The sequence below is a fragment of the Nocardioides guangzhouensis genome (assembly GCF_004519545.1).
In the GTDB taxonomy this organism is placed as follows: Bacteria; Actinomycetota; Actinomycetes; order Propionibacteriales; family Nocardioidaceae; genus Nocardioides; species Nocardioides guangzhouensis.
This window is the reverse complement of record NZ_SDKM01000027.1, coordinates 1-56,048: the sequence shown is the minus strand read 5'-3', so window position 1 is coordinate 56,048 and position 56,048 is coordinate 1. Positions and strand designations below refer to the sequence as shown.

The window sequence follows — 56,048 nt, the reverse complement described above, 5'->3', positions numbered from 1 at the left end:
AGCCGCGCTCCTCGAGCCGGACGAGGGCCTCGCGGACCGCCGGGCGGCTGGTGGCCAGCGACTCCGCCAGCGCCGGCTCGCTGGGCATGGTGGCGCCCCGACGGGCAGCGTCCGCCCACACCTCGCGCAGCCGCTCGTCGAGCGTGCTCACCGCAGGATCTTCCCGGTGGTCCCGGACTCGGCGACGACCCGGCCGGCCCGGACCACCCAGCGTGGCCGGGCGTGCTCGCGGAGGAGGTCGACGACGCGTTCGCTGTCGTGGATGCAGAGGTGGGCCGGGTTCCCGGTCTCGATCGCGTGGCCGGGGATGCCGAGCACGGCGGCGGCGCGCCGGGTCACCAGGTCGAGCAGCACCCGCTGGTCCTCGGCCGCGAGGAACTGCAGCAGGTGCGCGGCCAGGAACGCGACCTCCAGCATGTTGTGACGACCGAAGGGGTAGTACGCGTCCTCGATGTCGTCCTGACCGAGCGCGACCGGCAGTCCCGCCCCCACGAAGTGCCGCACCGGGAGGTGGAGCGGCCCGGTGTGCGGGTCCGAGACGAAGCCGAGGCCGGCCGTGCGCGCGAGCTCGACCAGGCGGACCACGGACGGCGTCGGATACGTCCCGATGGCCCGGCCGTGGCAGGCGACCCCGCGGCGGTGCAGGCCGTGGGCGACCATCGACTCCGCCAGCATCTGGGTGGTGCGCAGCGACGGGTCTCCGGCGTCGTCGACCAGCATCGCCACGCGCTTGCCGCGCCCCCGGGCCAGGCCGCAGGCCCAGTCGACGTGTGCGCGGGCGTCGGTGTCGGTGGCCTCGATCCACGGGATTCCGCCGACCACGTCGGCGCCGAGCCGGAGCGCCTCCTCGCAGAGCTCGGCCGCGCCGGGGTCGCGCAGCAGGCCGTCCTGCGGGAAGGCGACCACCTGCAGGTCGACCAGGTCGGCGTACTCGTCGCGCACCGCGAGCACCGACTCCATGCCCTCGAGGCCGGCGGCCGTGTCGACGTCCACGAACGCCTGGACGTGGAGCACGCCGTTGAGCACCGCCTGGTCGAGGGCGCGACGGACGTTCGGCATGATCCAGGTGCGGTCGTAGTGCTTCTTCACCGCCGAGGCGCTCTCGACGATCGAGAGCATCGCCTCGCCCATGGACCCCGACGTGTAGGCGTGCAATGCGGCCTCGCCGGCCAGGTCGAGGGTGAACACCTTGTCCAGGTGCATGTGCCCGTTGACGAACGTCTCGGTGACCAGCCGTCCCTCGGCGTCGATGCGGGCGTGGGCGTCGTGGCCGCGGCCGGGGTGCTCCTCGTCGACGAACGCCCAGGTCCCGTCGCGGGCCCCGATCGCGACGGCGCGTCCGTCCACGAGCCGGGCGTTGCTCACGAGGAGGTCGAGCGGGCGGTCGTCGGGTACTGCAGCCATGGGTCCGGGTGCCTTCCGGTCGGAGGGCAGGTACGTCGCGCGCGTCGGGCGGCGCGGCATCGCGGGAGCACCTGTCTGACAGGCAACGTAGCAGATGTCTGACAGGTGAGTCATCGCTCGCGTCGTCGCGACCCAGGGGCCGTTGGTCCCTCGCGCTCGTGGCCTCCGGCCGTGGCCCGCGCGACGGGCGCTCGCGACCGTGGGCCCAGGAGCCCGTCGAGAGGAGCAGCAATGAGCGTCACGTCCGCCCCGCGAGGCACGGTCGGCTTCCTCGAGAGGCACCGGGTGACCGGCGCCGTCCTCGCCGTCCTCCTGCTGGTGCTGCTGGGCGTGACCAGCGGCGCCCTGCTCGCCGAGCTGCTCGTCGAGCTGGTCCACCTCGCCGCAGCGGCGGTGGCCTCCAGCGGCTGACCCATGACTCGTCCTGCGGCTGACCGGGCCGGCGGGGCACGATGGGCGGATGGCGTCCCCGTTGCTGGTCCTCGCCGAGCCCGCCCACCCCGGTGGTCCGGTGCACGACGTCGCCCTGCCCACCGTGCTGCTGCGCCAGCGGCTGCCGGACGGCGACGAGGTGCTGCGGGTGTACTCACCCGACCCGACGGCCGCCTTCACCCGGCGCGACACCCGGAGGCCCGGGTACGACGCGGCGGTCGCGCTGGCCCGGTCGTCCGGCTTCTCCCCGGTGGTCCGTCCGCAGGGCGGCCGGGTCGCGGCGTACCACGGCGGCAGCGTGGTGATCGACCACGTGCTCCGCACCGACCGGCCGCACGACGGGCTGGTCGACCGGTTCCGCCGGTTCGCGGAGCTGCACGCCGAGGTGCTGCGGCGGCTCGGTGTCGACGCCCGGATCGGCGAGCTCCCGGGGGAGTACTGCCCGGGCGAGTTCAGCGTGAACGCCGCCGGCGTGCACAAGCTGGCCGGGTCGGCGCAGCGGGTCACCCGCGACGGCTGGGCGTTCAGCACGGTCGTCCAGGTGCGCGGGACCGACCGCCTCCGGGAGGTGATGGACCGGGTGCACGACGCCCTGGGCTATCCGTACGCCGCGGCGACGGTCGGCTCGGTCGAGGACCACGTCCCGGGGATCGCCGTGGACGACGTGGTCTCGGCGATGCTCGAGGCCTACGGAGGCCCCCACCGGGTGCCGCTCCCGGCCGAAGTGCTGGAGGCGGTGGCCGAAGCCCCCTGAAATCCACGACACCGCCCGGGGACTCTCATCCCGGGCGGTGTACGGGGCGGGTGAGCGCGGGGGAAGCCCATCCGCGGACCGGCTCGTACCCCGCTCCACGACGGTCATGCGTCGCCAACCGCAACGGTCTAGTCCGACCCTCTGGTGGCTAGCCTCGGGAGCATGGCGCAGCACTGGATCGCGACCGCTCCCGGGGGCCCCGAGGTCTTCCGGTTCGAGGAGCACGACGTCCAGCCGCCCGGCCCCGAAGAGGTGACCATCGCCGTCCGCGCCGCCGGCGTGAACCCGGCCGACCACAAGCACGCGGCCCGGGGGACCAGCGCCGACTTCCCGAAGCCGATCGGCTACGAGGTCGCGGGCGTGCTGACCGCGGTCGGGCCGGGCGTCAGGCTCGCCACCGGGGCCGGCGCGGTCGGCGACGAGGTGCTGGCGTTCCGGGTCGCCGGGGGCTGGGCGACCGAGGTGACCGTCCCGGCCGCCGACGTGTTCGCCAAGCCGGCGTCGCTGTCCTTCCCGGAGGCCGCCAACCTCCTCCTCGCCGGGTGCACGGCCGCCGAGATGCTGCACGTCACGCGCGCCGCGGCCGGGGAGACGGTCCTCGTGCACGGGGCGTCCGGCGCGGTCGGGGTCAGCGTGCTGCAGCAGGCGGCGCTCGCCGGCGTGCGGGTGGTCGGCACTGCGAGCGAGCGCAACGCCGACGTGGTCCGCCGCTTCGGCGGCCTCCCCGTCGCGTACGGCGCCGGGCTGGAGCAGCGGGTCCGCACGGCCGCTCCCGACGGGGTCGCCGCGGCGCTCGACTGCGTCGGCACCGACGAGGCGGTGGACGTCTCGCTGGCTCTGGTGGGCGACCGTGACCGCGTCGTCACCATCGCCGCGTCCGGGCGGGCCGAGGCGGAGGGCTTCCGGGCGGTCGCCGGGACGAAGCCGGACAGCAAGGCCTACCGCGACGCCGTACGCGCGGACCTCGTGCGGCTGGCCGCCGAGGGACGGCTGGTGGTGCCGATGGCGCGGACCTTCCCTCTGGCGGACGCGCTGGAGGCCGTCGACCTGCTCCGGACCGGGCACCCCGGCGGCAAGGTCGCGCTGGTGCCCTGAGCCGGCCGCGGACCCCGGTAGCCTGCGAGGTCCAGGGAGGTGGAGATGGCGGAGCCGGTCGACGAGCACCTCGTCGAGCACGTCCGCCGGCTGTCGACGGGCGGTCACCCGGAGGTCGGGACGGTCGAGCCGGACCTCCTGCTCGCCCTCTTCGACGCACAGGTGCAGAGCCGGCACCTCGACCTCGCGGCCCGGACGCTGCAGGCGCAAGGGGAGGGGTTCTACACGATCGGCTCGGCGGGCCACGAGGCCAACGCCGCGGTCGGGCTGCTGACCGAGGTCGGCGACCCCGCGCTGCTGCACTACCGGTCCGGCGGCTTCTACGCCGCCCGCGCCGGACGGCACGCGCGCGAGCACCCCGACGCGGCGACCGACCCCGTGCGGGACGTGCTGCGAGGACTGACCGCTGCGGCCACGGACCCGATCTCCGGCGGCCGGCACAAGGTGTTCGGCCACCCGGCCCTCAACATCGTGCCGCAGACCTCGACGATCGGCTCGCACCTGCCGCGGGCCGTCGGGCTCGCCTTCGCCCTCGGCAACCTGGCCGACCTGGCCCCCAGCCGCCGGTGGCCCGAGGACGCCGTCGCGGTCTGCTCGCTCGGCGACGCCTCGGTCAACCACTCCACGGTGCAGGGCGCGCTGAACGCGGCGGCGTACCTCACCCACCGCGGCCTGCCGGTCCCGCTGCTGCTGGTGTGCGAGGACAACGGGCTCGGCATCAGCACCCGCACCCCGCCGGGCTGGGTGGAGGCTGCGCTCGGCCGGCTGCCGGGCATCGCGTACGTCGCCGCATGCTCGCCGCGCCCCGACCGGCTGCTCGCCGACGTCGGCGCGGCGGTCGCCCGGGCCCGCGAGACGCGTCGGCCGGTGGTGCTCCACCTGAGCGCCGTCCGGTTCCTCGGCCACGCCGGTTCCGACGTCGAGCTCGGCTACCGGTCGCAGGCCGAGATCACCGCCGACCTGGCCCGCGACCCGCTGCTCGCGACCGCCGAGCACCTGGTCGGCCTGGGCGTGCTCACGCCCGCGGAGGTGCTCGACCGCTACGAGGCGACCCGGGCCCGGGTGGCGGAGGCCGCGAAGTCCGTGGTCGGGGAGCCGCGGCTGGCGGACCGGGCCGCAGTGACGGCACCGTTGCTGGCGCCGGCTGCGGCACCGGGGATCCCGCCGTACGACGTCCCGGTGGCGGCGGTGGAGCCCGGCCCGCTCACCCTGGCCCAGGCGCTCAACGGAGTCCTCGCGGAGGTCCTGGAGAGCCGGCCGCACGCGCTCGTCCTCGGGGAGGACGTCGCGGTCAAGGGCGGCGTGTACGGCGTGACACGAGGGCTTCGGAAGCGTTTCGGTGGCCGCCGCGTGGTCGACACCCTGCTGGACGAGCAGACCGTCCTCGGCACCGCGCTCGGCGCCTCGCTGGCCGGCCTGCTCCCGATCCCGGAGATCCAGTACCTCGCCTACCTCCACAACGCCGAGGACCAGCTGCGCGGCGAGGCGGCGTCGCTGGCGTTCTTCTCCGACGGGCAGTACCGCAACCCGATGGTGGTCCGGATCGCCGGGCTGGCCTACCAGAAGGGGTTCGGCGGCCACTTCCACAACGACAACTCGCTGACCGTCCTGCGCGACGTCCCCGGCCTGGTGCTGTGCGTGCCGAGCCACCCGGCCGACGCGCCGGCACTGCTGCGCGCGTGCGTCGACCTCGCCGAGAGGGAGGGCCGGGTGTGCGTGGTCGTCGAGCCGATCGCGCTCTACCACGCCCGCGACCTGCACGAGCCGGGCGACGGGCTCTGGACCGCGCCGTACGCCGCCGACCCGCCGGTTCACGGTCCGCGCATCCACGGTGACGGGACCGACGTGCTGATGGTCACGTTCGGCAACGGCCTCCCGATGTCACTGCGCGCGGCCCGCGCCCTCGAGGCCGACGGGGCTCGCAGCACGGTGCTCGACCTGCGCTGGCTGGCACCGCTTCCGATGGCCGAGGTCGCGGACCTGGCCGGCCGGTTCGACCGGGTGCTGGTCGTGGACGAGACCCGCGCCTCGGGCGGGGTCGGCGAGGGCGTGGTCGCCGGCCTGGTCGAGCACGGCTACGGCGGTGCCCTGGCGCGGGTGGCCAGCGCGGACTCCTACGTCCCGCTCGGCCCCGCAGCTGCCCACGTCCTGCTGCAGGAGGACGAGGTGCTGGCGGCGGCGCGGCGGCTGATGCGGACGGGGACCCGACATGGCGGTTGACCTCCCGGCCACCGCGTCGGTCGTCGTCATCGGCGGGGGTGTGATCGGGCTCAGCGCGGCGTACCACCTCGCCGCCGCCGGCGTCCGGGACGTGCTGCTGCTGGAGCGGGACACGCTCGGCTCCGGCTCGACGTGCAAGGCCGCCGGCGGGGTGCGGGCGCAGTTCTCCGACGCCACCAACATCGAGCTCGGGGCCCGCAGCCTGCACGCCTACGGCCGGTTCGCGGAGACCTTCGGCCAGGAGATCGACCTGCACCGGGTCGGCTACCTGTTCCTGCTCGACCGCCCGGAGGACGTCGAGGCGTTCACCGCGAACGTCGCGCTCCAGAATCAGCTCGGTGTGCCCACCCGGATGATCGAGCCGGCCGAGGCGAAGCGGCTCTCCCCGCTGGTCGACGTCGGCGGTGTCCTCGCGGCCTCGTGGTCGCCCGACGCCGGCCACTGCACCCCGGAGTCCGTGGTCCTCGGGTACGCCGGGGCGGCGCGCCGGGCGGGCGCCCGGGTGCTCACGCACTGCGCGGTCACCGGTATCGAGGTCGAGGACGGCCAGGTCCGGGCGGTGCTCACCGACGCCGGCCGGGTCCGCACCGAGGTGGTCGTGTGCGCGGCCGGCGCGTGGTCCGCGGCGGTGGGGCGGATGGCCGGGGTGGACCTGCCCGTCGAGCCGCTGCGCCGCCAGGTGCTTACCACCGGGCCGGTCCCCGGGGTGGACCGGCACACGCCGTTCACGATCGACTTCTCCACCAGCCTCTACTTCCACAGCGAGGGCCCGGGCGTGCTGCTCGGCATGTCCGACCCGGACGAGCGGCCGGGCTTCGAGCTCGGCCGCTCCGACGCCTGGCTGCCGCGGCTCGGCGCGGCGATCGAGCGCCGGGTGCCCGCGCTCGCGGAGGCCGGCATCGTCTCGGGCTGGGCCGGGCTCTACGAGATGACGCCCGACCACAACGCGCTCGTGGGGGAGCACCCGGGGGTCTCGCGGTTCCTCTACGCCACCGGGTTCTCCGGCCACGGCTTCCTCATGGGCCCGGCAATGGGCGAGGTGGTGCGCGACCTCTACCTCGGCCGGCCGCCGGTCGTGGACGTCCGTGGGCTCGACGCCGCCCGGTTCGCCGGGCGCGGGAGCAGACCGGAGCTCAACATCGTCTAGCCGGTGAGGTAGGAAGAACCCATGACCACCATCCCCACCCAGGACGAGCTCTCCACCCTCGCCCTCGAGACCGCGCGCCGCTGCGGTGTCGACGTCGAGGCACACGCAGGAGGGACGGACTCCCGCTCGCCGGTCAACGGACTCCCGGTCGCCTCGCTGCAGTGGCGGGACGCGGCGTACGTCGACGAGGCGGTGGCCCGCGCCCGCGACGCCTTCCTGCGCTGGCGCAGCGTGCCCGCCCCGGCCCGCGGCGCACTCGTCAAGCGGTTCGGCGAGCTGCTCGCCGAGCACAAGGACGACCTGGCCACGCTGGTGAGCATCGAGGCCGGGAAGATCACCTCCGAGGCCCGCGGCGAAGTCCAGGAGATGGTCGACATCTGCGACTTCGCGGTCGGCCTGTCGCGGCAGCTCTACGGGCGGACGATGCCCTCGGAGCGGCCCGGCCACCGGCTGATGGAGACCTGGCACCCGCTCGGTGTCGTCGGCGTGGTCTCGGCGTTCAACTTCCCGGCCGCGGTCTGGTCGTGGAACACCGCCGTCGCGCTGGTCTGCGGCGACCCGGTCGTGTGGAAGCCCTCCGAGGCGACCCCGCTGACCTCGCTGGCGTGCCACGCCGTGCTGGCGCAGGCGATCGCCGAGACCGACGCCCCGGAGGCGCTCTCGCAGGTGCTGCTCGGCGGGCCCGACGTCGGCCAGGCGCTGGTCGACCACCCGGGCGTCGCCCTGCTCAGCGCCACCGGGTCGACCCGGATGGGACAGGCCGTCGGGCCGCGGGTGGCCGGGCGGTTCGGCCGGTCGCTGCTCGAGCTCGGCGGCAACAACGCCGCCGTGGTCTCCGGGTCCGCCGACCTCGACCTGGCCGTGCGCGGCATCGTCTTCGCGGCGGCCGGCACCGCGGGCCAGCGCTGCACCACGATGCGGCGGGTGATCGCGCACACCAGCGTCGTCGACGAGCTCACCGACCGGCTCGCGTCGGCGTACGACCGGCTCCCGATCGGCAACCCCCTGACCGAGGGCACCCTGGTCGGGCCGCTGGTCAACCGCCGGGCCTACGAGTCGATGGAGGCCGCGATCACCACGGCGACCGGGGACGGCGGCAAGCTCGTCGTCGGTGGCGGCCGGGCCCACGAGGACCTCGCACCCGAGGCCTTCTACGCACGCCCCGCGATCGTCCGGATGGACGAGCAGACCGACGTGGTCGCGCGGGAGACGTTCGCGCCGCTGCTCTACGTGCTGCCGTACGACGACTTCCGCACCGCGATCGACCTCAATAACGCCGTCCCGCAGGGCCTGTCCTCGAGCGTCTTCACCTCCGACGTACGGGAGGCCGAGCTGTTCTGCGGGCCCGAGGGCTCCGACTGCGGCATCGTCAACGTCAACATCGGCACCTCCGGCGCCGAGATCGGCGGTGCCTTCGGCGGCGAGAAGGAGACCGGCGGCGGACGCGAGTCCGGCTCCGACGCCTGGCGGGCCTACATGCGCCGGGCGACGAACACCATCAACTACTCAGGTGAGCTCCCGCTCGCCCAGGGGGTCGACTTCTCGGTCTGACCGGGGCGGGCGGCACGGGCTAGGCACGGAAATCGATGCCCTGGCACGGAAAGCATTCCCCGCCCGGGCAGCGATTCCCCGGGCGCCCGGGGAATCAGTGAGTCCCTGGGCCCCTACCCGCGACCCGACGGGCCGGTCAGGCTGCGGCCGATGCCGTGCGCCGCGACCTGCAGCGCGGCGACCAGCCGGGACCGGTCCCGCTTGAGGCTGGGGACGACGATGCCGAGGGCGGCGACCACCTCGCGGTCGGCCCGGCGGACCGGGACGGCGACCGAGCAGGCGCCGAGCGTCATCTCCTCGACGGTGGTGGCGTAGTCGTCGGCGAGCACGCGCTGCAGCTGCTCGCGGAGTCGCGCCGGCTGGGTGATGGTGTACGGCGTGATCCGGTGCAGCCGGGCCAGCACGTCGGCCTGCACGGTGTCGGGGGCGTGGGCGAGGAGCACCTTCCCGACCCCGGTGGAGTGCAGCGGGAGCCGCGACCCGACGGTGCTGACGACGGGGACGGAGCGCTGGCCCGAGATCCGGTCGAGGTAGAGGACCTGGTCGCCCTCCCGCACGGCGAGGTGCACGGTGGCCAGCGTCGCGGCGTACAGGTCGTTGAGGAACGGCGAGGCGACCTCGCGGACGCCGGTCTGCACGGGTGCCAGCAGCCCGAGCGACCAGATGCGGCGACCCACGACGTACTCGCCGGTGCCCGCCCGGGCGAGGGCGCCGTGCGCGACGAGCTCGCCGACGATCCGGTGGGTGGTGGCCAGGGGCAGGTCGGCGCGCCTGGCCAGCTCGGACAGGCCGAGCCGCCGGTGCCGCTCGTCGAAGGCGCCGAGCACGGCCATGGCTCGCGAGACCACGGTGGCTCCGGGGCTGGAGGTGTTGCCGGCCATCTCAGGATCCTTCCGCTCAGCGGAAAGCCTACGTGGACTTCGGCCCCCTCGGGGGAGTTCACTTCCCTGCATGGACACCCAGGAGTCGGTCAGCAAGGAGATCGCTGACATCCACGCCGGCGCTTCCGGCGAGACCCAGCCGCGTGTGGACTTCCCGCCGTACCGGAGCTCGATCCTGCGCCACCCCACCAAGGACCTGCGCCATGCCGATCCCGAGGGCGCCGAGCTGGTCGCCCCGGTCTTCGGGCACTCCGACGTCGACCCGCTCGAGGCGGACCTGACGATCCAGGCCGGCGGGGAGCCGATCGGCGAGCGCATGCGCCTGCGCGGGAGGCTGCTCGACGGCGACGGACGGCCGGTACGCCGCCAGCTCGTCGAGATCTGGCAGGCCAACGCCGCGGGCCGCTACGTGCACAAGCGCGACCAGCACCCGGCCCCGGTCGACCCCAACTTCACCGGGGTCGGTCGCTGCCTCACCGACGACGACGGCACCTACGAGTTCGTCACGATCAAGCCGGGGCCCTACCCGTGGCGCAACCACCACAACGCCTGGCGGCCAGCGCACATCCACTTCTCGCTGTTCGGCACCGACTTCACCCAGCGGATGATCACCCAGATGTACTTCCCGTCCGACCCGCTGTTCGCGCTGGACCCGATCTACCAGTCGATCACCGACCAGCGGGCCCGCGACCGTCTGGTGGCGACGTACGACCACGACCTGTCGGAGCACGAGTGGCTGATGGGCTACCGCTGGGACATCGTGCTGACCGGCGCCCACGCGACCCAGATGGAAGCCGAGGACGACGATGCCTGAGACCGTCCGCGACCTGACCGCGACGCCCGGCCAGACCATCGGGCCGTTCTTCCACTACGCGCTGCCGTTCGACCTCGACCGCGAGCTGGTCCCGATCGGCAGCCCGGGCTCGGTGCGCCTGCACGGCCGCGTGTACGACGGGGCCGGGCAGCCGGTGCCGGACGCGCTGCTGGAGATCCGCCAGGCCGACGGCTCGGGTGACGTCCCGCGCGTCGAGGGCTCGCTCCGGCGGCCCGGTGGCGACTTCACCGGCTGGGGCCGCAGCAGCACCGACCGCACCGGCCGCTACTGGTTCAGCACCGTGGAACCGGCCCCCACCGGCGAGGGCGCGGCCGCGTTCTTCACGGTGACGGTGTTCGCCCGCGGCCTCCTGAACCGGCTGTTCACCCGCATCTACCTGCCCGGCGACGACGCCGTCCTGGCGGCCGACCGGCTGCTCGCGGGCCTCGACGACGAGCGCCGGCACAGCATGGTCGCGGAGCGCGAGCCCGACGGCAGCCTGCGGTTCGACGTGCACCTGCAGGGGGACCGGGAGACCGTGTTCCTCCGCTACCCCGGGCACGAGGGCTGAGGATGTCGGACCTGCTGCGGCCGGGATCGCACCGCGCGGACGGCGTCGCCGACGACGCCGCGCTGGTGCAGGCAATGCTCCGCGTCGAGGTGGCCTGGCTGCGGGCGCTCGCCGACGGCAAGGCCGCCACCGAGGACCAGGTCGAAGCGGTCTCCCGCGCCGCCGCTGGCTGGACGCCCGCGCTCGACCCGGGCGACGTCGAGGACGCCGGCAACCCGGTGCTCCCGCTCGTGCGCGCGCTGCGCGCGCGGATCGACGAGGCGGACACCGCTGACCTCGTGCACGCCGGGCTGACCAGCCAGGACGTCCTGGACACCGCACTCGTGCTGCTCGCCCGGGACGCCGTGGCACGGGTCGAGGCCGACCTCCGCCGCGCCGCCGACCGGCTGGCGGACCTCGCCGATGAGCACCGGGGCACGGTGATGGCGGGACGCACGCTGACGCAGTACGCCGTCCCGGTCACCTTCGGCCTGAAGACCGCCCAGTGGCTGACCGGGGTCCTCGACGCCGCCGACGCGCTCGCCGTCGTACGCCGGTCGCTGCCGGTGCAGTGCGGGGGAGCGGCCGGCACCCTGGCCCGCGCCGCCGACCTCACCGACCGGCCCACGGACGTGGCCGAGGCCTTGGCCGGGCACCTCGGGCTGGCCTGGCCCGCGCTGCCCTGGCACACCCGCCGTACGCCGATGACGCGGCTGGCCGACGCGCTCGTCGAGACCTGCGACGCGCTCGGCGTCGTCGCGACCACCGTGCTCACGCTCACCCGCCCCGAGATCGGGGAGGTGCGCGAGGGGGCCGTCGCCGGGCGCGGAGCGTCGTCGACGATGCCGCACAAGCAGAACCCGGTGCTGTCGGTGCTGGTGCGCGCAGCCGCCCTGCAGGCTCCCCAGCTGGGAGCCCAGGTCCACGTCGCGGCGGCGACCGCCGTGGACGAGCGACCCGACGGGGCCTGGCACGCCGAGTGGCCGAGCCTGCGCCGCCTGCTCGAGCTCACCGTGGTGACGGCCGCACAGGCAGCCGAGCTGCTCGCCGGTCTCGGGGTCGACACCGTCGCGATGGCCCGCAACGCCGACGCGGCCGCCGACCTGCTGCTGGCGGAGCGCGGCGGCGAGGGCACGCTCGCGGACTACCTCGGCGCCACGGACGCCTTCGTCGACGCGGCGCTCGCCCGGGTGCGAGGAGCCGGCCATGACTCCTGAGCTCGCCTTCACCCGCCTCGCCGGTGACGAGACGGCGAACCGGGTGCTCGTCGTCGGCCCGTCGCTGGGCACCTCGGTCACGGCGCTGTGGTCGGCGTGCGCGCGGCTGCTCGCCCCGGACCTCGACGTCGTCGGCTGGGACCTCCCCGGCCACGGCCACAGCAAGCCCGCCGGCGACGCCTTCTCGGTGGCCGACCTCGCCGATCTCGTCCGCGACCGGGCCGACCTCCTCGCCGCCGGTCGACCCGCCTGGTACGCCGGGGTGTCGTTGGGCGGTGCCGTCGGGCTGCAGCTCTCCCTGGCCCCCGGCCCCTTCCTCGGGACCGCCGCGATCGCGTCCGCCCCCCGCCTCGCCGACCCGCAGTCCTGGGTCGACCGCGCCGACCTGGTGCGCCGGGCCGGGACCCCGGTGATGGTGGGCCCCTCGTCCGTGCGCTGGTTCGCAGCCGGGTTCACCGACCGGGACCCCGAGGCGGCGGGCGCGCTGCTGACCAGCCTCTCGGAGGCCGACGCCGGGTCCTACGCGCTGGCCTGCCTCGCGCTGCGCGACTTCGACCTCAGCGACCACCTCGCCGCGGCCACGGTGCCGGTGCTCGTCGCACCCGGCGAGCACGACGTCGTGGTCGCTCCCGAGCACGCCGACGCCGCCACCACCCGCATCCCCGACCGGACCTTCGTCGTGCTCACCGGCTGCGGCCACCTGCCGCCCGCCGAGGCACCCGACGACGTCGCAGCCGTGCTGCGCCGGTTCGCCACGACCAGGAGGAACCCGTGACCGACAGCTACGACGCCGGCATGACGGTACGCCGCGAGGTGCTGGGCGACGCGCACGTCGACCGCGCCGAGGGCGCGAAGACCGGGCTGACCGAGGACTTCCAGGCCTTCATCACCCGCTACGCCTGGGGCGAGGTGTGGACCCGGCCCGGCCTCGACCGCCGCACCCGCAGCGTCATCACGCTCACCGCGCTCATCGCGAACGGGCACTGGGAAGAGCTCGCGATGCACGTGGCCGCGGCCCTCCGCAACGGGCTGACCGCCGAGGAGATCGCCGAGGTCATCCTGCAGACCGGGGTCTACTGCGGGGTCCCGGCCGCCAACCACGCCTTCGCGATCGCGAGGGACGTCCTCGAGGAGGAGGACCGGTGACCGGGCGCGTGCTCACGGACACGACCGTCGGGATCGTCGGTGGCGGCCCCGCCGGCCTGATGCTCTCCCACCTGCTGTCGCTGAGCGGCATCGACTCCGTCGTCGTCGACAACCGCCCCCGCTCCGAGATCGAGCACACGGTCCGGGCCGGCATCCTCGAGGCGGACAGCGTCCGGCTGCTCCTCGACACCGGCGTCTCCGACCGGGTACGCCGCGACGGCGACGAGCACGACGGCATCGCGCTGCGCTTCGGCGGGGCCAGCCACCGCATCGACTTCCAGTACCTCACCGGCGCCTCGGTCTGGCTCTACCCGCAGACCGACGTCTTCATCGACCTCGCCGACGCCCGTGCGCGCGACGGGGGAGACGTGCGGTTCGGCATCAGCGGCACCGAGGTGGTCGACGTGACCGGGTCCCGGCCCGGGATCCGGTTCACCGACGCCGACGGCGTCGAGCAGGAGATCCGCTGCAGCTACCTCGTGGGTGCCGACGGGTCGCGCTCGGTCTGCCGGCACGAGGTCCCCGAGCAGCAGCGCACGCACTACTTCCGCGAGTACCCCTTCGCCTGGTTCGGGATCCTCGTCGAGGCGCCCAAGAGTGCCCCGGAGCTCGTCTACACCCACTCGTCGCGGGGCTTCGCGCTGATCAGCCAACGCACCGAGAGCCTCCAGCGGATGTACTTCCAGTGCGACCCGGACACCGATCCCGCCGACTGGTCCGACGCCCGGATCTGGGACGAGCTGCAGGCCCGCGTCGCCGGGGCGGACGGGTTCGCGCTGCAGGAGGGGCCGATCACGTCCCGCGCCGTGCTGCCGTTCCGCAGCTTCGTCGCCGAACCCATGCGCCACGGCAGCATGCTGCTGGCCGGCGACGCGGCGCACACGGTCCCGCCCACCGGCGCCAAGGGTCTCAACCTCGCGCTCGCCGACGTCCGGGTCCTCGCCGAGTGCCTCGAGCGGGCCGTCTTGAAGAAAGACCCCGACGCGCTCGACGACTACGGCCGCCGGGCCCTGGCCCGGGTGTGGAAGTCGCAGCACTTCTCGTACTGGATGACCACGATGCTGCACACGCTCCCCGACGCCAGCGACTTCGACGTACGCCGCCAGGTCGGCGAGCTCGAGTCCGTGGTCGCCTCCACGGCCGGGTCGACGTACCTCGCCGAGGGGTACACCGGCTGGCCTGCTCGCTGACGCCCTGGTATCCGCGCCGTCGATACCTCGCCTCGGGACGGGCGAGTTCCGCCCCGCGGGAGAGGGCCGCGAGGCTGGTCGCATGCGCGTCCGTGTGGAGCACCTCGACGACCCCCTCGGCATCGGCGACCGCCGGCCCCGACTGTCCTGGCAGCTGCCGGAGGGCACCAGCGAGCAGCACGCCTACGAGCTCCGGCTGGACGACGGCACGACCAGCGGCCGGGTCGCGGGCCCGGGCAACGTCCTCGTCCCGTGGCCGGGCGCCCCGCTGGCCTCCCGGGAACGCCGGTCCGTGCAGGTGCGCGTGTGGACCGACCGCGGCGAGACCGCCTGGTCGGAGCCGACGCACGTCGAGGCCGGGCTGCTGGACCCCACGGACTGGACGGCCGCCTGGGTCGAGCCCCGCGAGGACGAGGTGCCCGAACCCGGGTTCCGGCCGGCGTACCTGCTGCGCGGCGAGGTGACGATCGCGAAGCCGGTCGCCTCGGCCCGCCTCTACGCGACCGCGCACGGGATCTACGAGGCCCGCCTGAACGGACGCCGGGTGGGGGACGTCGAGCTGGCCCCCGGGTACACCGAGTACGCGCACCGCACCCAGGTGCAGACCTACGACGTCACCGACCTGCCGGCCGAGGGCCCTAACGCCCTCGGGGCGCTGCTCGCCGACGGGTGGTACCGCGGCGAGGTCGGCATGCTCCGCTCCCACGACCAGTTCGGCGACCGGACCGCCCTGCTCCTCGAGCTGCACGTCGACCATCCCGACGGCACCACGACGGTGGTCGGCACCGACGGCGGGTGGCGCAGCGCGCGCTCGCACGTGCTCGCCGCGGACCTGATCGAGGGGCAGGTCGAGGACCAGCGCCTCCTCCCCGCGGGCTGGAGCGAGCCCGGGTTCGACGCCGGCGCCTGGCGCCCCGTCACCCTCGCCGACCACGGCCACGCACACCTCGTCGCGTCGCCCGCACCGCCGGTCCGCGCCGTCGAGGAGATCCTGCCGGTGTCGGTGGCCACCCTCGGCCCGGGGCGCCAGGTCTTCGACCTCGGCCAGAACGTCAACGGTCGGGTCCGGGTTCGGGACCTCGGACCCGAGGGCACCACGCTGGAGCTGACGCACGCCGAGTGGCTCGGTCCCGACGGCGACGTCACCACCGAGCACCTGCGCCCCTCCGACATCCCGTTCCTCGAGACGGAGGTCCGGGCCGGGCAGGTCGACCGGGTCACCTCCGCCGGCGTCCCCGGCCAGGCCTTCGACCCGCGCCTGACCACGCACGGCTTCCGCTACGTCCGCGTCGCGGGCCACCCGGACCGGCTGACCGCGCACGACGTCACCGGCGTCGTGGTGCACACCGACCTCCGCCGCACCGGCTCGTTCGCGTGCAGCGACCCCCGGCTCGACGCGCTGCACGAGGCGGCGGTGTGGAGCTTCCGGGGCAACGCCTGCGACATCCCGACCGACTGCCCGACCCGCGAGCGCGCCGGCTGGACCGGCGACTGGCAGGTCTTCGCCCCGGTCGCGACGTACCTGTACGACGTCGCGGGGTTCGCCACGAAGTGGCTGCGCGACCTCGTCGCGACCCAGTGGGACAACGGCATCCTGGGCAACATGGCGCCGATGCCCCCCGCCGAGCGGACCGGCTTCCTCGAGCGGCTCAACGGCTCGGCCGGGTGGGGTGACGCCGTCGTCCTGGTGCCGTGGGAGCTGCACGAGGAGTACGGCGACACCCGCCTGCTGGAGGAGATGTGGCCGGCGATGGTCGCCTGGCTCGACTTCGCCGAGAGCACTGCTGCCGGCACCGGCACCCCGACCGCGCGGCCCTGCGTCCGGAGCCGGAGACCCACGAGCGGTACCTCTGGGACACCGGCTTCCACTGGGGCGAGTGGCTGGTCCCCGGGGAGGACCCGACGGACTTCCCGGCCTTCATGGCGGCGGACAAGGCGGACGTCGCGACGGCGTACCTCGCCTGGTCCGCCCACCACGCGTCCCGCATCGCCGCGGTGCTGGGCCGGACGGAGGACGCGGCCCGATATGCGGACCTGGGCTGCGCCGCCACGGAGGCCTGGCGGGCGGAGTTCCTCGATCCCGACGGGCAGGTCCGTCCCGCGACCCAGGCCAACGTCGTTCGGGCACTGACGTTCGGGCTGGTGCCGGCCGAGCTCCGGTCGGCCGCGGCCGACCAGCTGGCCAAGCTGGTCCGGGAGAACGGCACCCGCCTGGCCACCGGGTTCCTGGCCACCCGCGACCTGCTGCCCGCGCTCGCGGACCACGGGCACCTCGACGTCGCCTACGATCTGCTCCTCCAGGACGCCGCACCGTCGTGGCTGAACATGATCGCGAAGGGAGCGACCACGGTCTGGGAGCGCTGGGAGGGCGTCGACGACGACGGGGTTCCGCACGAGTCGCTCAACCACTACTCCAAGGGCGCGGTCATCGGCTTCCTGCACCGGTACGTCGCCGGGCTGCAGCGCACCACCGCCACCTGGCGGACGTTCCGGGTGCACCCGCGTCCGGGCGGTGGCGTCACCTGGGCCCGGGCCGGGCACGACGCCCCGCACGGGCGGATCGACGTGTCCTGGCGACTCGACGGCGACGAGCTGCGTCTCGACCTGACCGTCCCGCCGGGCTGCGTCGCGACCGTCGTCCTGCCCTCCGGCGAGGTCGCGGCCGGCCCCGGCACGCACCGGTGGGTGGAGCCCGCAGGCTAGTCCCGCGGGCCGCCGTGCATGAGCCCGGCGAGGCCGCCGGGCAGGGTCGCGGCCATGGCCGGGTCGAACTCGCCGTCGACGAGCACGAAGACCACGCGGGCCGGGACGTCGCCGCGGTTGGCCCAGGCGTGGTCGGTGCCGCGCTGGACGACGACGTCGCCGGCGCCGAGCGTGACCTCGGAGTCGTCGAGGAGGAGCGTGATCTCGCCCTCGAGCACGATGCCGTAGTCGACCGAGGCGGTGCGGTGCACGGGGGACTGCAGGCCTCGCGCGTCGAGGTGCCCGGGCCGGAACTCGTTGATCCGGATCTTCGTCCCGCGGGGAGGCGGAGGCACGGCGAGGGTGCGCTGCGTGGGCTCCGACTCCTCCGCCGCGGTGATCCGGGCCGGGGCACCCTCGGTGCTCCAGATCTCGTGGAAGGAGACCCCGTCGTCGGGGAGGTCCCGCGACACCGGGACCGGGCCGTCGGACAGGACGACGGACACGCCGTCGGGGGTGTGGCCGGTCACCACGCGGCGCGGCACCGCGCTCATGCGTGGCACGCGATCGGGCCGCCGTGGAAGGCCACCATGTCCGGCCACACACCGGGCACCGTCAGCCGGCGCCACCCGGAGGTGCCGTGCTCGAGCTCGGTGTACGCGCGGTGCAGGTTGCCGACGAAGCGCTCGGTCTCCGCCCAGTCGCGGTAGGGGTTGTCGCGGTTCTTCTGGGCCGCCTCGAGCGGTGTCAGCCCCGCGGCGTACGACGTCGCGGCGACCTCCTGGACGAAGGCCAGGTAGGAGTCCATGCGCGACAGCAGCAGCGGGACGTCCTCGTCGCGGCAGACCGGGCCGTGCCCGGGCGCCAGCACCGCGGGGGCCAGCGACTGCATCAGCTCGATCGCGGCCCGGAAGCCGGCGATCGAGCCCTCCAGCACGAACGGCTGACCGCCGTTGAAGGCCAGGTCGCCGGTGAACAGGACCCGCTGCTCGGGAAGCCACACGAGCACGTCGTTCGTCGTGTGCGCGGGCTGCCCGACGTGGACCAGGTCGACCGGGAAGTCCGCGAGGTGCAGCGTCATCCGGTCCGCGAACGTGAGCTCGGGCGGCCGCAGCGAGAGGTCGCCGTAGTCCGGAGCGGTGATCACCTTCGTGGCCTCCAGCCCGGCGGCCAGCACCTCGTCGCGGCACCTGTCGTGCCCGATGACCAGGGTCTCCGGGGGCAGGAACCCGTTGCCGTAGGTGTGGTCGGGGTGGTGGTGCGTGTTGACCACGGCCCGGGGCGCACCCTGCGACACCTTCGCCACCTCGGCGAGGACCGCCCGGTTGCGGCGCTCCGTCGAGGTGGTGTCGACGAGCACGGCCGTCCCGGCGCCGTCGACGACGACGCCGCAGTTGTTGACCATCCAGCCGCCGTCGGGCTGGACGTAGGCGTGGACGCCGTCGGCAAGCTCGTCGACGTAGGGGGTGCCGTCGCTCCAGGTCACGTGTCTCTCCGGGGTTCCTCGAGGGGGTGGGTGGATCCCTCAAGTCAGCCGCACCCGACCCGGCGAAGCAAGGGCCGGGGCCATCACCAGAGCCGATCCGAGGCATGGCTTCTCGCGTGTTCTGCCCGCGGGCCGTGGCTGTTTGACTTCGGTGGTGTCGACCGACCAGCCCACGAGCTCCCGCGTCGTCCCTGCCCCGCCTTCCGGCACGGAGGGCGCGGGGCTCGGGGTGCCCCTCCTGCTGACCCTGGCCCTGCTGGCCGCGTTCGCCCCGATCGCAACCGACCTCTACCTGCCGGGCTTCCCGGCGATGGCCGGGGACCTCGGCAGCGACGCCAGCGGGGTGCAGCTGACCCTGACCGCGTTCCTCGCCGGCCTGGCCGTCGGCCAGCTGGTGATGGGGCCGATGTCCGACCGGCTCGGTCGGCGCGGACCGCTGATCGGCAGTGCGCTGCTCTGCGTGGCCGCGGGCGTGGTCTCGGCGACCGCCCCGACTCTGGGCGTCCTGGTCGCGGCCCGCGTCGTCCAGGGGTTTGCCGGCGCCGGCGGCATGGTCATCGGACGGGCGGTGATCGCGGACCTGTTGACGGGACGCGCCGCCGCCCGGGCGTTCACGATCATGCTCACCGTCGGCGGGGTGGCTCCCGTGCTGGCACCGCTGGTCGGGGGGCTGCTGTCGGAGCCGATCGGATGGCGGGGGATGCTCTGGACGGTCACCGGCCTGTGCTGCGTGATGCTGGTAGCCGTCGTCGCGGTGGTCCCCGAGACCCGCCCGCGGTCGGTTCGCGACCAGACGGGCGCGCCGTACCTGGTGTCCGTGCGGCGGGTCCTCCACTCGCGCGGCTACTGGAGCCACACCGGGGTGTTCGCGCTGTCCTTCGCGATGATGATGGCCTACATCTCGGCCTCGCCGTTCGTCTACCAGCACGTGCTGGGCCTGACCGAGGTGCAGTACGGCGCCGCGTTCGGCGTGAACGCGGTCGGCCTGATCGCCAACGGGGCCCTGGTCAGCCGGATGGTCGACGTGGTCGAGCCGGAGCGGATCGTCGGCGCGTCCCTGGCCCTGCAGGTCACGGCGACGGTGGGGCTCGTCGTGCTCGTGCTGGTGCACGCGCCCGGGTGGACCTACGCGGTGGCGATCTTCCTCGCCGTGCTCAGCAACGGCGGCATCATGGGCACCTCGGCGTCGCTGGCCATGGGCCGCGTGCGCGAGGTGGCCGGAGCCGGCAGCGCGATCATGGGGTTCAGCCAGTTCGCGCTCGGTGCCGTCGTCTCCCCGCTGGTCGGGCTCGGCGGGATCGGCTCCGCGCTGGTCCCGGCCGTGGTGATGGCGACGGCCTCGGTCGGCGCGGCGCTCGTGCGCGGCCTCGCCGGCAGCCGTCGGTCCGCCGCCTAGTTGTCCTCGCTCTCGACGTCGACCGCGACGTCGTAGAGCAGGCGGCGCAGCCAGACCCCGGCCGGGTCGGCGGCCCGCCGCGGGTGCCAGTGCGCCGCCTCGGTGATCCGCACGGTGTCCAGGGGCGTGGCCGCGACCGCGAGGTCGAGCGTGTCCAGGCACCGGTGGGCCAGGCGGGCGGGGACGAACGCGCACATGTCGGTGCCGGCGACCGCGTAGGGGAGCGCCAGCAGGCTGGTGACCTGCACCAGGACCACCCGGTCCTCGACCCCCTTGCGCTCCACCTCGAGCTCCAGCGGGCGCCGGGTGTCGCCGGCCGGGAGGAACTCGGCGACCGCGTGCGGCATCGCCCGCAGGTCCTCGAGCGTCAGCGTGCCGTCGGTCAGGCGCGGGTTGTCCCGGGCGACCACGCAGACCAGCTCGTCGGTGAAGACCGGCTGCGTGCGGCCGGGGAGGTCGAAGCCGAGCGGCACCACGATCAGGTCGCGCCGCATGAGCTGGCTCTCGAACTGGTCCCGCGACGGCGGCACGACGTCGAAGGACACCGAGCAGGCCGGTGCCTGCTCGTGCAGCAGCCGGGTCAGCGGCTCGGCGAGCACGGTCATGGCGTACTCCGACATGCTGACCTCGAACAGCTTGCTGCTCGTGGCCGGTGCGAACTCCCGCTGGGTGCCGAGCAGCGCCTCCGCGGCCTCGACCGCCTCGGCGACCACGGGACGCAGGTCCTCCGCGAGCGGGGTCAGCTCGAACCCGCGGCCCGAGCGGACCAGCAGCTCGTCGTCGAAGTGCTTGCGCAGCCGGGCGAGGGCGCCGCTCATCGCGGGCTGGCTCATCGTCATCCGGTTCCCGGCATGCGTCAGGTTCCGCTCCTCCAGCAGGGCGTGGAGGCTGAGCAGGAGGTTGGCGTCGACGTCGCGCAGACCCTCGGTCACGGGGCCGATCGTAGTGCGACTGACGTCTCGAAGGCGGCCGGTGCGCGACACTGGGGCCATGTCCCTGGGCGGCACCGACCTCAACCTCCTGCTCTCGCTCAAGGTGCTGCTCGAGGAGGGCAACGTGACCCGCGCCGGCCGCCGGCTCGCGCTCAGCCAGCCGGCCATGAGCGCTGCCCTGGCCCGGCTCCGGCGCAAGTTCGACGACGAGCTCCTCATCCGCAGCGGCCGGGAGTACGAGCTGACGCCGTTCGCGCAGGAGCTGCTGCCCGAGGTCCAGCACGCGGTCCGGCTGATGAGCCAGGCGCTGCGTGTCGAGGAGGACTTCGACCCGGCGACCAGTGAGCGCACGTTCCGGCTCACCATGAGCGACTACGCGATCGCGGTGCTGCACGACCCGCTGGTCGCCGTGGTCAGCGCGTCCGCGCCCGGGGTCCGGCTGCGCATCGACCACCTCGGTCCGGACGTCCGTTCGTCCGACCGGGTGCTCCTGGAGTACGACGCCCTGGTCGGGCCGCTCGGCTTCGGCTTCCCGGGCGAGTCCCGGCCGCTGTGGCGGGACCGCATGGTGTGCCTGGTGGACGCCGGGCACCCGTGCCTCGAGCGCGGTGGCCTGACCCTCGACGACCTGGGCGAGTTCCCCCACGCGGTCGCCTCGTTCGGGCCGGGCATCCTCACCCCGGTGGACCGGATCTTCGGCGAGCTGGCGATCGACCGTCGCATCGAGGTGACCGTGCCGGGCTTCCTCCCGCTGCCGTTCGTGGTCGAGGGCACCCAGCTGGTCGCCGTGCTGCCGGCCCGGCTGGCCCGGATGCACGCGCGCCCCGGCTCGCCGGTGGCGCAGGTGGAGCCGCCGTTCGACGAGGTGGTGCTGGCGGAGGGCTACTGGTACGGCCGCGACCGGCTCGCGGACCCCGCGCACCAGTGGCTGTTCGCCCGGCTGGACGAGGTCCGCGAGCTGCTGGCGCCGGCTACGGCGTGACCGCCGGCTCCCAGTGGTTCGCGTTCGTGGGGCCGTCCGGCCCCGCGAGGTAGCCGACGAAGAGGCCGCCGGGGTCCCGCCGGGCCCGGATCTCCCGCAGCCGGGACCAGTTGGCGTCGGCCATGAACTTCACCTGACGCCGGGCGAGGTCGCCGTCACCGAGGTACTGGCCGACGGTGACCGGCTCCAGGTGCGTCATCACGTCGGCCAGCCAGGCCCGATGTGCGTCGTCCTCCGACGGGTCCTCCCACAGCACGTAGCTCGCGAGGTAGATCTCCGACTGCATCGAGAACGCCATGTCCGGCAGTGTCCGCAGCGGCGCCATGCTGAACCAGATCGTGAACGCCTTGTCGTTGGGCAGCGTCGTGTACGCCGGTCGCAGGGCGGGCAGTACCCGCTCGACCGGGCCGCTGAGCCAGGCGTTGTCGACCGCCCACCGGTGTCCCTCCGGGTTGTCCGCGAGCTGTCGCTTGCGCTGCTCCTCGAGCGTGGTGGGGACGGCGTCGAGCACCAGCAGCGCACGGTCCAGCGCCGGGTTGTCCCGGAACGGTGCCAGCGCGACGTCGGCCGCCGCGGCGTCGGCGACCAGGGCGACCCCGGTCACCAGCAGGACGGGATCCTCGGAGAGCGACCGGTCCGTCTTCGTGAGGGCGACGATCTCGACGGTGTCGGCGACGGAAGCGTGCGTCCCGTGCAGCCAGGTCATCACCTCGTCGAAGTCGTCGAGCCGGAACGCCTGCACGGTCTGGGCGACGTGACCGGGCGCGGGCATGGTCCGGAGGTGGAACCGGGTCACCACCCCGAAGAAGCCCGGCCCGGCGCCCCGCGCGGCCCAGTAGAGGTCACTGTTCTGGTGCGCGTCCGCGCGCACCAGGTCGCCGTCCGCGGTGACCACGTCGACCGCCTCGACGTGCTCGGCGGCCCAGCCCCACCCGCGGGCGTTCCAGCCCTGCCCGCCCTGGAGGAGGAAGCCGCCGACGCCCACGGTCGGGCAGTGCCCGCCGGGGAAGAACCGGCCCAGTCGGTCGAGGAACGGCGCGAGCACGGCGCCGCCCTGGACGGCGGGGGAGAGCGACACGATGCCCGTCGCCTCGTCGTACGAGAGGTGCTGGAGGTCGCCGAGGTCGATCACCAGCGCGTCGTCGCGCACCGACCACTGCGCCCAGCTGTGCCCGCCGGACCGCACCGCGACCTTCCACCCCCGCTCGAGGGCGAGCCGGACACCGGTGACGACGTCCTGCTCGGAGGCCGCCTTCAGCACGGCCGCGGGCCGCCGCCCGGGCAGGCGCCGGTTGAAGACGCGGTCCACCCGGGCCGCCTCGAAGCCGTCGTCGTCGCGCAGCACCAGCGTGCCGGCGAGCGTGGTCAGGTCGACGCCCATCAGGCCGGGGCGACCAGCGCGTGGAGGGTCTGCCCCATGATCCGGCCCGGATCGGCTCCGGGGGTGTCGGGGTGGATCTCCCACTCGGCGAGCTGGAGGCTGTTGTCGAGCACCATCTTCACGCGCGGGAAGCGACGCTCCATGAACGCGGGCAGCACGGCGTCGACCGGGTCGCCCGAGGTGAGCATCTCGGCCAGCACGACCGCGTCCTCGGCGCACATGGCCGCGCCCTGTGCGATCAGGGGTGGGCAGGCGTGCGCGGCGTCGCCGATGATGATCGAGCGGCCGCGGTGCCACGGCTCGTCGACGCAGATCGCCTCGATCCACTGGTAGTTGACGACGGCGTCGTCCGGGAGGCTGTCGCGCACCTCGCCCCAGGTCCCGCCGTACCCCTGGCCGCGCTCCTTGAGCAGCGCGCCGTTCGGCCCCTCGCCGACGTAGGAGCGGTCGAGGTTCTCCTCGAGCAGGAAGGCGTAGCAGAGGTCTTCGGAGATCGGCGTGTAGCCGGCCTTGTACTTCGGGCCGCCGTAGTAGAGCTCGGAGCAGTCCATCTCGGCCGGCCGCTTGGCGACGGTGCGCCAGATCCCCATGCCGACCGGCTGCGGCTCGGTGTCGATGCCGATCATCCCGCGCACCTTCGACCGGATGCCGTCGGCTCCGACGAGGAGGTCGACGGTCTCCCGGCTGCCGTCCGACAGGGTCACGGTGACGGCGTCGCCGTGGTCGTCGATGTGAGTCAGCGTGGTCCCGAGCCGGACGTCGACCCCGGCCGTGACCACCTCCTCGGCCAGGATGTCCGCGATGTCGCCACGGACCGCGCCCATCGTGCCCGGCAGGTCGGGTCCGCCCATCGGGGGTGTCGGCATCTCGGCGATGACGTGGCCGTCCGCGGTCCTGAGCCGCAGGTGGCTGAACGGGTAGCCACGCTCGGCCAGCCGGTCGTAGATGCCGATCGCGCGGAACGCCTTGAGCGCGTTGCCCTGCAGGGTGATGCCGTGGCCGACGCCGCCGAGCGACGGGCGCAGGTCGACGAGCACGACCTGGACGCCGCGCTGGGCGAGGGCGAGCGAGAGGACGCCGCCCGTGATGCCGCCGCCGACCACGAGGACGCGACGGACCGGGGACTCGGTCAGGGGGGAGGACATGGGTGCTCCTGGAGGGTCAGGCGGGGGTGGCTGCGGGGAACATGGAGGCGCGGGAACCGGTGATCCAGCCGACCACGTGGTCGCGGTCGGTGCCGGCCACGGGGACGTCGGCGACCTTGCGCCCGCGGTTGAGGATCACCATCCGGTCGGCGACCTCGTAGCAGAGCGGCAGGTCGTGGGTGACCAGCACGATCGCGATGCCCTGGTCGGCCATCCGCCTGATCAGGGCCTCGACGTTCCGGGTCTGCTCGTAGCCGAGCGCGGCGGTCGGCTCGTCGAGCAGCAGGATCCCGCCCCGCTCGCCGTTGACCCGGATCGCGCTGCGTGCGATCGCGACCACCTGCCGCTGACCGCCGGAGAGCATCTCCACCGGCCGCGACATCGGGGCCGTGCGTACGCCGAGCCGGTCGAGCTCGGCCTCCGAGGACTTCCGCATCGCCTTGCGGTCGACGAAGCCGAGCCAGCCGAGCGGCCCCGTGCGCAGCGTCTCCTGGCCCATGTTGAGGTTGGTCGCGATGTCCTGCGGCTCGACCAGGGACAGGTCCTGGTAGACCATCTGGACGCCCGCTGCCGCGGCGTCGCTCGGCGCGTGGAACGTGTGCTGGGTGCCGTGCACCGCGATGGTGCCGTGGGTGGGGCGGTGGGCTCCCGACATGACCTTGAGCAGCGTGGACTTCCCGGCACCGTTGTCGCCGAGCAGGCCGACCACCTCGCCGGGCATGACGTGGACGTCGATGTCGGACAGGGCCCGGACGAAGCCGTAGTGCATCTCGATGCCGGACAGGGCCAGGGCCGGGGTCTCGCTCGTGGGTGCGCTCATCGGCTCAGACCTTCTTCTCGTGGACGGACAGGTTCATGGCCATCAGCCGTTCCTCGACGCTGGCCTGGATCAGCCTCTCGAGGAGCAGTGCCCCGATCAGCAGGGCACCGGTGCAGACGGTCGCCCAGTAAGGCTGGATGCCGCGGATGGTCAGGCCGTTGGTGATCGTCGCCAGGATCAGGGCGCCGACCAGGACCCGGGGCAGGCTGCCGCGGCCGCCGGTGAGGGAGACGCCGGCCAGGGCCACCGCGGTGAGCGCGGTGAAGATGATGCCCGGGCTGGCGTTGGGGTTGGCCTCGGTGACGTTGGCGGTGTTCACCAGGCCGCCCAGGGCCGCGAGCACGCCGGAGATGACGAAGCCCAGCACGACGTACCGGTTGCTGGCGATGCCGGCGCGGCGTACCGCCTCGCCGTTGGCGCCGACCGCCATCAGCCGGAGCCCTTCACGGGTCCGGGTCAGGAAGATCGTCCCGATGACGAAGACCACCGCCACGATGAACACCGGGGCCGGGATGCCCGGGAAGGTCTCGCCGCCGTTGATGCGGAAGTAGCGGTGGGTGCCCATGAACTCGAGCTGGACGAGGCCGGGGAACGTGTAGCCCCCGGCCACGACGGCGGCCAGCCCGGTCAGGATCGACAGCGAGCCGATCGTCACGATGATCGGGTTGAACCCGCGGAGCGAGATCAGCCCGTTGAACACGCCGACCACGACCCCGCACGCCAGCCCGGCCAGCAGCGCCAGCCAGGTGGCGTAGCCCTCGGTGAGCATCCAGCCGGTGACGCAGCTGGCGAACGCGGCGGTCCCGGGCAGGGAGAGGTCGAGGACCCCGGTCATGATGCCGATGCCGACGCCCGCCGCGAAGATCGCGGTGAGGGCGCCCGCGTTGGCGATCAGGAGCGCGTTGTCGAGGGTGAAGAAGTACGGCGAGCACCAGAAGGCGAAGACCACGATCAGCAGTCCCCACAGCATGAAGATGCCGCGGTCGCGCAGGAACACCAGGACCGACACCGACCGGGGCACGTCGTGCCCGGTGGGGACCGGGGCCGGCTCCGGGGCAGCCGCCGCGGGGGCCGGGGCCGCGCCCTCCGGCGCGGTTGCCCCCGGCGTCTGTGAGTTGCTCGTGGTCATCGCCATCCCTCAGCCCTCGGCCTTGACGACTTCCTGCGGGACGGTCAGCTGCACGCCGGTCGCCTCCGGGTCGTCGATCATCGTGGTCAGCGCGTCGAACGACTGCGCCATGTCGGCCTCGAACTGGAGCGCGACCACCGCGTAGATGTCGCCGCTCTTGACCGCGGCGAGAGTCTCCTCGTTGCCGCCGGCCTCGGTGATGCACGGGGTGTCCTTGCCGGCCGCCTTGAACGCGCCGACCGCGCCGAGCGCGCCCTCGTCGTTCTGGCCGAACACGGCGGTGATGTCGGGGTTGCCCTGGAGCACGTTGCTGATGTCGGTCTGCGCCTTCGTGCGGTCGCTGACGGTGATGGTGGCGACGATCTCGGAGTCCGGCGCGGTGGCGGCGAGGGACTTCCTGACCTCGGACTCGAGGTCCTCCTTGCCGGCAGTGCCCGGCGCGGACTCGACGAAGAGGACCTTCGACTTCCCGTCGTGCCGCTCGTTGATGCAGTTCCCGAGCTCCTCGCCGGCGGCCTGGCCCTGGGCCTTGTAGTCGATCGTCGAGAACGAGACCCCGGGGACGAGACCGTCGAGGCCGTAGTCCTGGGGGACGCCGTTGAGGACCATCGGGACGCCCTTGTCGAGGGCGGTCTGCACCAGCGCCTTCATCGACGCCGGTGCGACCGCGATCGCCCAGGCGCCGTCGGCGGCGCCGCTCTCGATCACGCTCTGCAGGTCGGTGACCTGCTTCTGCGGGTCGAGCTTCGGGTCCTGGACGGTGACCTTGTAGCCCTTCTCGGTGCCGTAGGCGGTCACGCCCTCGGAGAGCTGCTTCATCGCCGGGATCTGGAGCCCCAGCGGCGAGAAGACGATGGTCCTGGACCCCGAGTCCGAGTCGGTCGCGCCGGCGGCCGGCTGCGTGTCGCCCCCGCAGGCGGCGAGCGTCAGCAGGCTGCTGGCGGCGAGGCCGGCGAGGAGGACCTTGCCGGTCGAAAGAGAAAGGGACGTCACGACATCTCCTGGATCTCGGAGGCGCACCCGGTGGTGGTCGCCTGTGGTGGTCGTCACAGGAAACACGGGCCGTCGGCAACCCGGAACCCACTGCGCGGTGATGGCAGGCATCGACGTCAGCGCTTTCTCCGGGCCCGGTCCGGAGACCTAGCGTGATGGCTCCACCACTCATCGGCCTGCCCGATTCCCCTCAACGAGGAGCCCTCATGGCCTACGTCGTCAGCGCCACCTGGACCGCCGAGCCCGGCCAGGAGGCGGTCGTCCTGGACGCGATCCAGAAGCTCACCCCGCCCTCGCGGGAGGAGGCCGGCAACGTCTTCTACCAGGCCTACCAGGACCCGGCCGAGCCGCTGGTGTTCCGCCTGTTCGAGATCTACGAGGACGAGGAGGCGTACGCCGCCCACGGCTCGTCGCCGCACTTCAAGGAGTTCGGCCTCGAGCAGGCGATCCCGGTGCTCGCCACCCGCGAGCGCGCGTTCTACTCGACGATCGGCTGACCCGTGCGACTCGCTGCCTTCCGCCTCGTGGACGACCACGCCGACGTACGACGCGTCGGCGTGGTGGTCGGCGACTCGGCCACCTGGTGGCTGCACCCCTTTCCGGAGGGGACCGACCTCGTCGGGCTGCTGGCCGCGGACCGGGGCACGCGCGAGGAGGCGGCGGACCTCGCCGCCCAGAACGACGGGCTGCGGCCCGCCGACGTGGTGCTGCTGCCGCCGGTCTACCCGGTGGCCATGCGCGACTTCCTCACCTTCGAGTCGCACGTCGAGGGTGTGAGCAAGGGCATGCAGGGCGCGAGCCACGTGCCCGACGAGTGGTATGCCGCCCCGTCGTTCCTGTTCATGGCCCCGCACGCCGTGCACGGCCCGTACGACGACGTGGCCATGCCGGCCGACACCGCGCGCCTGGACTTCGAGCTCGAGCTCGCCGCCGTGGTCTGCCGCGACGTCCGCAACGTGACGCCCGAGGAGGCCCGCTCGGCGATCGGCGGCTACTGCGTGATGAACGACTGGTCGGCGCGCGACGTGCAGCGCCGGGAGATGACGCTCGGCCTCGGGCCCTCGAAGGGCAAGGACTTCGCCACCACGATCGGCCCCTGGGTGGTCACCGCGGACGAGCTCGAGGACTGCCGCGACGAGGACGGCTTCCTCGACCTGAACATGGAGGTCCGGGTCAACGGGGCCCCCGTCGGCGGGGACCGGTCCGGTCACATGGGCTGGTCCTTCGAGCACCTCGTCTCCTACGCCTCGCGCGCGTCCTGGGTCAAGGCCGGCGAGGTGCTGGCCTCGGGGACCTGCGGGACGGGTGCCCTGGCCGAGACCTGGGGACGCACCGGCGAGCTCGACCCGCCGCCGATCCAGGTCGGTGACGTGGTCGAGATGACCGTGGAGCGGGTCGGCACCGTGCGCAACCGGGTGGTCCCGGACGACGAGACCGTGCCGGCCGTCGTACCGGCGCGGCGCCGGGTCCGCGAGGAGGTCTGAGCCGGTGACGATCACGACCGTGAACCCCGCCACCGGCGGCGAGCTCCGCAGCTACGCGACCCACGACCGCACGCAGGTGGACGCGATCCTCGGGGCCGCCCACGCCACCTCCCTGCGTTGGGCGGGGACGCCGCTCGAGGAGCGGCTCCAGCTGCTGCGCCGGGTGGGCAAGCTGCTGACCGACCGGCGCCGGCAGTACGCCGCGCTGGTGACCGCGGAGATGGGCAAGCCCCTCACCGAGGCGCTCGGCGAGATCGACAAGTGCGCGCTCAACTGCGACGTCGTCGCGGAGCTGGCCCCGCAGTGGCTCGCCGACCACCCGGTCCCGAGCAGCGCCCACTGTTCGTGGCTGCGCTACGAGCCCCTCGGCGTCGTGTTCGCCGTGATGCCCTGGAACTTCCCGTTCTGGCAGGTGCTCCGGTTCGCCTGCGCGGCGCTCGCCGCCGGCAACGCCGCGGTGCTCAAGCACTCGCCGAACGTGACCGGCTGCGCCCTCGCCCTCGAGCAGCTGTTCGCGGACGCGGGAGCGCCCGAGGGCCTGTTCGCCAGCCTCCTGGTCGCCGAGCCCGACGTCGCCGAGACCAGCGCCCGTGTCATCGCCGACCCGCGGGTCGCCGCGGTGACCCTGACCGGCAGCGACCGGGCCGGTGCGGCGGTCGCCTCGGCCGCCGGACAGGCGCTGAAGAAGACCGTCCTCGAGCTCGGCGGCTCGGACCCGTTCGTGGTGCTCGACGACGCCGACCTCGACGCCGCCGCGGAGGCGGCCGTCCGATCGCGCTTCGGCAACGGCGGGCAGAGCTGCATCGCGGCCAAGCGGTTCGTCGTGGCGGACGCCGTCGCCGACGAGTTCGTCCGGCTGCTGGCGACGAAGGTCGCGGGGCTCCGGCTCGGCGACCCGACCCTGGTCGGCGTCACTGTGGGACCGATGGCGCGTCCCGACCTGCGTGAGCAGCTGCACCGGCAGGTGGCCGAGACCCTGGCCCAGGGCGCGGCCCTGGTCGCCGGTGGCCGGCCCGTCGACGGGCCGGGCTGCTACTACGAGCCCACCGTCCTCGACCACGTCCTCCCGGGCATGACCGCCTTCGGCGAGGAGACCTTCGGGCCGGTCGCCGCGGTGGTGCGGGCCCGCGACGACGAGCACGCCCTCGCCCTCGCCAACGACACCGACTACGGCCTGGGCGCCGCCGTCTGGGGCAGCGCCGAGCGGGCCCTCGCGGTAGGCAGCCGGATCCGGTCCGGTGCCCTGTTCGTCAACGCGGTCGTCGCCTCCGACCCGCGGCTCCCGTTCGGGGGGACCGGGCGCAGCGGCTACGGACGCGAGCTGTCGGCGGAGGGGACCCGCGAGTTCACCAACGTCCGGACGGTCTACGTCGGAGACGCCGTGGGCCCGCTGCCCGCGGTGACAGAGTAGGAGCGCCATGAGCACCCTCGACCACGTCGGCCTGAACGTCGCCGACCTGCCGGCGATGACGCGGTGGTACGCCGCGGCGCTCGGGCTCACCGTCGAGCTCGAGTTCGCCCTCGACGACGTCGACTTCCGCGGCACGATGCTGGTCAGCCCGGCCGGCTACCGGATCGAGCTCCTGCACCGGGCCGGCAACCGCCCCGGCCTCCGAGCCGCCAGCCCGGTCGAGGCCGCGCTGACGCGTGGGTTCGGCCACCTCGCCCTGGACGTCGAGGACGTCGACACGTCGTTCGACGGGCTGGTGGCGGCGGGCGCCACCGACCGGATGTCGCCGCGCCCGTCGCCGGAACCCGGCGTCCGCATGGCCTACGTCGCCGACCCCGAGGGCAACCTGATCGAGCTGCTGGACCGGACCTCGGCCCGGCGGCGCGCGGCGGTGTCGGCATGACCGGCCGCCTGGACGGGAAGATCGCGCTGATCACCGGCGTCGGGGGCGGCATCGGTGGCACCGCGGCCGCGATGTTCGCCGCCGAGGGAGCGCGAGTGGTCGGCTGCGACCTCGACGAGGCCGCCGCCGGTCGCACCGAGGCCGCGGTGCGCGCTGCCGGTGGCGAGATCACCGTCCACGGCGGCGTCGACCTCGGGGACGCCGGCCAGGCGGAGGCCTGGGTGGACCGGGCGGTCGCGACGTACGACGGCATCGACGTGCTCTACAACAACGCCTCCACCCAGCGCTTCGGCTCGCTCGACGAGCTCAGCGTCGCGGACTGGGACTTCACCATGCGCAACGAGCTCGACCTCGTCTACTACACGGTGCGCGCCACCTGGCCGCACCTGAAGGCGCACGGCGGCGGCTCCATCGTCAACGTGGGCTCGATCGCCGCGACCCGGGGCGTCGAGTTCATGCCGCAGAACGCCCACAGCGCCGCCAAGGGCGGCGTGATCGCGCTGACCCTGCAGCTGGTCGTCGAGGGCGGCCCGCTGGGCATCCGCGCCAACGTGATCAGCCCCGGGCTGGTCGAGACCCCCAACACCGCGCCGATGCTGGCCGACCCGCCGGACCGGATGCGGCGCGTGGTCCTGGACCGGATCCCGCTCGGGCGGCACGGACGCCCCGAGGACGTCGTCAACGCCGCGCTCTACCTCGCCTCCGACGAGTCCGCCTGGGTCAGCGGCGCCCACCTCGTCGTCGACGGAGGCGGGTCGGTCCTCGGCTGAGCCCCCTCCGCTGGTTGAGGAGGGCGCTCTGCGCCCGTCTCGAGACCAAGGAACCCAAGGAAGAAGGAAACATGAGCGGCAACCTCAACGCATTCGGCATCACCCACCTCAGGCACGTCGACCTGGCGGTGCCCGACTACCAGACCCAGCGGAGCTTCTACACCGACCTCTGGGGCCTCACCGAGGTCGGCACCGACGGCGACCTCTCCTACCTCGCCGCCGAGGGCTCCCCGGAGCAGTACGTCATCCGGCTGCGCCGGGCCGGCGAGAAGCGGCTCGACCTCATCTCGTTCGGCGCCACCGACCCGGCTGCCGTCGACGCACTCGCGGCCAAGCTCGCGAGCGAGGGGGTCCAGCTGGTCAGCCAGCCCGACAAGCTGCAGACCGCCGGCGGCGGCTACGGCTTCCGGTTCTTCGACATCGACGGCCGGGTCATCGAGATCTCGGCCGACGTCGAGACCCGGCAGCACCGCGAGGTGGAGGAAGGGGAGTCGATCCCGGTCCGGATCTCGCACGCGGTGATGAACTCCAACGACCCGACGCGCACGAAGGACTTCTACGAGAAGTACCTCGGCTTCATGCTCAGCGACACGCTCTGGGGCGAGCACATGGGCGAGATGATGCACTTCATGCGGTGCAACGACTGGCACCACAGCCTGGCCATCGCCCGCGGGCCGCACACCTCGGTCCACCACGTCTCGTTCGAGCTGCGGGGCCTCGACGAGTACATGCGCGGCACCGGTCGCGTGATGCGGGCCGGCATCAAGAAGGTCTGGGGGCCGGGCCGGCACAACGCGGGCAACAACACGTTCACGTACTTCCTCGACCCGAGCGGCAACACGATGGAGTACACCACCGAGCTCGAGCGGCTCACCACCGACGAGTGGCACCCGTCCGTCTACGACATCGCCGACCCGATGACCCAGGACGTGTGGGGGACCGCGGACCCGATGAGCGAGCTGATCGCCCGCGAGAGCTTCAACGACCCCGACCGCGGCGTCTTCGTCGCGCCGCCGGTCTGACCCGCCACCGCCGGTCGAGGAGCGAGACCGCTGGTTGAGGAGCGAGCGCCAGCGAGCGAGCGTCTCGAAACCCGGTGGGACGAAAGGAGACGACATGAGCAGGGTCGACGGCAAGGTGGTCGTGGTCACCGGTGGCGCTCGCGGGCAGGGCGCCGCCGAGGTGGCCGCGCTCGCGCGCGCCGGCGCCACCGTGGTGCTCACCGACGTGCTCGACGAGGAGGGCGAGGCGCTCGCGAAGACCCTCGTCGCCGCGGGCCTCGCCGCCGCCTACCGGCACCTCGACGTCCGCGACGCCGACGGCTGGGAGGCCCTGGCGGACGACCTCCGGTCGACGTACGGCCGGGTCGACGCGCTGGTGAACAACGCGGGGGTCGCGGGACGGGACCGGCTGCCCGACGTCGACCTGGAGACCTGGCACCGCACCTTCGACATCAACGTCACCGGGCCGCTGCTGGGCATCCAGGCCCTGGTGCCGCTGATGCCGGCCGGCTCGTCGATCGTCAACGTGTGCTCGGTGGCCGCCCTCAGCGGGCACGTCGCGGCGGCGTACACCGCGAGCAAGTGGGCGCTGCGCGGCCTGAGCCGGACCGCGTCGCTCGAGCTGGGCGCCCGAGGCATCCGGGTGAACGCGGTGATGCCCGGACTGGTGGAGACTCCGTTGATGGCGAACGCGTCGCCGGCGTTCCGGGCCGCCGCCGTCGCCGAGGTGCCGCTCGGCCGCACCGGGACCGTCGACGACGTCGCCCCGCTGATGGTCTTCCTGGTCTCCGACGACGCGGCGTACATGAACGGCGCGGAGCTGGTCGTCGACGGCGGGCTCACCGCGCACGTGTCCCACAAGGGCATCGCCGACGCGATCGGGGGAGCGACGTGAGGCTCGCGACCGCCCGGGTCGGCGACCTGGTGGTCGGTGCGGTCCTCGCGGAGGACGGCCTGCACCCGCTGCCCGACGGGCTGACCGTCGACGACCTGGTCCGGGCGGGGCTGCCGGCCGCGCTGGAGATCGGCACCAGGGCGCTGGCCGGGGTGGCGCTGCCGCTGGCCGGGGCCACCCTGCTGCCGCCGCTGCACCCGTCGAGCGTGCGCGACTTCGTCACCTTCGAGTCCCACGTCGAGGGCGTCCGGCGGAGCGTCGACGACGCCGTCGGCGTCCCGGACGCGTGGTACGACGCCCCGACGTTCTACTTCACCAACCCGCACGCGATCGTCGGGCCGGGCGCGCCGGTCCGGCGTCCCTGGGGCTGCCGGGCCCTCGACTTCGAGCTCGAGGTCGCGTGCGTCGCCGGGGCCGAAGGTGCGTCGTGGACCGAGGCCGAGGCCGGGGACGCGATCTTCGGGTACCTCGTCCTCAACGACTGGTCCGCCCGCGACCTCCAGAAGCGCGAGATGCGTGTCGGGCTCGGCCCGGCCAAGGGCAAGGACTTCTGCACCTCGATCGGCCCGTGGCTGGTCACCGCCGACGAGCTGGCCGACCGGGTCGACGACGACGGGTTCCTCGACCTCGACTGCCGGGTCACCGTCAACGGCGTCGAGGTCGGCCGGGACCGGCTCGCGCACATGGGCTGGTCGTTCCCGACCATGCTCGCCTACGCCTCGCGCGACTCGCTCGTGGTCCCCGGCGACGTCCTCGCCTCCGGCACCACCGGGGGCGGCGGCTGCCTGGCCGAGCTCTGGGGCCGGGCCGGCCGGCAGGACCCGCCCCCGCTCCAGCCCGGCGACGTCGTCTCGATCACGGTCGAGCGGCTCGGCACCCTCACCAACACGGTGGTCGACGGCACCCCCGTCCCGCCCCTCACCCCGTTCCGCCGCGCGTCGCGGCAGACAGCAGAAAGCAGGTAGCAGTCGTGTTCGAGTACTTCCCGGGCAACTACATCTGGAACCTCGGCGTGGTCGCCACCCTCAACAGCGGCGGCACCATCGACGAGGTCGACCGGGCGTGCCGGCCGATCCGGGACCTCGCCCAGCAGGGCTCCGACGTCGGCACCCAGGAGTTCATGGCGTCCTGGCGGCGGGTGGCCGACCAGGTCGAGGAGCAGGCGGTCGAGGCCGAGAAGGCCGGGCACCTGCGCACCGCCGGCCAGCAGTACCTCCGGGCCGCGGCGTACCTCTGCCAGGCCGAGCGGATGCTCAGCAACTCCTCGCCCGACCGGGTCCCGACGTACCGGCACTGCCTCGAGCTCATGGAGAGGTCGTTCGAGCTGGTCGACCCCGCCACGACGCGGGTCGAGGTCCCGTTCGAGGGCACCACGCTGCCGGCGTACTTCACGAACGGGTCGCCGGACGGGCGACCGGTGCCGGTGATGATCATGTGGAACGGCCTCGACTCGACCAAGGAGCACATGTACACCTCCGGGTGGCCCTCGGAGATGGCCGCGCGCGGCATCTCGGTGCTGCAGGTCGACTGCCCCGGCTCCGGCGAGGCACTCCGCCTCCAGGGGCTGACCTCACGGGTCGAGACCGAGGACTGGGCCCGGGCCTGCGTCGACCACCTCGAGGGTCGGCCGGACGTCCGCAGCGACCGGATCGGGCTGGTCGGCTGGTCGCTCGGTGGCTACTACGTGCCCCGCGCGGCGGCGTTCGAGAAGCGGCTCGCGCTGGCCGTCGCCTGGGGTGCCAACCACAACTGGGGCGAGGTGCAGAAGAAGCGGCTCGAGCGGGAGGGCGAGAACCCGGTCCCGCACTACTGGGAGCACGTGCTGTGGGTGTGGGGCGAGAGCGACCTGCCGACGTTCATCGAGAAGGCCGAGCGGGTCAACCTGAACGGGGTGGTCGAGCAGATCACCTGCCCGCTGCTCATCACGCACGGCGAGGGCGACCGCCAGATCAACGTGGCCTACGCCCACCAGTCGTTCGAGCAGGCCACCTCCGCGCCCCGCAAGGAGCTGCGGATCTTCACCCCCGAGGAGGGCGGCACGGAGCACTGCGGGCTCGACCACCTGCCGCACGTGGCCGCGTTCACCGCGGACTGGATCGAGGACACGCTGGCCGACCTGGACGCCGGCCGCCCGTGACCGCCTCCCTCGCCGGGAAGGTCTGCCTCATCACCGGCTCCGCCGGTGGCCAGGGCGCCGCCGCGGCCGAGCTGTTCACGGACGCCGGGGCGACCGTCGTCGGGTGCGACGTGCAGGAGGCGCCGGGTGCCGCCCGGGTGGACCTGACCGACGAGGACGCCGTACGGCGGTGGGTCGACGCTGCGGCACGCGAGCACGGGCGCATCGACGTGCTCTACGCCAATGCCGGCGCGACCCGGTTCAACGCCGTCGAGGACGTCACCCGGGACGAGTGGGACTTCGTCCTGCGCCACGAGCTCGACGTGGTCTTCTTCCCGGTCAAGCACGCCTGGCCGCACCTCAAGCGGTCCGGCAACGCGTCCGTCGTGCTGGTCGGCTCGACGGCCGGGCTGACCGGCTCGCTGACCAACGGCCGGGCCGCACACACGGTCACCAAGGGCGGGGTCATCGCGCTGACCCGGCAGCTGGCCGCCGAGGGGGCCGGGCACGGCATCCGGGTCAACTGCGTGAGCCCCGGGATGATCGAGACGCCGGCGACCCGCGCCGACCTGCTCGCCGACGACCACCCGATGCGGCACATCGCCCGCTCGATCCCGCTGGGACGGGTCGGGCGACCCGATGAGGTCGCCCGGTGCGTGCTGTTCCTCGCCTCCGACGACGCGTCGTACGTGACCGGCGCCAACCTCGTCATCGACGGGGGCTGGTCGGCGGTGCTGCCCGGCGCGTCGGGCACCCTGTAGACCCAGCACACCCAGGAGATCGCATGACCACCAGGCATGGAACGATGGCGACGGACCGCCCGGAGCGCTACGCCAAGCAGCTCGCCGGGCACTGGGCGCGCAAGGGCAGCGCGGGGGAGGAGGACGGCGCCACCGTGATCCGGTTCGACAGCGGCCAGGTCGTCGTCCTGCGCGCCGAGGCCGGGCTGCTCCGGATCGAGGCCACCGTCCCCGAGGGCGGTGACGCCGACCGCTTCGCCCAGGTGGTCAAGGACCACCTGGAGCGCTTCGGCACCCGCGAGGAGCTCGACGTGGTGTGGTCCTGACCGGAGCCGTTGTCACCCGGCGACGACCGGGGACCTCACCGCGCCGGCGCGCGCGATGGCGGCGTACACCCCGGCGCTCGGCTTCGCCGTCCTGGTCAGCGTCTCCCGGTCGACCTCGTGCAGGCCGTACTGGAACGAGTAGCCGAAGATCCACTCGAAGTTGTCGAGCAGGGTCCAGTGCAGGTAGCCCAGCACCGGCACCCCGTCCTCGACCGCGTCGAGCAGTCCCGCCAGGGCCGGCTCGATGAACTCCGCCCGCAGGGTGTCGTCCGGGGTGGCCATGCCGTGCTCGGTCACCAGCACCGGCACCCCGGCCACCTCGTGGGCGTAGCGCACGGCGCCCGCGAGCGAGAGCGGCTCGACCTCCGTCCCCATCTGGTTCAGCGGCGCACCCTCGGGCGGCGGGACGGCCCCGAAGCCGTCGTAGTGCACGCGCTCGTAGTTCTGGACGCCGACGAAGTCGTCGTCGCGGGCCAGGCGCAGCCAGCGCTCGTACACCTCGGCGCGCTTGCGGTCACGGACGGAGGCGTCGTCGCCGTCCACCACGTCGTCGATCACCGCGATCGACAGGCCGACCGGCAGGTCCGGCCGGCGGCGCCGGATCGCCGCGCGGGCCGCGACGTGTCCGGCGGTCATCCCGTCGGCGATCGCGTCCATCTCCTCGGGGAGCATCACGTTGGAGAGCCGGTACGCCGGCACGCCGGCCGCCTCGCTGGCGGCCACCAGGGTCGCCCGCTCGAGGTCGCGGACGAACTCCGGCAGGTCCAGCCAGGTGAGGAGCCGGGCGAGGTTCGGCTCGTTCAGGGTCACGGCCACCGCGATCCGGTCGCCGAAGCGGTCCATCACCCGGCCGCAGTAGCGCGCGAACGCCTCCGGCGCCTCCGGATCCAGCCACCCGCCGCGCTTGGCGAACCAGTGCGGGGAGGTGAAGTGGTTGAAGGTGACGACCGGCGCCAGGCCGAGCGCGAGGCACTCGTCGACGACGGCCTCGTAGTGGTCGAGGGCCTCCTCGGAGAACGTCCCGGCGTGGGGCTCCACGCGGGCCCACTCGACGGAGAAGCGATACGCCGAGAGCCCCATGCCCGCCGCCAGCGCGACGTCCTCGCGCCACCGTTCGTAGCTGCCGCAGGCCCGGCCGGAGGGCTCGCGGAACACGGTGGGGGTGACCTGCTCGGCGAACCAGGTGTCGCTGTCGATGTTGTCACCCTCGGTCTGGTGCCCGGACCCGGCGACACCCCAGAGGAACCCGGTCGGGAAGGATCGATCGCTCATGGCCACCAGCCAACGCCACCGCCGCGGGCTCCGGAAGTCACCTCTGTTGATACCTCGCATCGCCGAGCCGCACGACGTCACCAGGTCGTGGTCCGGGTGCCGCTCTCCACAGGGTGCTCGGTGCCGTCGGGGAGGGAGAGGACGCCGGGTACGCCGTCCGGCAGCCGGGTCTCGACCTGCAGCCTCCCGTCGACGACGTCCCACCGGATCCCCACCGTGCCGTGGCGGGTGTCGATCGAGGCCGCCGCCCAGGTCAGCCCGCCGCCGGGACGGGGGGCGAACCGGACCGCGGCGTAGCCCGGCTCCGCCGGCGCGACGCCGGCCACGGTCCGGTGCATCCAGTCGGCGACCGCCCCCAGCGCGTAGTGGTTGAAGCTGGTCATCTCGCCGGGGTTGATGCTGCCGTCGGGGAGCATCGAGTCCCAGCGCTCCCAGACGGTGGTGGCGCCCATCGTCACGGGGTAGAGCCACGACGGGCACTCGCGCTCGGTCAGCAGCGCGTACGCCGCGTCGACGTGCCCGGTCCGGGCCAGCGCATCGCAGACGTACGGCGTCCCGGCGAAACCCGTCGACACCCGGTAGCCGTTGGCCGCGACGAGGGCCGCGAGGCGGCTGCCCGCGAGCTCCTCGAGGGCCCCGTCCAGCAGCCCGAAGACGAGGGCCAGCGTGTAGACCGTGGTGCAGTCGGAGCGGATCGTCCCGTCGTCGGAGACGAGCTCGGTGCGGAATCCGCGGTGCACGCGCGCTGCCAGAGCCCGGAAGCCTGCCGCGTCGCCGTGCCTCCCGAGCAGCTCCGCGGTCGCCTCCATGATCGAGGCGGTGCGGTAGAGGCAGGCGGTCGCCACCACGGCCTTGTCGGCCTTGGCCAGCCACGGCTGGTCCGGCGGTGCGTCGGGGTCGAGCCAGTCGCCGAGCTGGAAGCCGGAGTCCCAGATGCCGGCAGGGGAGAGCAGCGCCTCGGCGCGCCGTACGTGCGCGCACATCGACCCGTACTGGCGTTCGAGCAGCGCACGGTCGCCGTACGCCTGGTAGAGCGCCCACGGCACCCACACCGCGGCGTCACTCCAGATCGCGGTGGTGTCGGGCTCGGGCAGCCCCTCGGGGAACGGCTGGTACTTCAGCGGGTCCGGCACCACGACCGGGACCACGCCATCGGCGTGACGCTGCTCGAGGTCGAGGTCGACGAGCCAGTCGCCGAGGAAGCCCTCGACGTCGAACAGGAAGGCGGCGGTCGACGCGAAGACCGCGATGTCGCCCGTCCACCCGAGCCGCTCGTCGCGCTGGGGGCAGTCCGTCGGGAGGTCGAGGACGTTGCCGCGGGTGCCCCACACGATGTTCTGGTGCAGCCGGTCGAGGAGGTCGTCGGAGCAGGCGAAGATCCCGGTCCGGGGGAGGTCCGAGTGGACGACGACGGCCTCGATCGCGTCGTCGGTGAGGTCGCCCGGCCAGCCGGTCACCTCGACGTACCGGAACCCGTGAAATGTCTTCGTGGGCTCGAAGGCGTCCTCTCCGCCGCTCAGGACGAACCGGTCGGTGGCCTGGGCGGTGCGCAGCGGACGGGTCCCGAGCTCGCCGTCCTCGAGCACCTCGGCGTGCCGGACCCGGATCTCGGTGCCGCGGGGCCCGCGTACCCGGCAGCGGGTCCACCCGACGAGGTTCTGGCCGAAGTCGACCAGGGTCCGGCCGGTGGGCGACGTCCAGATCCGCTGCGGGCGGAGCGCCTCCTGCCGCACCACCGGCGGTCCGAGGTACGGACCGAGCGTGGCGGTGTCGAAGTCGAGCTCCTCGACCGGGAAGAAGGACGCCGGGTGGGCGCCGACCTTCGTCCAGGCGTCCGTACGGCGACCCGCGTCGATCGTCTGCCCGTCGTACAGGTCGTCGGCGAGGACGTCGGAGGGACCCGCTCGCCACGACCGGTCGGTGAGGACGGTCTGCCGGTGCCCGTCCGCGAACTCGACCTCGAGCTGGGCGATCAGCCCGAGCCGGTCGCCGTACACCGACGCACCGCCGTGGAAGCCGAGCCGGCCCCGCCACCAGCCGTTGCCGACCGAGACCGTGAGCACGCTCCGCTCCCGGAGCATCCCGGTGACGTCGTGGCTGCGGTAGCGCAGCCGCCACTCGTAGGCGCTCCAGCCGGGGCTGAGCACGTCCTCGCCGACCGGTCGCCCGTCGACGAACGCCTCGTGGACGCCGAGGCTGCTCAGGTGCAGCCACGCCGACGCCACGGCGCCGTGCCCGGGGTCGAGCTCGACCTCACGACGGAACAGGGGAGCGGTCAGGTCCACCGCGGGCGTCACCATGCGCGCCCGCCACGTCACGGTCATGCCGCCACGCTAGGCCCGGGCGCCCCGGCAGGGAACGGCCGTCGCGGTGATGGCAGCCATCGACGCGGCACCCGGTCAGCGGGGCACGAGCGCGGTCACCGTCTCCACCGCGCGCCGCAGGTGCGGCTCGGTGCGGTCGGCGAGGTGCGCGACGGCGAGCTCGGTGGTCGCCTCACGGTCCGCGAGCGGCCGGTAGGCCACGCCGGCCAGGGGGAGCGCGGTGACCGGCTCGGGCACCACGGCCACGCCCAGCCCGCCGGCGACGAGCGTGACCAGCGTGGAGGTCTCCTCGACCTCGTGCCGCACCCTCGGCTCGAAGCCCGCGGCGCGGCAGAGCCGCAGGACCAGGTCGAACATGACCGAGTCGCGTCGGCCCGAGTGGGTGATCAGCGCCTCGTCGCGCAGGTTCCGGGCAGAGAGGCGACGCCGGGCGGCAAGGCGATGGTCGGCGGGAAGGGCGACGACCAGCCGCTCGCGCCGCAGGACCTGCAGGGCGATCACCGGGTCGGCGACCGGCGGCCGGAGCAGGGCGATGTCGATGTCGCCGTCGCGGAGGGCGCGAACCTGGTCGGGAACCAGCATCTCGCCGCGGAAGGCGAAGTCGATCCCGGGCAGCTCCTCGGACAGTCCGTTGGCCAGCACCGGCAGCAGGCTGTACGTCGCCGACCCGACGCACCCGACAGCCAGCCGACCGACCGAGCCGGCCGCCACCCGCCGCGCCTCGTGCCCGGCCTCGTCGACGGAGGCCAGGATCTCGCGAGCCCGCACGAGGTACGCCGCTCCGGCCTCGGTGAGGTCGACCCGGCGGGTGGTGCGGTGCAGCAGCTGCACCCCGAGGTCACCCTCGAGGACGCGGATCTGCTGGGAGAGCGGGGGCTGGGCCATGTGCAGCCGGGCCGCGGCACGGCCGAAGTGACGTTCCTCGGCGACGGCGACGAAGTAGCGCAGCTGGCGAAGGTCCATTGATACTTCCAACGTCTCTATTGGGCAGGATATTGGTACTTCACCCTATCAACGAACGGTCGTAGCCTCGGGTGCATGACCACCTCCGCGTACCTCTACGCCGCCGCCCGCACCCCGTTCGGCCGGTTCGGCGGCGCCCTCGCCGGCGTCCGGCCCGACGACCTGGCCGCCGTCGCCCTCACCGGCGCGCTGGCCAAGGCGCCCGGCCTCGACCCCGCCGGGATCGGCGAAGTGGTGTGGGGCAACGCCAACGGCGCGGGGGAGGACAACCGCAACGTCGGCCGGATGGCGGTGCTGCTCGCCGGGCTGCCGGTGACCGTGCCCGCGACGACCGTGAACCGGCTGTGCGGGTCATCCCTGGACGCGGCGATGACCGCGTCCCGGCTGCTCGAGACCGGCGACGCCGAGATCGCGGTGGCCGGCGGGGTCGAGTCGATGACCCGGGCGCCGTGGGTGCTGCCCAAGCCGTCGCGCGCCTTCCCCGCGGGTGACGTCAACGCGGTCTCCACCACCCTCGGCTGGCGGCTCGTGAACGACCGGATGCCGCGCGAGTGGACGGTCTCGCTCGGCGAGGCCAACGAGCAGCTGGCCGACGCGTTGGCGATCCCGCGGCACCGCCAGGACGAGCTCGCCGCCGCCTCCCACCAGCGCGCCGCCCATGCCTGGGCGGAGGGGTTCTACGACGACCTCGTGGTGCCCGTGCCCGGCGTCGAGCTGGCCCGCGACGAGAGCATCCGCGACGGCAGCACCCCCGAGACGCTGGCCGGCCTGAAGCCGTCGTTCCGGCCCGACGGCACCATCACGCCCGGCAACGCCTCCCCGCTCAACGACGGGGCGTCGGCGCTGCTGCTCGGCACCGCGGCCGCCGCCGACCGGATCGGGCTCGCGCCGCTGGCCCGGGTCGCCGGGCGCGGGTCCGTCGCCCTGGAGCCGCAGCGGTTCGGGATCGCCCCCGTCGAGGCGGCCGAGCAGGCGCTGGCCCGGGCCGGCATCGGCTGGGACGACGTGGCCGCGGTCGAGCTGAACGAGGCGTTCGCGGTCCAGGCCCTCGCCTGCGTCGACGCCTGGAAGATCGACCCGCAGGTCGTCAACGCCAAGGGCGGCGCGATCGCGATCGGGCACCCGCTCGGTGCCTCGGGCGGCCGGATCCTCGGCACCCTGGCGCACCGGCTCCGCGAGTCCGGCGACCGCTGGGGCGTCGCGGCCATCTGCATCGGCGTCGGCCAGGGCCTGGCGGTCGTGCTCGAGAACGAAGGAGGCAGGTCGTGACCACGGTGCACGACTCGGTCGACGAGGCGGTCGCCGGCATCGAGGACGGCTCGACCGTCCTGGTCGGCGGGTTCGGGATGGCCGGCATGCCGGTCGACCTCATCGACGCCCTGATCCGCCAGGGCGCCACGGACCTCACCGTGGTGTCCAACAACGCCGGCAACGGGGACACCGGCCTGGCCGCGCTGCTGGCCGAGGGGCGGGTACGCAAGATGGTCTGCTCGTTCCCCCGCCAGGCTGACTCGTGGGTCTTCGACGGCCTCTACCGGGCCGGCCGCATCGAGCTCGAGGTGGTGCCGCAGGGCAACCTCGCGGAGCGCATGCGTGCGGCCGGCGCCGGGATCGGCGCCTTCTTCTGCCCGACCGGCGTCGGGACCCCGCTCGCGGAGGGGAAGGAGACCCGCGAGATCGACGGCCGCACCTACGTCCTGGAGTACCCCCTCAGGGCCGACGTGGCGCTGGTCAAGGCCCACGTCGCCGACCGCATGGGCAACCTCGTCTACCGCAAGACCGCCCGCAACTTCGGGCCCGTCATGGCCACCGCGGCGACGACCACGATCGTCCAGGTGCAGCAGGTGGTCGAGCCCGGCGGCCTCGACCCCGAGGCCGTGGTAACGCCGGGCATCTACGTCGACCGCGTCGCCGTGGTCCCGGACCGATCTGGAGCCACCTCATGACCGTCACCGTCCGTGAGCACACCGACCGGGGACCCCTGAGCCGGGACGAGATCGCGGCCCGCATCGCCCGCGACATCCCCCGGGGTGCCTACGTCAACCTCGGCATCGGCCAGCCGACGCTGGTCGCCGACCACCTCGGCCCCGACTCCGGGATCGTCCTGCACACCGAGAACGGCATGCTCGGCATGGGCCCGGTGGCCGTCGGCGACCAGGTCGACCCGGACCTGACCAACGCCGGCAAGATCCCGGTCGTCGAGCTGCCCGGGGCGGCGTACTTCCACCACGCCGACTCGTTCGCGATGATGCGCGGCGGCCACCTCGACGTGTGCGTGCTGGGCGCGTTCCAGGTCTCGGCCGGTGGCGACCTGGCCAACTGGCACACCGGCGCACCCGACGCGATCCCCGCGGTCGGCGGGGCCATGGACCTCGCCATCGGCGCCAAGCAGGTCGTGGTGATGATGACCCTGCTGGCCAAGGACGGCACCCCGAAGCTGGTCCGCGACTGCACCTACCCGCTGACCGGCGTCGGCTGCGTCGATCGCCTCTACACCGACCTCGCGGTGTTCGAGCTCGGCCCCGGCGGCGCCGCGGTCACCGAGACCTTCGGCATCTCGTACGACGAGCTGGCCGCGCGCCTCGACGTACCGCTGCGCCCCGGCGCCTGACCCCGGCCACGGCGTTCTCGCCCGCACGGGTCCTTGGTCCCGGGTCGGAGTGGCGTCCGGCCGTGGGCGTGGCCTGACTGGTCGGCCGATCGTGGGGACACCCAACCGATCAGAGGAGATGCCATGAAGGCCGCCGTCGTCACCAGCTTCACCCAGCCCCTGGAGATCCAGGACCGCCCGGTCCCCGAGCCGGGGTCGGGGCAGGTGCTGGTCCGGATCGAGGCCAGCGGGCTGTGCCACACCGACATCCACGCCGCGCACGGCGACTGGCCGGTCAAGCCGGTGCCGCCGTTCGTCCCGGGTCACGAGGGCGTCGGCATCGTCGAGGCCCTCGGCGAGGGGGTGACCGAGCGTTCGCTCGGCGACCGGGTGGCGCTGCCGTGGCTCGGGCACGCCTGCGGGCACTGCGACCACTGCGTCGACGGGTGGGAGACCCTGTGCGAGGAGCAGCAGAACACGGGCTACTCGATCGACGGCGGGTTCGCCGAGTACGCCGTGGCAGACGCCCGGTACGTCGTCCCGGTCCCCGCGGGCGTCACCGCCTTCGACGCCGCACCTCTCACGTGCGCCGGCGTCACGACGTACAAGGCGATCAAGGTGGCCGGCATCCGGCCCAGCGAGCGGGTGGCCGTGTTCGGCATCGGTGGACTGGGGCACCTGGCCGTGCAGTACGCCCGCCTGGTCGGCGGGACCGTGATCGCGGTCGACGTCGAGGACGAGAAGCTGCGGCTGGCGACCGAGCTCGGCGCGGACCACGTCGTCAACGCCCGGGAGCAGGACCCGGTCGCGGCGATCGAGGCACTGGGCGGCGCGGACGTCGCGGTCGTCCTGGCCGTCATCCCCTCGGTGTTCGAGCAGGCCTTCGCTGCCCTGCGCCGCGGCGGACGCCTGGTCTGCGTCGGGCTGCCGCCCGAGTCCGAGGGGCCGATGGACCTGCCGATCTTCCCGACCGTCCTCAAGGGGATCTCGGTGATCGGGTCGATCGTCGGCACCCGGCAGGACCTCGCCGAGGTCTTCGAGCTGCACGCGCTGGGTCGGACCCGGGTCGTGGCGGACCGGCGCAAGCTGGACGAGGTCAACGAGGCGATCGACGACGTCCTGACGGGCCGTGCCACCGCCCGGCTGGTCATCGAGATGTGACCGGCCGCCAGGGGACCTCGACGAACCACTCGGTGCCGAGGACGCGTCGGGCCAGCGGGCGGGGGAGGGCGAGCAGGAGCCTGGTCGTGCGGACGCCACCGGTTCCCTGGGACGCGTGCGCGGCCAGGGCGGCGCGCTTCTCGGGGAGCTGCGCGCGCACGTCGACGGCGAGGGTCACGGACCCGCGGTCGGTGAAGACCTCGTCGCCGGGGAGGGTCAGGCCCGGGAGGAGGCGCGCCAGCGGGCGCATCGCCCGCACGGCCCGGAGCAGCCAGGTGCGGTCGAGCGTCGCCTCCAGCAGGGCGGGACGTGTCGTGGCAAGGGCCTGGGCCCGGCGCGCGACCCGGTGGACGTGCACGTGGTCCGGGTGCCCGTAGCCGCCGTTCGCGTCGTAGCCGGTGAGCACGGCCGCCTGCTCCTCCGCGAGGACCGCCGCGACCTCGCGTGCGGCCTCCTCGACCGGGACGCCGGCGAAGCGACGCCCGTTCCGGGACGGCCGGTCGGCCATCCCCGAGTCGGCGTACCCGAGCCACACCACGCGGGCCGCGCCGAGGGCAGCGGCCGACGCCGCGGCCTCGGCCCGCCGTACCTCCGCCAGCGAGCCGGCGGGGTAGCCGGCGCCGGCCAGCCCGGCGTCCCCGTCGGTGGCGAAGACCAGCACGACCCGGTCGCCGGCGGCCGACCGCTGGGCGAGCCAGCCGCCGGTGAGGAGGGCCTCGTCGTCGGGGTGGGCGTGCAGGGAGACGATGGTGGCCACGGCACTCATGCTCCGACCAGCACCGGGGCTGGCGCGCCGGTCGCCCGGTCGTACGCGCCGACGCGCTCGGCCGCCAGCCGGTAGAGGCCGGCGGTCCGGTCGAGGACGTCGGTCCAGTCGAACCCCGGTACGACGGCCCGGTTGTGGGCGGCGATCCGCTCCCGCAGTGCCGGGTCGCGGACCAGGCCGGCCAGGGCCACGGCCATCCCGGCGTCGTCGTCGACGAGGATCCCGTCGACCCGGTCGCGGACGAGCTCGCCCACCCCGCTGCCCCGCCTGGCGACCACGGGCAGGCCGGCGCAGCGTGCCTCGAGGGCGGCGATCCCGAAGGACTCCCGCGGTGCCGGGGCGACGTAGACAGAGGCCGTGGCCAGCTCGCCCGCCACGCGGTCGCGGGGCAGCCGGCCGGTGATGCGGACCTGGTCGCCGAGGCCGTGGTGCCGCACGTGACGCTCCAGGCGGCGGCGCAGCGGGCCGTCGCCGACCACGACCAGGCGGACGTCGGCACCCGTGAGGCGGCGCACCTGCTCGAAGACCCGGAGCAGCTGGAGGGGGCGCTTGCGCGGCATCAGGCGCATGACGCTCACGAGCGTGACCGGCGACGACGCCTGCGGCAGTCCGGGACCTCGGACGCTGGCGGATGGCCGCCAGGACGCGGTGTCGACCGCGTTCGGCAGGACCGCGATCTCCACACCACCGAGCGAGCGCCCGAAGGTGCCCGCCGCGGCGCCGCTGACGGCGGACCACGCGACCGGCCAGCGGCGCACGCCGGCCAGCGCGGCCAGGCGGAGGATCCCGCCGGCGCCGCTCCACATCGAGTGCACGGTGACCAGGACGGGCACCCCGAGCCGGATCGAGGCCCGGGCCACCGCGATGCCGTACGGGGAGAACATCGAGACGTGCACGTGGACGACGTCGTACTCCGTGACGAGGCGTCGGGCCTCCTTCGCCGGGACGCGGCGTACCCACGAAGGGTCGCCGCCCGTGCCGGCCCGCGGCGGCGTCAGCACCTCGGCGTCGAGGCCGCGGGCCCGCTGCTGCCGCGCCAGCTCGTCGACGTGCGTCTCGATGCCGCCCAGCCGGGGCAGGAACACGTCGGTCACGTGGGCGATGCGACGCCCCGGGGTCGGGAACGGCCTCCGTAACGACGCCCGTCGGGCCGACAGCCGCTGACCGAGCAACCAGACCCCGAGGGTGCCGCTGCCGACGGGGATCTCGACGGCGAAGATGAAGGCGCGGTAGAGCACGGCGGCGGCGGTGACGCTGGCCGGGTCGCCGCCCAGGGTGAGCAGGACGCCGACCAGCCCGAGGTCCGCGACGCCCACCCCGCCGGGGGTCAGCGGGACGATGGTGAGGGCCCGCTCCACCGCGAACGCGGCGAGGACCTCCGGCCAGGTGTTGCCGCCGCCGGTGAGATGGAGGCAGAAGCCGAGGAGGAGGCCCTGCAGGGCGACGTAGCCCGCGATCGCGGCCGACATGCGCAGCCACCCCTGCGCCACCAGGCCGGCGCACTGGTCCCGGACGTCCAGCAGTGCCGGCGCGAGACCGAGCTCCCGGTCCCGGCCCAGCATCCGCAGGCCGCGGCGGGCCCACGCCTCGGCACCCTGCCCCACCGCGACCGCTCCGCGCGGGCTGACGAGCACCAACGCCGCGACGACGGCCATCACGACGAAGCCGACGCCCGCGACCAGCGAGACGGTCTGCACCTGGGGCGCCACGTGCTCGCCGGCGCGGGCGAGGGCCACGGCGGCGACGACCGGGAGCAGCAGCTTGGACCCGACGTCCCAGAGGTTGGTGAGGAACGTGAACCCGGTGAACGCACGACCGTCGATGCCCCACGCGCGCATCATCCGGCGGTTGAGCTCCACGCCGGCCGCCCCGCCGAGGGGGACCACGTTCGAGACCGCGCTCCCGGTCAGGTTCAGGGTGAGCGCACGTCGGCGGGTGAGGCTCGGCGCCGCGGCGGTGAGCACGAACGAGTGCACGTAGAGGCCGAGCAGCCACAGCCCGGCCAGGATCAGCGACGCCCTCCAGGGCACCGAGCCCAGCACCGGGAGGACGCCGTGCCAGGTGATGTCGACGACGCGGGGGAGGACCGCCCCGAGCAGGGCCACCGCGGCGACCCACGAGGAGAGGAACCGCAGCCTCGACCAGAGGTCGGCGCGTGGTCCGCGTGGTCGGGGCGAGGGCTTCATGCCCGGGAACGTAGGTCGGCGCCGATGAAGGGAACATGAAGTCACGCAGCCGGGACGCGCTCCTCGGCGACCAGCCCGCTCAGGGGGCGATCCCGGGAGCCCGCGCCGTCAGGAGCGGCCGCACCGGGGTGAGCGACAGGGCGGTGACCAGCCACGAGACCACCGGCCGGGCGAGCCCGTACGACGCGAGGGCGACCACCGCGCCCACGACCAGGCCGGTCGCCACGTCCAGGGGATAGTGGGCGCCGACGTACACCCGGGTGACGGCCATCAGGACGGCCAGGAACACCGTGGCGGCGCCGAGCCGCCGGTCCACCAGGAAGACCCCGGCCGCGACCGCTCCGGCCATCACCGCGTGGTCGCTGGGGAACGAGGGGTCCGTGCTCCGGGCGACGAGGACCAGGGCGTCGGGCATCGACGTGTACGGCCGGGGCTCGGCCACCGTGGCCACGAGGACCTGGTTGACCCCGAGCGCCACCAGCGCACCGACGGGTGCCCACAACGCCGCGGTCATCCGGCCCGGGTCGCCGTCACGCCGGGCCAGCCACCACGAGAGCAGGAGCACCGCCGCGAACACCGCGACGCCGTACCCGGCGTACAGGCGGGCGGGCGTGTGCAACCACGGCGTTGCCCGGGCGACGCCGTTGACCCCCCGGAACCAGTCCTCCTGGGTGCCGCTCCACACCACCGCCGATCCGCTCGCCACGACGCCTCCCTGATGCGCGACCGGTCCGGGCGACCGGGAAGGCGACCGTAGGCACGGCGACATGAAGGACCGATGAACCGGCCTCCCGGGAGGCTGCCGGTCAGGCCCCGGCGGAGGCGGGCGCCTGCTCGTCGGGGGCCGGCTGGTGGGGCGAGGCGGTGGGACGGTTCGGCAGCCGGAACAGCAGGCCGAGCACCACCGCGGTGAGGGCCACCCCGAACCAGAAGCCCGCGGTCATGCCGCCCACCTGGGCGGTCAGGGGGTCCTCGCCCTGCTCGAGCAGGTGGGTCGTGCGCCAGGCGAGGAGGGTCGCCACGATGGCCGTGCCCAGTGCCCCGGCCACCTGCTGGAGGGCGCCGAACAGCGAGCTGCCGTGGGAGTAGAGGTGTGGTGGCACGTCACCCAGCCCGAGGGTGAAGACCGGGGTGAAGATCAGGGCCAGCGACACCATGAGGAGGACGTGGGCGACGAGCACCAGCCAGATCGGGGTGCTCAGGCTGATCTGGGTGAACAGGCCCAGCGCCAGGACGGCCCCGACGCCACCCGGAAGGACCAGCGGCCGGCTGCCGTGAGCGTCGAACCAGCGACCAACGCGCGGGCCCAGGAGCCCCATGGCGAGGCCGCCCGGCATCATCAGCAGACCGGTCTCGAGGGTGCTGAGGTCGCGGAGGTTCTGCAGGTAGACCGGCAGGATGAGCATGGAGCCGAACATGCCGGCGAAGGCCAGCGCCATGATCAGCAGGGACAGTCGATAGGTGGGTCGACGCAGGGTGCGGAGGTCGAGCAACGGCCGGTCCACCCGCTGCAGCCGCAGCTGGACCAGGACGAAGGCCGTCACGAAGACCAGGCCCACCAGCGCGAAGGCCGCGCCGCGGACCCGGTCGTCACCGCCGTGACCGAACTCGCTGAGGCCGTAGACCAGGGTGCCGAAGCCGAGCGCGGACAGCACCACGCTGGGCACGTGGAGCGAGGCGGCCCGGGGCTCTCCGACGTTGCGCAGCCGGGCCAGGCCGACCAGGGCGATGGTCCCGGCGATCGGCAGGACGATGCCGAACATCCAGCGCCAGCTGGCGATCTCGAGGATGAGGCCGGAGGCGGTCGGGCCGAGCGCCGGCGCCGCGGACATCGCGAGGGTGACGTTGCCCATCACCCGGCCGCGGTCCTCGGGCGCGACGATCGTCATCAGCGTGGTCATGAGCAGCGGCATCATCACGGCGGTGCCGGACGCCTGCACGATGCGGCCCAGCAGGAGCACCCAGAAGGCGGGGGCCAGCGCGGCGATCAGCGTGCCGGCGCAGAAGACCGCCATGGCGAGACCGAAGGCCTGCCGCGTGGTCACGCGCTGGAGGAACCAGCCGGTGACCGGGATGACGACCGCCATCGTGAGCATGAACGCGGTCGAGAGCCACTGGGCGGTCGTGACGTCGACCTCGAACTCCCGCATCAGGCTCGGCAGCGCGTTGAACATCACCGTCTCGTTGAGGATCACGACGAAGGCGGCGGCGACGAGCCAGCGGAGCACGCCGTAGTCCCGGGTCGGGTCGGCAACGGGAAGGTCCCGAGAAGACATGACTGTCCTTCACATCGAAGAGGAGGGCCGGGTCGTCGGGCTCGCGGCGGACCGCCCGACACACGTGCGCAAGCCAACCTCATCCCGGGGAGCTCCTCAACTCATTTCCGGCCGGGCGATCGGCGTCGTCGGGCGTTCTCGAGACAGCGACCGGGGCGCTACCTACGCTGGGCGTGTGTCCGGAAACACCGCTGCCGAGCGCAGGGCCGCCGCGCAGGCGCTCCTCGCGTCCGACGCCGACCGGGACCGGGCCGTCGAGCAGCTCGCCGACGCGTTCTCCCAGGGCCGCATCACCTCGGCGGAGCTCGGCGATCGCACGGGCCGCGCGCTCGCCGCCCGCACCCACGGCGACCTGGACGACGTCCTCGACGGTCTGGGCGGGCTGACCCTGCCGGCCGGGCGACACCCCGTCCGCACCGTGCTGTTCTGGGTCGCGACCGTACTGCTGTCCCCGTTCGTGCTGCTCGGCACCCTGCTCGCGCTCTTCGGCACCGACGTGGGCGACCACGTCGGCGGCCTCGTGTTCGTCGCCCTCACCGGAGCGCCGCTGTTCGGCTTGTGGCGCTGGTCGCGGCGCAGCTGACCGCCTCTGTTGCGATGAGTCCGGGGACGTGGTCCGGTCAGCCCTGGCATGGCAACCGTGATCATGCACGCAGTGGTGTCGGTGGACGGCTTCATCGCCGACGAGCACGACGAGGTCGGGCCGCTCTTCGAGTGGTACTTCAACGGGGACGTGCCCATCGTCGAGGAGTCGGGAGAGGAACGGCATGCGCCGTTCCGGATCAGCAGGCGGTCGCAGGCGTACGTCGGCTCCCTGTGGGGCAGCATCGGCGCCACCGTCCAGGGGCGGCACCTGTTCGACCTGACCAACGGCTGGGAGGCCGAGCCGCCGGCCGGTGAGCACCTGCTCGTGGTCTCCCACCGGCCGAAGCCGGACGGGTGGCACCCCGAGGCCGACGTCCCGTTCTTCGACGACGTCGCGGCAGCCGTGGACGAGGCGAAGCGCCGGGCCGGGGACCGGGTGGTCGCGATCTGCGCGGGGAACGTCGGGGGACAGGCGCTCGCGCTCGGCCTGGTGGACGAGGTCGCCATGGACGTCGTACCGGTCGTGTTCGGCAGGGGCAAGCGGTACTTCGGGCCGGTCGACGGCCAGCACCTGCTCGAGGACCCGAGCGTCGTCATCCAGGGTGACCGGGTGCTCCACCTGCGTTACCGCGTCCGGCGCTGACGTCCGGCCCGGAGGCGCTGCGCGGCCGGGTTCGTGGGTACGGGTCTTCCGCACTCGACCCGAGGAGGACCCGCCGCACCATGAGCGACAACGAAGAGTCACGACCGACCGTGCTCCTGGCCGGCGCCGCGAACCTCCTCATCGGTGTGGCCAAGCTCGCGGCCGGACTGGTCAGCGGGTCGGCCGCGATGCTGGCCGAGGCCGCGCACTCGTTCGCGGACACGCTCAACCAGGTCTTCCTGCTCGCCGCTCTCCAGAGGAGCCGGAAGCCGGCCGACGTCACGCACCCGTTCGGCTACGGCATGGAGCGCTACTTCTGGTCGTTGCTGGCCGCAGTGGGCATCTTCGTCCTCGGCGCCGGGTTCGCGGCGTACCAGGGCATCGAGGTCCTGCTCTCCGGCGAGGTCGGCGGAGGCTCGCCCACGGCGTCGTACGTCGTGCTGGCGGTGGCATTCGTCGTCGAGGGGGTGTCCCTGACCCGCGCGGTGTGGCAGCTGCGCACCGAGGCGCGGGAGCGGGGGACCGCTGCCCGTCGGCACCTGCTCCACGACGCCGAGCCCGCGCTGCGTGCCGTGGTCTTCGAGGACAGCGTCGCCCTGCTCGGGGTCGCGCTCGCGGCCGGCGGCCTGGCGCTCGAGCACGCGACCGGCAGCGCGGTCTGGGACGGCGTCGCGTCGCTGCTGATCGCCGGGCTGCTCGTCGTGGTCGCGTTCGGGCTGGGCCAGCAGAACCGCGACCTGCTCATCGGCAAGGCCGTCGGTGCGGGCGTCCAGGAGGGCATCTCCACGGTGATCCGTGACGCCGACGGGATCGACGACGTCCTCCAGCTGATGACGATGCGGCTGGCTCCGGACCAGGTGCTGGTCGCCGCCCGCGTCGACCTGAGTCCCGGGGGCGACGGCGACGAGTTCGAGGCCACCGCGGACGCGGTCGACGCGCGGATCCAGGAGCGCTACCCCGAGGTGCGGCACGTGTTCCTCGATCCGACGTCGCCCGAGACCTGAGCGCCCGGCTCCGCCAGGGGCCACAGCTCGAACTCGCGCCCCCGACCACGATGGTGCGGTCGCTCGAGGCCGGTTCCCACCCATGTCGGCTCCGTGCCCCGAGCGGGCGATGCTCGGCCCCGCTGCGGCTCCGACTGGTCGGCGCATGCCCGGGTGACTCCCCGGGAACCGCGTCACTATGCCTCTGACATCGCTGTGGGTCGACCGCTCACGACTGGACGAGCCGGCCCTGACCGAAGCACCGGAGCTCCCTGCCCGGAGCGATGTGGTGGTCGTGGGCGCGGGCATCACCGGGCTCACGGCGGCCCTGCTCCTGAGCCGGACGGGCCGGTCCGTGACCGTGCTCGAGGCCCGGCACGTCGGCGCGGGCACCACCGGCGGTAGCACGGCGAAGATCAGCCTCCTGCAGGGGACCCGGCTCTCGACGCTGGGCCGCAAGCACGGCCCGGGCGTGGTGCGGCGCTACGTCGAGGCGAACCGCGAGGGACAGGCGTGGCTGCTGCGATTCTGCGACGACCACGGCGTGCCGTACGACGTCCGGACCGCGTACACCTACGCCGCCGACGGGGATGGTGCCGGGGTCGCCCGGCGGGAGCTGCGTACGGCGCGCAGGGCCGGCCTGGACGCCACGTGGGAGCCGGACCTGGGGCTGCCGTTCCACCACGAGGGTGGCGTCCGCCTCGACGGCCAGGCGCAGGTGGACCCGATGGCGGTGCTCGACGCCCTGGCTCGCGAGACCGTCCGCCACGGCGGCCGGATCGTCACCGGGGTCCGGGGGCGCAGCGTCGAGGGCAGTGCTCCGCCGCAGGTGGTCACCGACGCCGGGAGCATCACCGCCGACACGGTGGTGCTCGCCACCGGCTTGCCGTTCCTCGACCGGGGCGGCTTCTTCGCCCGGATGACGCCACAGCGGTCCTACAGCCTGGCGTTCCGCACCGAGACAGCAGCCGTGGACGGCATGTACCTCTCCACCGGCCGCTCGAGCCGCTCGCTCCGCGACGCCTGGGACGACGACCTCGGGCACCTGCTGCTGGTGGGCGGGGCCGGCCACGTGACCGGTCGCACCGCCAGCCCACGCGCCCGTCTCGACGAGCTGCGCCACTGGACCGCGGAGTGGTGCCCGGACGCCGTCGAGACGCACGCCTGGTCGGCACAGGACTTCGAGCCCGCCCACGGGTTGCCCTTCGCCGGTCCGGTGCTCCCAAGGGCTCCGGACGTCCTGGTGGCCGGCGGCTTCTCCAAGTGGGGCATGACCAACGGCGTGGCCGCCGCCCTCGCGCTCACGGCCCGGATCACCGGCGGCCACCTCCGGTGGGCGGACGTGCTGGAGCCGTGGCGCGGCACCGAGGTGAGCGGCCTGCCCACGGCGGCCCTGGCGAACGCTGCTGTCGGCCTCGAGATGGCCGGCGGTTGGCTGCGGCCGGTCCGCAACGTCGGTGACGGCGAGCCCTCCGCACCCGGGAACGGTGTCGTCTCCTACCGGGGTCCGCGGCCGCCCGTCGCGACAGCGGTCGACGACAACGGTCTGGGACACCGACGGTCGGCGGTGTGCACGCACCTCGGGGGCGTGGTGCGGTGGAACGACGCGGAGCGCTCCTGGGACTGCCCGCTGCACGGGTCCCGGTTCGACGCGGACGGGTCGGTCCTCGAGGGACCGGCCACCTGCGGGTTGCGGGCCGGCCGCCCACCCGGTGCCTGAGCGGGTGCCCGACACGTGACCGCCGGCCTGGTCTACGTCGTCGCAGGCGGCAGCCTGCTGCTCGCGGTCGTCCTCCCGGAGCTGCTCTCCCGCTGGGCGGTCTCGGCGCCCATGGGGCCGGCTCACGCGTGCGGAGCAGTGGGCTGTCGCCTTCTTCGGCGTCCGCGGCGTCGGTTCGCTCTACTACCTCGCGCACGCCGCCGGGGAGGCGCCACAACTGGGCCAGGACTGGCTGTGGTCCACCGTGTGCCCTTCACCGTCGTCCTCTCGGTGTTCCTCCACGGAGTGCTGTCCACCCCCGTGCTGCTGCGCAGCCAGCCGGACCACGAGGCTCGCGCCGGCGGCCGCTGATCGTCGGCCGGCCGCGCCGGGCCTCACGCACGCTGGGGAAACGGGGCTAGGATTTTGCCGCCGTCTCCAGCAACCGGGAGCCGGCGACCGTCTCCCACCCACCGGCAGGACGACGCGATGGCGACACAGACGGCCGACGACGACCGCCGCGACGACGGGCTCGACCAGCACCGGACGGGTTCGTTCCGCTACGACGTGCCTTCGGAGACCTGGCACTGGTCTCCCGGAATCTTCCACATCTACGGCTTCGAGCCGGGCGACGTCGTGCCGACCACGGACCTGATGCGGCGCCACGTGCACCCCGAGGACACCGACCTGGCGTTCTCGATCGGGGACCGGGCCCTCCGCTCGGGCGAGTCGTTCAGCTCGCACTTCCGGATCGTGGACAACGAGCAACGGGTGCGCGAGGTGATCGCGGTCGGGCACTCGGTGCTGGGTGACGAAGGTGGCGTCACCGCGCTCGAGGGTCACGTCGTCGACATCACCGACGCGGAGGCCACCCTGGTGCAGGAGCAGGTCACGCTGGCCGTGGACGACTTCCGGGACCACCGGGCCGTGATCGAGCAGGCCAAGGGGGTGCTCGTCCAGCTCTTCTCCATCGACCCCGACACGGCGTTCCTCGCGCTGGCCCGGATGTCGCAGGCCCGCAACGTCAAGGTGCGCTACCTGGCCGAAGAGCTCGTCGAGGCGGCTGGAAGGGACGCTACTCCCACCAAGGGAGCTGGCTCCGAGATCACCGACGTGCTGGCGCGCCTCACCTGACGCGGTCGTCAAGCCCTCCCTGTCGGCGGAGCGCCGAGGCCAGCAGCTCCACCGCCCGGTCGGTGGCACCGGCGACGACCTCGTCGGGAGGACCACCGATGAGGAAGGTTGCGAACGTCGTCACGTCACCGACCCTGACCGCCATCACCACGGTGCCCGGCGGCTTGTCCTCGTCCGGGCCCGGGCCGCCCACCCCGGTGAGCGCGACCACCGCGTCCGCGCGCAGCACGCGCGCGGCCCCGGTTGCCATCTGCTCTGCGCACCGGGTGGACACCAGCTCGCCGGTGTCCACGCCCAGGAGCTCGACCTTGACCTGCTCGTCGTACGCCACGATCCCGCCTCGGAACCACGTCGAGGCGTTCTCACCCTCCCCGAGCCGGCTGGCCACGCGCCCGGAGGTCAGCGACTCCACCGTGGCCACCCAGAGACCCGAGTCCTGCGCGACGCGGGCGACCACCTCGAGCGGGGTCGCCTCGGAGGGTCCGTGGTTGCGGAAGGTCCGGCAGGTCACCTGCTCCTCGTCCAGTTCCTCCGGTACGGCGCTCACGCGACCTCGAGCTCGGTGCGGAGGTCGCGGAGGATGCGGGTGAGGGTGCGGGAGACCTGCATCTGGGTGACGCCGATGTCCTCGCCGATCTCTTGCTGGGTGCGGTCCTCGCAGTAGCGCAGGTAGAGGATGCGGCGGTCGCGGTCGCTGAGCTTGCGGAGGGCGGGGGCGAGCAGGAGCCGGGCTTCGCTGGCGTGGGCGTCGGTGTCGTCGTCGGGGAGGAGGTCGGAGAGGTGGGAGGCGCCGTCGGCGTTGACGGGTTGGTCGAGGGAGGTGGGGGAGAAGGAGCCGTAGGCGGAGCCGGCGTCGGCGACCTCCTGGGGGGTGACGTCGAGCTCCTCGGCGAGCTCGGATCGGTTGGGTTCGCGGCCGAGGTCTTGGGAGAGC

General features: G+C 73.6%; 55 protein-coding genes and 1 pseudogene (1 of these 56 running past the window's edge). 36 read left to right on the top strand and 20 right to left on the bottom strand.

All coding sequences use genetic code 11. The annotated features are described in order from the left end of the window. Together EKO23_RS17335 and EKO23_RS17330 are read right to left on the bottom strand one after the other, a co-directional pair. A protein-coding gene (locus EKO23_RS17335) for a GntR family transcriptional regulator (protein WP_134719381.1) crosses the window boundary here: on the bottom strand, positions 1-151 show its 5' portion. The gene continues 554 nt to the left of window position 1, outside the view; 151 of the gene's 705 nt are visible here — the first part of the coding sequence; the start codon lies at positions 149-151; its stop codon lies off the left edge, out of view. Beyond that, positions 148-1,404 (bottom strand): amidohydrolase family protein, encoded by a 1,257-nt coding sequence (locus EKO23_RS17330; protein WP_134719380.1) that lies wholly within the window; start codon positions 1,402-1,404, stop codon positions 148-150. Before EKO23_RS17330 ends, EKO23_RS17335 begins: the two co-directional genes overlap by 4 nt. A 231-nt stretch (positions 1,405-1,635) precedes the next feature. Here EKO23_RS17330 and EKO23_RS17325 point away from each other — a divergent pair, with 231 nt between their 5' ends. The 6 genes from EKO23_RS17325 to amaB all read left to right on the top strand — a co-directional run bounded on the left by EKO23_RS17325 (position 1,636) and on the right by amaB (position 8,603). Then, on the top strand, positions 1,636-1,815 hold the full coding sequence (locus EKO23_RS17325; protein ID WP_134719379.1) for a hypothetical protein: 180 nt from the start codon (positions 1,636-1,638) through the stop codon (positions 1,813-1,815). A 49-nt stretch (positions 1,816-1,864) separates the two neighbouring features. Then, a complete protein-coding gene (locus tag EKO23_RS17320) occupies positions 1,865-2,590 on the top strand; it encodes a lipoate--protein ligase family protein (protein ID WP_134719378.1) in 726 nt (241 codons plus the stop codon). A 162-nt stretch (positions 2,591-2,752) separates the two neighbouring features. Beyond that, the gene (locus EKO23_RS17315) at positions 2,753-3,685 is read left to right on the top strand and encodes a quinone oxidoreductase family protein (RefSeq protein ID WP_134719377.1); all 933 of its coding nucleotides are present in this window, start codon (positions 2,753-2,755) and stop codon (positions 3,683-3,685) included. A 45-nt stretch (positions 3,686-3,730) separates the two neighbouring features. Next, positions 3,731-5,905 carry a transketolase C-terminal domain-containing protein gene (locus tag EKO23_RS17310; RefSeq protein WP_134719376.1) on the top strand — a complete coding sequence of 725 codons (2,175 nt, stop codon included), beginning with the start codon at positions 3,731-3,733 and terminating at the stop codon, positions 5,903-5,905. After that, positions 5,895-7,052, top strand: a complete 1,158-nt coding sequence (locus EKO23_RS17305; protein WP_134719375.1) for an NAD(P)/FAD-dependent oxidoreductase — start codon at positions 5,895-5,897, stop codon at positions 7,050-7,052. The genes EKO23_RS17310 and EKO23_RS17305 overlap by 11 nt, the downstream gene beginning before the upstream one ends. A gap of 21 nt (positions 7,053-7,073) precedes the next feature. After that, positions 7,074-8,603: an L-piperidine-6-carboxylate dehydrogenase gene (gene amaB / locus EKO23_RS17300; protein WP_134719374.1), complete on the top strand. Its 1,530-nt coding sequence runs from the start codon at positions 7,074-7,076 to the stop codon at positions 8,601-8,603. Between the two features lie 113 nt (positions 8,604-8,716). On the opposite strand, the gene EKO23_RS17295 is transcribed toward amaB, so the two are convergent. Next, entirely contained in the window at positions 8,717-9,484 is a 768-nt protein-coding gene (locus tag EKO23_RS17295) for an IclR family transcriptional regulator (protein ID WP_134719373.1), read from the bottom strand. A gap of 70 nt (positions 9,485-9,554) precedes the next feature. Here EKO23_RS17295 and pcaH point away from each other — a divergent pair, with 70 nt between their 5' ends. From pcaH to EKO23_RS26520, 8 genes and pseudogenes are all read left to right on the top strand, one after another. Then, the gene (gene pcaH / locus EKO23_RS17290; RefSeq protein ID WP_134719372.1) at positions 9,555-10,298 is read left to right on the top strand and encodes a protocatechuate 3,4-dioxygenase subunit beta; all 744 of its coding nucleotides are present in this window, start codon (positions 9,555-9,557) and stop codon (positions 10,296-10,298) included. Further along, a complete protein-coding gene (pcaG, locus tag EKO23_RS17285; RefSeq protein ID WP_134719371.1) occupies positions 10,291-10,869 on the top strand; it encodes a protocatechuate 3,4-dioxygenase subunit alpha in 579 nt (192 codons plus the stop codon). Before pcaH ends, pcaG begins: the two co-directional genes overlap by 8 nt. A 2-nt stretch (positions 10,870-10,871) precedes the next feature. Next, the gene (locus tag EKO23_RS17280) at positions 10,872-12,065 is read left to right on the top strand and encodes a lyase family protein (RefSeq protein ID WP_134719370.1); all 1,194 of its coding nucleotides are present in this window, start codon (positions 10,872-10,874) and stop codon (positions 12,063-12,065) included. Next, entirely contained in the window at positions 12,055-12,840 is a 786-nt protein-coding gene (locus EKO23_RS17275; RefSeq protein ID WP_134719369.1) for an alpha/beta fold hydrolase, read from the top strand. Before EKO23_RS17280 ends, EKO23_RS17275 begins: the two co-directional genes overlap by 11 nt. Next, positions 12,837-13,211, top strand: coding sequence for a 4-carboxymuconolactone decarboxylase (pcaC, locus tag EKO23_RS17270; protein WP_246051151.1), 375 nt, complete (start codon positions 12,837-12,839; stop codon positions 13,209-13,211). The genes EKO23_RS17275 and pcaC overlap by 4 nt, the downstream gene beginning before the upstream one ends. Beyond that, complete coding sequence (locus tag EKO23_RS17265) at positions 13,208-14,401, top strand: 4-hydroxybenzoate 3-monooxygenase (RefSeq protein WP_134719368.1); 1,194 nt, start codon at positions 13,208-13,210, stop codon at positions 14,399-14,401. Before pcaC ends, EKO23_RS17265 begins: the two co-directional genes overlap by 4 nt. A gap of 82 nt (positions 14,402-14,483) precedes the next feature. After that, a pseudogene (locus tag EKO23_RS26245) lies at positions 14,484-16,175 on the top strand (family 78 glycoside hydrolase catalytic domain); the annotation flags it as partial. Then, a complete protein-coding gene (locus tag EKO23_RS26520; protein ID WP_342773612.1) occupies positions 16,094-17,104 on the top strand; it encodes an alpha-L-rhamnosidase-related protein in 1,011 nt (336 codons plus the stop codon). The pseudogene EKO23_RS26245 and the gene EKO23_RS26520, both read left to right, overlap by 82 nt. Here the strand turns inward: EKO23_RS26520 and EKO23_RS17255 are convergent. Both EKO23_RS17255 and EKO23_RS17250 read right to left on the bottom strand, forming a co-directional pair. Beyond that, positions 17,101-17,637, bottom strand: a complete 537-nt coding sequence (locus EKO23_RS17255; RefSeq protein WP_134719367.1) for a cupin domain-containing protein — start codon at positions 17,635-17,637, stop codon at positions 17,101-17,103. The two genes, EKO23_RS26520 and EKO23_RS17255, sit on opposite strands and share 4 nt — an antisense overlap. Continuing rightward, positions 17,634-18,569, bottom strand: a complete 936-nt coding sequence (locus tag EKO23_RS17250) for an MBL fold metallo-hydrolase (protein ID WP_217702671.1) — start codon at positions 18,567-18,569, stop codon at positions 17,634-17,636. Before EKO23_RS17250 ends, EKO23_RS17255 begins: the two co-directional genes overlap by 4 nt. Before the next feature lie 229 nt (positions 18,570-18,798). On the opposite strand from EKO23_RS17250, the gene EKO23_RS17245 reads away from it, so the two are divergent. Further along, the gene (locus tag EKO23_RS17245) at positions 18,799-19,965 is read left to right on the top strand and encodes a multidrug effflux MFS transporter (RefSeq protein WP_134719366.1); all 1,167 of its coding nucleotides are present in this window, start codon (positions 18,799-18,801) and stop codon (positions 19,963-19,965) included. Here the strand turns inward: EKO23_RS17245 and EKO23_RS17240 are convergent. Continuing rightward, complete coding sequence (locus EKO23_RS17240; protein ID WP_246051150.1) at positions 19,962-20,897, bottom strand: LysR family transcriptional regulator; 936 nt, start codon at positions 20,895-20,897, stop codon at positions 19,962-19,964. The genes EKO23_RS17245 and EKO23_RS17240 overlap by 4 nt on opposite strands. Before the next feature lie 58 nt (positions 20,898-20,955). Between EKO23_RS17240 and EKO23_RS17235 the strand changes: the two genes are divergently transcribed. Then, positions 20,956-21,879, top strand: coding sequence for a LysR family transcriptional regulator (locus EKO23_RS17235; RefSeq protein WP_134719365.1), 924 nt, complete (start codon positions 20,956-20,958; stop codon positions 21,877-21,879). On the opposite strand, the gene EKO23_RS17230 is transcribed toward EKO23_RS17235, so the two are convergent. Genes EKO23_RS17230 through EKO23_RS17210 form a run of 5 tightly spaced genes read right to left on the bottom strand, consistent with a single transcriptional unit; the run spans position 21,869 to position 27,347 of the window. Continuing rightward, on the bottom strand, positions 21,869-23,260 hold the full coding sequence (locus EKO23_RS17230; RefSeq protein WP_134719364.1) for an FAD-binding oxidoreductase: 1,392 nt from the start codon (positions 23,258-23,260) through the stop codon (positions 21,869-21,871). The genes EKO23_RS17235 and EKO23_RS17230 overlap by 11 nt on opposite strands. After that, positions 23,260-24,405 (bottom strand): FAD-dependent monooxygenase, encoded by a 1,146-nt coding sequence (locus tag EKO23_RS17225; RefSeq protein ID WP_134719363.1) that lies wholly within the window; start codon positions 24,403-24,405, stop codon positions 23,260-23,262. The genes EKO23_RS17230 and EKO23_RS17225 overlap by 1 nt, the downstream gene beginning before the upstream one ends. Before the next feature lie 16 nt (positions 24,406-24,421). After that, a complete protein-coding gene (locus EKO23_RS17220) occupies positions 24,422-25,225 on the bottom strand; it encodes an ATP-binding cassette domain-containing protein (protein WP_134719362.1) in 804 nt (267 codons plus the stop codon). Between the two features lie 4 nt (positions 25,226-25,229). Then, the gene (locus tag EKO23_RS17215) at positions 25,230-26,354 is read right to left on the bottom strand and encodes an ABC transporter permease (RefSeq protein ID WP_134719361.1); all 1,125 of its coding nucleotides are present in this window, start codon (positions 26,352-26,354) and stop codon (positions 25,230-25,232) included. 9 nt (positions 26,355-26,363) lie between these two features. Beyond that, entirely contained in the window at positions 26,364-27,347 is a 984-nt protein-coding gene (locus EKO23_RS17210; protein WP_167880530.1) for a sugar ABC transporter substrate-binding protein, read from the bottom strand. Between the two features lie 206 nt (positions 27,348-27,553). Between EKO23_RS17210 and EKO23_RS17205 the strand changes: the two genes are divergently transcribed. The 11 genes from EKO23_RS17205 to EKO23_RS17155 all read left to right on the top strand — a co-directional run bounded on the left by EKO23_RS17205 (position 27,554) and on the right by EKO23_RS17155 (position 36,532). Further along, entirely contained in the window at positions 27,554-27,844 is a 291-nt protein-coding gene (locus EKO23_RS17205) for a putative quinol monooxygenase (protein WP_134719359.1), read from the top strand. A gap of 3 nt (positions 27,845-27,847) precedes the next feature. Continuing rightward, the gene (locus tag EKO23_RS17200; protein ID WP_246051149.1) at positions 27,848-28,831 is read left to right on the top strand and encodes a fumarylacetoacetate hydrolase family protein; all 984 of its coding nucleotides are present in this window, start codon (positions 27,848-27,850) and stop codon (positions 28,829-28,831) included. Positions 28,832-28,835: 4 nt separating this feature from the next. Next, on the top strand, positions 28,836-30,242 hold the full coding sequence (locus EKO23_RS17195) for an aldehyde dehydrogenase family protein (protein ID WP_217702670.1): 1,407 nt from the start codon (positions 28,836-28,838) through the stop codon (positions 30,240-30,242). A gap of 7 nt (positions 30,243-30,249) precedes the next feature. Continuing rightward, positions 30,250-30,684, top strand: a complete 435-nt coding sequence (locus EKO23_RS17190; RefSeq protein WP_134719358.1) for a VOC family protein — start codon at positions 30,250-30,252, stop codon at positions 30,682-30,684. Continuing rightward, a complete protein-coding gene (locus EKO23_RS17185; protein ID WP_134719357.1) occupies positions 30,681-31,454 on the top strand; it encodes an SDR family NAD(P)-dependent oxidoreductase in 774 nt (257 codons plus the stop codon). The genes EKO23_RS17190 and EKO23_RS17185 overlap by 4 nt, the downstream gene beginning before the upstream one ends. Positions 31,455-31,525: 71 nt before the next feature. Then, complete coding sequence (locus tag EKO23_RS17180; RefSeq protein ID WP_134719356.1) at positions 31,526-32,476, top strand: VOC family protein; 951 nt, start codon at positions 31,526-31,528, stop codon at positions 32,474-32,476. A 94-nt stretch (positions 32,477-32,570) separates the two neighbouring features. After that, positions 32,571-33,350 (top strand): SDR family NAD(P)-dependent oxidoreductase, encoded by a 780-nt coding sequence (locus tag EKO23_RS17175; RefSeq protein ID WP_134719355.1) that lies wholly within the window; start codon positions 32,571-32,573, stop codon positions 33,348-33,350. After that, complete coding sequence (locus tag EKO23_RS17170) at positions 33,347-34,315, top strand: fumarylacetoacetate hydrolase family protein (RefSeq protein WP_134719354.1); 969 nt, start codon at positions 33,347-33,349, stop codon at positions 34,313-34,315. The genes EKO23_RS17175 and EKO23_RS17170 overlap by 4 nt, the downstream gene beginning before the upstream one ends. A 5-nt stretch (positions 34,316-34,320) precedes the next feature. After that, positions 34,321-35,487: an alpha/beta hydrolase family protein gene (locus EKO23_RS17165; protein WP_134719353.1), complete on the top strand. Its 1,167-nt coding sequence runs from the start codon at positions 34,321-34,323 to the stop codon at positions 35,485-35,487. Continuing rightward, entirely contained in the window at positions 35,484-36,227 is a 744-nt protein-coding gene (locus tag EKO23_RS17160; RefSeq protein ID WP_134719352.1) for an SDR family NAD(P)-dependent oxidoreductase, read from the top strand. The genes EKO23_RS17165 and EKO23_RS17160 overlap by 4 nt, the downstream gene beginning before the upstream one ends. A gap of 23 nt (positions 36,228-36,250) precedes the next feature. Further along, positions 36,251-36,532 (top strand): DUF2218 domain-containing protein, encoded by a 282-nt coding sequence (locus EKO23_RS17155; RefSeq protein WP_134719351.1) that lies wholly within the window; start codon positions 36,251-36,253, stop codon positions 36,530-36,532. A gap of 12 nt (positions 36,533-36,544) precedes the next feature. On the opposite strand, the gene EKO23_RS17150 is transcribed toward EKO23_RS17155, so the two are convergent. From EKO23_RS17150 to EKO23_RS17140, 3 genes are all read right to left on the bottom strand, one after another. Further along, positions 36,545-37,804, bottom strand: a complete 1,260-nt coding sequence (locus tag EKO23_RS17150) for a glycoside hydrolase family 1 protein (protein ID WP_134719350.1) — start codon at positions 37,802-37,804, stop codon at positions 36,545-36,547. Between the two features lie 77 nt (positions 37,805-37,881). Beyond that, positions 37,882-40,128, bottom strand: a complete 2,247-nt coding sequence (locus tag EKO23_RS17145) for an alpha-L-rhamnosidase (protein WP_134719349.1) — start codon at positions 40,126-40,128, stop codon at positions 37,882-37,884. 75 nt (positions 40,129-40,203) lie between these two features. Further along, positions 40,204-41,091 (bottom strand): LysR family transcriptional regulator, encoded by an 888-nt coding sequence (locus tag EKO23_RS17140; protein ID WP_134719348.1) that lies wholly within the window; start codon positions 41,089-41,091, stop codon positions 40,204-40,206. Between the two features lie 75 nt (positions 41,092-41,166). On the opposite strand from EKO23_RS17140, the gene EKO23_RS17135 reads away from it, so the two are divergent. From EKO23_RS17135 to adhP, 4 genes are all read left to right on the top strand, one after another. Further along, a complete protein-coding gene (locus EKO23_RS17135; RefSeq protein ID WP_134719347.1) occupies positions 41,167-42,360 on the top strand; it encodes a thiolase family protein in 1,194 nt (397 codons plus the stop codon). Then, on the top strand, positions 42,357-43,037 hold the full coding sequence (locus tag EKO23_RS17130) for a 3-oxoacid CoA-transferase subunit A (RefSeq protein WP_134719346.1): 681 nt from the start codon (positions 42,357-42,359) through the stop codon (positions 43,035-43,037). The genes EKO23_RS17135 and EKO23_RS17130 overlap by 4 nt, the downstream gene beginning before the upstream one ends. Further along, positions 43,034-43,702 (top strand): 3-oxoacid CoA-transferase subunit B, encoded by a 669-nt coding sequence (locus EKO23_RS17125; RefSeq protein WP_134719345.1) that lies wholly within the window; start codon positions 43,034-43,036, stop codon positions 43,700-43,702. Before EKO23_RS17130 ends, EKO23_RS17125 begins: the two co-directional genes overlap by 4 nt. 123 nt (positions 43,703-43,825) lie before the next feature. Beyond that, on the top strand, positions 43,826-44,842 hold the full coding sequence (adhP, locus tag EKO23_RS17120) for an alcohol dehydrogenase AdhP (protein WP_134719344.1): 1,017 nt from the start codon (positions 43,826-43,828) through the stop codon (positions 44,840-44,842). On the opposite strand, the gene EKO23_RS17115 is transcribed toward adhP, so the two are convergent. From EKO23_RS17115 to EKO23_RS17100, 4 genes are all read right to left on the bottom strand, one after another. Beyond that, the gene (locus EKO23_RS17115; RefSeq protein WP_134719343.1) at positions 44,829-45,599 is read right to left on the bottom strand and encodes a PIG-L family deacetylase; all 771 of its coding nucleotides are present in this window, start codon (positions 45,597-45,599) and stop codon (positions 44,829-44,831) included. The genes adhP and EKO23_RS17115 overlap by 14 nt on opposite strands. 5 nt (positions 45,600-45,604) lie before the next feature. Continuing rightward, the gene (locus tag EKO23_RS17110) at positions 45,605-47,794 is read right to left on the bottom strand and encodes a glycosyltransferase (protein ID WP_134719342.1); all 2,190 of its coding nucleotides are present in this window, start codon (positions 47,792-47,794) and stop codon (positions 45,605-45,607) included. Positions 47,795-47,873: 79 nt separating this feature from the next. Further along, a complete protein-coding gene (locus EKO23_RS17105) occupies positions 47,874-48,500 on the bottom strand; it encodes a phosphatase PAP2 family protein (RefSeq protein WP_246051148.1) in 627 nt (208 codons plus the stop codon). 100 nt (positions 48,501-48,600) lie between these two features. Next, positions 48,601-50,070 carry an MDR family MFS transporter gene (locus EKO23_RS17100; protein WP_134719340.1) on the bottom strand — a complete coding sequence of 490 codons (1,470 nt, stop codon included), beginning with the start codon at positions 50,068-50,070 and terminating at the stop codon, positions 48,601-48,603. Positions 50,071-50,245: 175 nt separating this feature from the next. Between EKO23_RS17100 and EKO23_RS17095 the strand changes: the two genes are divergently transcribed. The 5 genes from EKO23_RS17095 (at position 50,246) to EKO23_RS17075 (ending at position 55,114) form a co-directional block, all read left to right on the top strand. Further along, complete coding sequence (locus EKO23_RS17095) at positions 50,246-50,653, top strand: DUF1707 SHOCT-like domain-containing protein (RefSeq protein WP_167880529.1); 408 nt, start codon at positions 50,246-50,248, stop codon at positions 50,651-50,653. Positions 50,654-50,701: 48 nt separating this feature from the next. Next, positions 50,702-51,298: a dihydrofolate reductase family protein gene (locus EKO23_RS17090; RefSeq protein WP_134719338.1), complete on the top strand. Its 597-nt coding sequence runs from the start codon at positions 50,702-50,704 to the stop codon at positions 51,296-51,298. Positions 51,299-51,378: 80 nt separating this feature from the next. Continuing rightward, positions 51,379-52,302, top strand: coding sequence for a cation diffusion facilitator family transporter (locus EKO23_RS17085; RefSeq protein WP_134719337.1), 924 nt, complete (start codon positions 51,379-51,381; stop codon positions 52,300-52,302). Between the two features lie 178 nt (positions 52,303-52,480). After that, positions 52,481-54,001, top strand: coding sequence for an FAD-dependent oxidoreductase (locus tag EKO23_RS17080; protein ID WP_134719336.1), 1,521 nt, complete (start codon positions 52,481-52,483; stop codon positions 53,999-54,001). A 468-nt stretch (positions 54,002-54,469) separates the two neighbouring features. Further along, a complete protein-coding gene (locus EKO23_RS17075; protein WP_134719335.1) occupies positions 54,470-55,114 on the top strand; it encodes a PAS and ANTAR domain-containing protein in 645 nt (214 codons plus the stop codon). Here the strand turns inward: EKO23_RS17075 and EKO23_RS17070 are convergent. After that, positions 55,107-55,661, bottom strand: coding sequence for a CinA family protein (locus tag EKO23_RS17070; RefSeq protein WP_167880528.1), 555 nt, complete (start codon positions 55,659-55,661; stop codon positions 55,107-55,109). The genes EKO23_RS17075 and EKO23_RS17070 overlap by 8 nt on opposite strands. Beyond that, the coding region (locus EKO23_RS17065) for a sigma-70 family RNA polymerase sigma factor (protein WP_134719334.1) at positions 55,658-56,048 on the bottom strand (391 nt) is incomplete at its 5' end. The genes EKO23_RS17070 and EKO23_RS17065, both read right to left, overlap by 4 nt.

Bases quoted from the DNA above. Each gene is read 5' to 3' on its own strand.
- EKO23_RS17330 (WP_134719380.1), bottom strand. From the start codon at position 1,404: ATGGCTGCAGTACCCGACGACCGCCCGCTCGACCTCCTCGTGAGCAAC.
- EKO23_RS17325 (WP_134719379.1), top strand. From the start codon at position 1,636: ATGAGCGTCACGTCCGCCCCGCGAGGCACGGTCGGCTTCCTCGAGAGG.
- EKO23_RS17320 (WP_134719378.1), top strand. From the start codon at position 1,865: ATGGCGTCCCCGTTGCTGGTCCTCGCCGAGCCCGCCCACCCCGGTGGT.
- EKO23_RS17315 (WP_134719377.1), top strand. From the start codon at position 2,753: ATGGCGCAGCACTGGATCGCGACCGCTCCCGGGGGCCCCGAGGTCTTC.
- EKO23_RS17310 (WP_134719376.1), top strand. From the start codon at position 3,731: ATGGCGGAGCCGGTCGACGAGCACCTCGTCGAGCACGTCCGCCGGCTG.
- EKO23_RS17305 (WP_134719375.1), top strand. From the start codon at position 5,895: ATGGCGGTTGACCTCCCGGCCACCGCGTCGGTCGTCGTCATCGGCGGG.
- amaB (WP_134719374.1), top strand. From the start codon at position 7,074: ATGACCACCATCCCCACCCAGGACGAGCTCTCCACCCTCGCCCTCGAG.
- EKO23_RS17295 (WP_134719373.1), bottom strand. From the start codon at position 9,484: ATGGCCGGCAACACCTCCAGCCCCGGAGCCACCGTGGTCTCGCGAGCC.
- pcaH (WP_134719372.1), top strand. From the start codon at position 9,555: ATGGACACCCAGGAGTCGGTCAGCAAGGAGATCGCTGACATCCACGCC.
- pcaG (WP_134719371.1), top strand. From the start codon at position 10,291: ATGCCTGAGACCGTCCGCGACCTGACCGCGACGCCCGGCCAGACCATC.
- EKO23_RS17280 (WP_134719370.1), top strand. From the start codon at position 10,872: ATGTCGGACCTGCTGCGGCCGGGATCGCACCGCGCGGACGGCGTCGCC.
- EKO23_RS17275 (WP_134719369.1), top strand. From the start codon at position 12,055: ATGACTCCTGAGCTCGCCTTCACCCGCCTCGCCGGTGACGAGACGGCG.
- EKO23_RS17255 (WP_134719367.1), bottom strand. From the start codon at position 17,637: ATGAGCGCGGTGCCGCGCCGCGTGGTGACCGGCCACACCCCCGACGGC.
- EKO23_RS17235 (WP_134719365.1), top strand. From the start codon at position 20,956: ATGTCCCTGGGCGGCACCGACCTCAACCTCCTGCTCTCGCTCAAGGTG.
- EKO23_RS17230 (WP_134719364.1), bottom strand. From the start codon at position 23,260: ATGGGCGTCGACCTGACCACGCTCGCCGGCACGCTGGTGCTGCGCGAC.
- EKO23_RS17225 (WP_134719363.1), bottom strand. From the start codon at position 24,405: ATGTCCTCCCCCCTGACCGAGTCCCCGGTCCGTCGCGTCCTCGTGGTC.
- EKO23_RS17220 (WP_134719362.1), bottom strand. From the start codon at position 25,225: ATGAGCGCACCCACGAGCGAGACCCCGGCCCTGGCCCTGTCCGGCATC.
- EKO23_RS17215 (WP_134719361.1), bottom strand. From the start codon at position 26,354: ATGACCACGAGCAACTCACAGACGCCGGGGGCAACCGCGCCGGAGGGC.
- EKO23_RS17205 (WP_134719359.1), top strand. From the start codon at position 27,554: ATGGCCTACGTCGTCAGCGCCACCTGGACCGCCGAGCCCGGCCAGGAG.
- EKO23_RS17190 (WP_134719358.1), top strand. From the start codon at position 30,250: ATGAGCACCCTCGACCACGTCGGCCTGAACGTCGCCGACCTGCCGGCG.
- EKO23_RS17185 (WP_134719357.1), top strand. From the start codon at position 30,681: ATGACCGGCCGCCTGGACGGGAAGATCGCGCTGATCACCGGCGTCGGG.
- EKO23_RS17180 (WP_134719356.1), top strand. From the start codon at position 31,526: ATGAGCGGCAACCTCAACGCATTCGGCATCACCCACCTCAGGCACGTC.
- EKO23_RS17175 (WP_134719355.1), top strand. From the start codon at position 32,571: ATGAGCAGGGTCGACGGCAAGGTGGTCGTGGTCACCGGTGGCGCTCGC.
- EKO23_RS17155 (WP_134719351.1), top strand. From the start codon at position 36,251: ATGACCACCAGGCATGGAACGATGGCGACGGACCGCCCGGAGCGCTAC.
- EKO23_RS17150 (WP_134719350.1), bottom strand. From the start codon at position 37,804: ATGAGCGATCGATCCTTCCCGACCGGGTTCCTCTGGGGTGTCGCCGGG.
- EKO23_RS17145 (WP_134719349.1), bottom strand. From the start codon at position 40,128: ATGACCGTGACGTGGCGGGCGCGCATGGTGACGCCCGCGGTGGACCTG.
- EKO23_RS17140 (WP_134719348.1), bottom strand. From the start codon at position 41,091: ATGGACCTTCGCCAGCTGCGCTACTTCGTCGCCGTCGCCGAGGAACGT.
- EKO23_RS17135 (WP_134719347.1), top strand. From the start codon at position 41,167: ATGACCACCTCCGCGTACCTCTACGCCGCCGCCCGCACCCCGTTCGGC.
- EKO23_RS17125 (WP_134719345.1), top strand. From the start codon at position 43,034: ATGACCGTCACCGTCCGTGAGCACACCGACCGGGGACCCCTGAGCCGG.
- adhP (WP_134719344.1), top strand. From the start codon at position 43,826: ATGAAGGCCGCCGTCGTCACCAGCTTCACCCAGCCCCTGGAGATCCAG.
- EKO23_RS17110 (WP_134719342.1), bottom strand. From the start codon at position 47,794: ATGAAGCCCTCGCCCCGACCACGCGGACCACGCGCCGACCTCTGGTCG.
- EKO23_RS17100 (WP_134719340.1), bottom strand. From the start codon at position 50,070: ATGTCTTCTCGGGACCTTCCCGTTGCCGACCCGACCCGGGACTACGGC.
- EKO23_RS17090 (WP_134719338.1), top strand. From the start codon at position 50,702: ATGGCAACCGTGATCATGCACGCAGTGGTGTCGGTGGACGGCTTCATC.
- EKO23_RS17085 (WP_134719337.1), top strand. From the start codon at position 51,379: ATGAGCGACAACGAAGAGTCACGACCGACCGTGCTCCTGGCCGGCGCC.
- EKO23_RS17080 (WP_134719336.1), top strand. From the start codon at position 52,481: ATGCCTCTGACATCGCTGTGGGTCGACCGCTCACGACTGGACGAGCCG.
- EKO23_RS17075 (WP_134719335.1), top strand. From the start codon at position 54,470: ATGGCGACACAGACGGCCGACGACGACCGCCGCGACGACGGGCTCGAC.